Annotated in this window: 50 protein-coding genes, 1 pseudogene and 1 riboswitch (2 of these 52 cut by a window edge); of the genes and pseudogenes, 20 read left to right on the top strand and 31 right to left on the bottom strand. The window is 57.7% G+C overall.

All coding sequences use genetic code 11. The annotated features are described in order from the left end of the window. Positions 1-1,415: the 5' portion of an MFS transporter gene (locus tag AB3G35_RS09010; RefSeq protein ID WP_203304208.1), read on the bottom strand. It extends 460 nt beyond the left edge of the window; only the first 1,415 of its 1,875 coding nucleotides appear in the window; its start codon is at positions 1,413-1,415; the stop codon falls past the left edge of the window. Positions 1,416-1,530: 115 nt separating this feature from the next. Next, positions 1,531-2,682 (bottom strand): TDT family transporter, encoded by a 1,152-nt coding sequence (locus tag AB3G35_RS09005; protein ID WP_159259181.1) that lies wholly within the window; start codon positions 2,680-2,682, stop codon positions 1,531-1,533. 240 nt (positions 2,683-2,922) lie between these two features. Between AB3G35_RS09005 and AB3G35_RS09000 the strand changes: the two genes are divergently transcribed. After that, positions 2,923-6,393 carry a PAS domain-containing hybrid sensor histidine kinase/response regulator gene (locus AB3G35_RS09000; protein ID WP_086796039.1) on the top strand — a complete coding sequence of 1,157 codons (3,471 nt, stop codon included), beginning with the start codon at positions 2,923-2,925 and terminating at the stop codon, positions 6,391-6,393. A 113-nt stretch (positions 6,394-6,506) separates the two neighbouring features. Here AB3G35_RS09000 and rmuC read toward each other — a convergent pair whose 3' ends face one another. Beyond that, complete coding sequence (gene rmuC, locus AB3G35_RS08995) at positions 6,507-7,871, bottom strand: DNA recombination protein RmuC (RefSeq protein ID WP_162939411.1); 1,365 nt, start codon at positions 7,869-7,871, stop codon at positions 6,507-6,509. A 172-nt stretch (positions 7,872-8,043) separates the two neighbouring features. Beyond that, complete coding sequence (locus AB3G35_RS08990) at positions 8,044-8,367, bottom strand: hypothetical protein (RefSeq protein WP_029611287.1); 324 nt, start codon at positions 8,365-8,367, stop codon at positions 8,044-8,046. Between the two features lie 974 nt (positions 8,368-9,341). Here AB3G35_RS08990 and AB3G35_RS08985 point away from each other — a divergent pair. From AB3G35_RS08985 to AB3G35_RS08975, 3 genes are all read left to right on the top strand, one after another. Next, positions 9,342-9,566, top strand: coding sequence for a hypothetical protein (locus AB3G35_RS08985; RefSeq protein ID WP_019407963.1), 225 nt, complete (start codon positions 9,342-9,344; stop codon positions 9,564-9,566). Positions 9,567-9,832: 266 nt separating this feature from the next. Next, positions 9,833-10,312: a hypothetical protein gene (locus tag AB3G35_RS08980; protein ID WP_016779881.1), complete on the top strand. Its 480-nt coding sequence runs from the start codon at positions 9,833-9,835 to the stop codon at positions 10,310-10,312. A gap of 147 nt (positions 10,313-10,459) precedes the next feature. Further along, positions 10,460-11,761 (top strand): OmpP1/FadL family transporter, encoded by a 1,302-nt coding sequence (locus tag AB3G35_RS08975; RefSeq protein ID WP_016779880.1) that lies wholly within the window; start codon positions 10,460-10,462, stop codon positions 11,759-11,761. Positions 11,762-11,847: 86 nt separating this feature from the next. Here AB3G35_RS08975 and AB3G35_RS08970 read toward each other — a convergent pair whose 3' ends face one another. From AB3G35_RS08970 to cobO, 14 genes are all read right to left on the bottom strand, one after another. Beyond that, a complete protein-coding gene (locus AB3G35_RS08970) occupies positions 11,848-12,399 on the bottom strand; it encodes a glutathione peroxidase (RefSeq protein WP_167380447.1) in 552 nt (183 codons plus the stop codon). A gap of 54 nt (positions 12,400-12,453) precedes the next feature. Then, positions 12,454-12,576, bottom strand: a complete 123-nt coding sequence (locus tag AB3G35_RS08965) for a hypothetical protein (protein ID WP_255032602.1) — start codon at positions 12,574-12,576, stop codon at positions 12,454-12,456. Beyond that, positions 12,573-13,781 carry an MFS transporter gene (locus tag AB3G35_RS08960; protein ID WP_086796035.1) on the bottom strand — a complete coding sequence of 403 codons (1,209 nt, stop codon included), beginning with the start codon at positions 13,779-13,781 and terminating at the stop codon, positions 12,573-12,575. Before AB3G35_RS08960 ends, AB3G35_RS08965 begins: the two co-directional genes overlap by 4 nt. Positions 13,782-13,833: 52 nt before the next feature. Further along, the gene (locus AB3G35_RS08955; RefSeq protein WP_029611286.1) at positions 13,834-14,247 is read right to left on the bottom strand and encodes a MarR family winged helix-turn-helix transcriptional regulator; all 414 of its coding nucleotides are present in this window, start codon (positions 14,245-14,247) and stop codon (positions 13,834-13,836) included. A 168-nt stretch (positions 14,248-14,415) separates the two neighbouring features. Continuing rightward, positions 14,416-15,147 carry an adenosylcobinamide-GDP ribazoletransferase gene (locus tag AB3G35_RS08950; protein ID WP_369782541.1) on the bottom strand — a complete coding sequence of 244 codons (732 nt, stop codon included), beginning with the start codon at positions 15,145-15,147 and terminating at the stop codon, positions 14,416-14,418. After that, positions 15,147-15,725 (bottom strand): alpha-ribazole phosphatase family protein, encoded by a 579-nt coding sequence (gene cobC / locus AB3G35_RS08945; RefSeq protein ID WP_106117049.1) that lies wholly within the window; start codon positions 15,723-15,725, stop codon positions 15,147-15,149. The genes AB3G35_RS08950 and cobC overlap by 1 nt, the downstream gene beginning before the upstream one ends. Beyond that, complete coding sequence (gene cobT, locus AB3G35_RS08940; protein WP_088379222.1) at positions 15,722-16,777, bottom strand: nicotinate-nucleotide--dimethylbenzimidazole phosphoribosyltransferase; 1,056 nt, start codon at positions 16,775-16,777, stop codon at positions 15,722-15,724. The genes cobC and cobT overlap by 4 nt, the downstream gene beginning before the upstream one ends. Next, complete coding sequence (gene cobU, locus AB3G35_RS08935; protein ID WP_095005280.1) at positions 16,774-17,295, bottom strand: bifunctional adenosylcobinamide kinase/adenosylcobinamide-phosphate guanylyltransferase; 522 nt, start codon at positions 17,293-17,295, stop codon at positions 16,774-16,776. The genes cobT and cobU overlap by 4 nt, the downstream gene beginning before the upstream one ends. 100 nt (positions 17,296-17,395) lie before the next feature. After that, positions 17,396-18,847, bottom strand: a complete 1,452-nt coding sequence (locus AB3G35_RS08930; protein ID WP_369782540.1) for a cobyric acid synthase — start codon at positions 18,845-18,847, stop codon at positions 17,396-17,398. Continuing rightward, positions 18,844-19,836, bottom strand: coding sequence for a threonine-phosphate decarboxylase CobD (gene cobD, locus AB3G35_RS08925; RefSeq protein WP_083369816.1), 993 nt, complete (start codon positions 19,834-19,836; stop codon positions 18,844-18,846). Before cobD ends, AB3G35_RS08930 begins: the two co-directional genes overlap by 4 nt. Continuing rightward, complete coding sequence (gene cbiB, locus AB3G35_RS08920) at positions 19,829-20,737, bottom strand: adenosylcobinamide-phosphate synthase CbiB (protein WP_083369815.1); 909 nt, start codon at positions 20,735-20,737, stop codon at positions 19,829-19,831. The genes cobD and cbiB overlap by 8 nt, the downstream gene beginning before the upstream one ends. Beyond that, a complete protein-coding gene (gene bluB / locus AB3G35_RS08915) occupies positions 20,734-21,384 on the bottom strand; it encodes a 5,6-dimethylbenzimidazole synthase (protein ID WP_016779868.1) in 651 nt (216 codons plus the stop codon). The genes cbiB and bluB overlap by 4 nt, the downstream gene beginning before the upstream one ends. Beyond that, the gene (locus AB3G35_RS08910) at positions 21,381-22,694 is read right to left on the bottom strand and encodes a cobyrinate a,c-diamide synthase (protein ID WP_369782538.1); all 1,314 of its coding nucleotides are present in this window, start codon (positions 22,692-22,694) and stop codon (positions 21,381-21,383) included. The genes bluB and AB3G35_RS08910 overlap by 4 nt, the downstream gene beginning before the upstream one ends. Positions 22,695-22,704: 10 nt before the next feature. Beyond that, positions 22,705-23,316 carry a cob(I)yrinic acid a,c-diamide adenosyltransferase gene (gene cobO, locus AB3G35_RS08905; protein ID WP_016779866.1) on the bottom strand — a complete coding sequence of 204 codons (612 nt, stop codon included), beginning with the start codon at positions 23,314-23,316 and terminating at the stop codon, positions 22,705-22,707. A 79-nt stretch (positions 23,317-23,395) separates the two neighbouring features. Further along, positions 23,396-23,641: riboswitch (cobalamin riboswitch) on the bottom strand. Positions 23,642-23,795: 154 nt separating this feature from the next. Between cobO and AB3G35_RS08900 the strand changes: the two genes are divergently transcribed. The 5 genes and pseudogenes from AB3G35_RS08900 to AB3G35_RS08880 all read left to right on the top strand — a co-directional run bounded on the left by AB3G35_RS08900 (position 23,796) and on the right by AB3G35_RS08880 (position 27,553). Next, the gene (locus AB3G35_RS08900) at positions 23,796-25,130 is read left to right on the top strand and encodes an aminotransferase class III-fold pyridoxal phosphate-dependent enzyme (protein ID WP_369782537.1); all 1,335 of its coding nucleotides are present in this window, start codon (positions 23,796-23,798) and stop codon (positions 25,128-25,130) included. Beyond that, on the top strand, positions 25,123-25,521 hold the full coding sequence (locus tag AB3G35_RS08895) for a thioesterase family protein (protein ID WP_106117054.1): 399 nt from the start codon (positions 25,123-25,125) through the stop codon (positions 25,519-25,521). Before AB3G35_RS08900 ends, AB3G35_RS08895 begins: the two co-directional genes overlap by 8 nt. Before the next feature lie 127 nt (positions 25,522-25,648). Continuing rightward, positions 25,649-25,936 (top strand): annotated as a pseudogene (locus AB3G35_RS08890) (EamA family transporter); the annotation flags it as partial. Continuing rightward, entirely contained in the window at positions 25,937-26,419 is a 483-nt protein-coding gene (locus tag AB3G35_RS08885; protein WP_369782733.1) for a DMT family transporter, read from the top strand. Between the two features lie 261 nt (positions 26,420-26,680). Further along, positions 26,681-27,553, top strand: a complete 873-nt coding sequence (locus AB3G35_RS08880) for a LysR family transcriptional regulator (protein ID WP_106117056.1) — start codon at positions 26,681-26,683, stop codon at positions 27,551-27,553. Here the strand turns inward: AB3G35_RS08880 and AB3G35_RS08875 are convergent. Next, positions 27,528-28,667: an acyl-CoA dehydrogenase family protein gene (locus AB3G35_RS08875; protein ID WP_134049496.1), complete on the bottom strand. Its 1,140-nt coding sequence runs from the start codon at positions 28,665-28,667 to the stop codon at positions 27,528-27,530. The genes AB3G35_RS08880 and AB3G35_RS08875 overlap by 26 nt on opposite strands. Before the next feature lie 194 nt (positions 28,668-28,861). Here AB3G35_RS08875 and AB3G35_RS08870 point away from each other — a divergent pair, with 194 nt between their 5' ends. Beyond that, the gene (locus AB3G35_RS08870; protein WP_134049494.1) at positions 28,862-30,169 is read left to right on the top strand and encodes a sorbosone dehydrogenase family protein; all 1,308 of its coding nucleotides are present in this window, start codon (positions 28,862-28,864) and stop codon (positions 30,167-30,169) included. 131 nt (positions 30,170-30,300) lie between these two features. On the opposite strand, the gene AB3G35_RS08865 is transcribed toward AB3G35_RS08870, so the two are convergent. The 5 genes from AB3G35_RS08865 to AB3G35_RS08845 all read right to left on the bottom strand — a co-directional run bounded on the left by AB3G35_RS08865 (position 30,301) and on the right by AB3G35_RS08845 (position 34,910). Then, positions 30,301-30,840, bottom strand: a complete 540-nt coding sequence (locus AB3G35_RS08865; protein ID WP_016779864.1) for a C40 family peptidase — start codon at positions 30,838-30,840, stop codon at positions 30,301-30,303. A gap of 145 nt (positions 30,841-30,985) precedes the next feature. Continuing rightward, positions 30,986-31,612: a C40 family peptidase gene (locus AB3G35_RS08860; RefSeq protein ID WP_016779863.1), complete on the bottom strand. Its 627-nt coding sequence runs from the start codon at positions 31,610-31,612 to the stop codon at positions 30,986-30,988. A gap of 225 nt (positions 31,613-31,837) precedes the next feature. Beyond that, positions 31,838-32,542 carry a DnaA regulatory inactivator Hda gene (hda, locus tag AB3G35_RS08855; RefSeq protein ID WP_016779862.1) on the bottom strand — a complete coding sequence of 235 codons (705 nt, stop codon included), beginning with the start codon at positions 32,540-32,542 and terminating at the stop codon, positions 31,838-31,840. 224 nt (positions 32,543-32,766) lie between these two features. Next, entirely contained in the window at positions 32,767-33,840 is a 1,074-nt protein-coding gene (locus AB3G35_RS08850) for an AI-2E family transporter (RefSeq protein ID WP_095040928.1), read from the bottom strand. A gap of 35 nt (positions 33,841-33,875) precedes the next feature. Next, a complete protein-coding gene (locus tag AB3G35_RS08845) occupies positions 33,876-34,910 on the bottom strand; it encodes a DUF2066 domain-containing protein (protein WP_369782534.1) in 1,035 nt (344 codons plus the stop codon). A 371-nt stretch (positions 34,911-35,281) separates the two neighbouring features. Between AB3G35_RS08845 and purM the strand changes: the two genes are divergently transcribed. From purM to AB3G35_RS08800, 9 genes are all read left to right on the top strand, one after another. Next, on the top strand, positions 35,282-36,340 hold the full coding sequence (gene purM / locus AB3G35_RS08840; RefSeq protein WP_016779859.1) for a phosphoribosylformylglycinamidine cyclo-ligase: 1,059 nt from the start codon (positions 35,282-35,284) through the stop codon (positions 36,338-36,340). Next, entirely contained in the window at positions 36,340-36,990 is a 651-nt protein-coding gene (purN, locus tag AB3G35_RS08835) for a phosphoribosylglycinamide formyltransferase (protein ID WP_016779858.1), read from the top strand. Before purM ends, purN begins: the two co-directional genes overlap by 1 nt. A gap of 8 nt (positions 36,991-36,998) precedes the next feature. Next, positions 36,999-37,712 (top strand): DUF3108 domain-containing protein, encoded by a 714-nt coding sequence (locus tag AB3G35_RS08830; protein ID WP_016779857.1) that lies wholly within the window; start codon positions 36,999-37,001, stop codon positions 37,710-37,712. Between the two features lie 264 nt (positions 37,713-37,976). Continuing rightward, complete coding sequence (locus AB3G35_RS08825) at positions 37,977-38,159, top strand: hypothetical protein (protein WP_016779856.1); 183 nt, start codon at positions 37,977-37,979, stop codon at positions 38,157-38,159. A gap of 465 nt (positions 38,160-38,624) precedes the next feature. Next, positions 38,625-39,248, top strand: coding sequence for an isochorismatase family protein (locus AB3G35_RS08820; RefSeq protein ID WP_369782532.1), 624 nt, complete (start codon positions 38,625-38,627; stop codon positions 39,246-39,248). Continuing rightward, a complete protein-coding gene (locus AB3G35_RS08815) occupies positions 39,245-41,164 on the top strand; it encodes an anthranilate synthase family protein (RefSeq protein WP_169882359.1) in 1,920 nt (639 codons plus the stop codon). Before AB3G35_RS08820 ends, AB3G35_RS08815 begins: the two co-directional genes overlap by 4 nt. A 38-nt stretch (positions 41,165-41,202) precedes the next feature. Beyond that, a complete protein-coding gene (locus AB3G35_RS08810; RefSeq protein ID WP_169882362.1) occupies positions 41,203-42,672 on the top strand; it encodes an MFS transporter in 1,470 nt (489 codons plus the stop codon). Positions 42,673-42,723: 51 nt separating this feature from the next. Next, the gene (locus AB3G35_RS08805; RefSeq protein ID WP_369782530.1) at positions 42,724-44,397 is read left to right on the top strand and encodes an AMP-binding protein; all 1,674 of its coding nucleotides are present in this window, start codon (positions 42,724-42,726) and stop codon (positions 44,395-44,397) included. Between the two features lie 48 nt (positions 44,398-44,445). Continuing rightward, positions 44,446-46,152 (top strand): thioester reductase domain-containing protein, encoded by a 1,707-nt coding sequence (locus tag AB3G35_RS08800; RefSeq protein WP_369782529.1) that lies wholly within the window; start codon positions 44,446-44,448, stop codon positions 46,150-46,152. 261 nt (positions 46,153-46,413) lie between these two features. On the opposite strand, the gene AB3G35_RS08795 is transcribed toward AB3G35_RS08800, so the two are convergent. The 7 genes from AB3G35_RS08795 to AB3G35_RS08765 all read right to left on the bottom strand — a co-directional run bounded on the left by AB3G35_RS08795 (position 46,414) and on the right by AB3G35_RS08765 (position 54,874). Then, a complete protein-coding gene (locus tag AB3G35_RS08795; RefSeq protein WP_016779855.1) occupies positions 46,414-46,959 on the bottom strand; it encodes a DUF2058 domain-containing protein in 546 nt (181 codons plus the stop codon). A gap of 22 nt (positions 46,960-46,981) precedes the next feature. Further along, on the bottom strand, positions 46,982-47,815 hold the full coding sequence (mazG, locus tag AB3G35_RS08790; RefSeq protein WP_169910654.1) for a nucleoside triphosphate pyrophosphohydrolase: 834 nt from the start codon (positions 47,813-47,815) through the stop codon (positions 46,982-46,984). Positions 47,816-47,931: 116 nt separating this feature from the next. Next, a complete protein-coding gene (gene relA / locus AB3G35_RS08785; RefSeq protein ID WP_016779853.1) occupies positions 47,932-50,187 on the bottom strand; it encodes a GTP diphosphokinase in 2,256 nt (751 codons plus the stop codon). 117 nt (positions 50,188-50,304) lie between these two features. Then, positions 50,305-51,657 (bottom strand): 23S rRNA (uracil(1939)-C(5))-methyltransferase RlmD, encoded by a 1,353-nt coding sequence (gene rlmD / locus AB3G35_RS08780; protein WP_369782526.1) that lies wholly within the window; start codon positions 51,655-51,657, stop codon positions 50,305-50,307. Beyond that, the gene (cysM, locus tag AB3G35_RS08775; RefSeq protein ID WP_016779851.1) at positions 51,657-52,559 is read right to left on the bottom strand and encodes a cysteine synthase CysM; all 903 of its coding nucleotides are present in this window, start codon (positions 52,557-52,559) and stop codon (positions 51,657-51,659) included. The genes rlmD and cysM overlap by 1 nt, the downstream gene beginning before the upstream one ends. Positions 52,560-52,803: 244 nt before the next feature. Then, the gene (locus tag AB3G35_RS08770) at positions 52,804-54,165 is read right to left on the bottom strand and encodes a sensor histidine kinase (RefSeq protein ID WP_016779850.1); all 1,362 of its coding nucleotides are present in this window, start codon (positions 54,163-54,165) and stop codon (positions 52,804-52,806) included. Next, complete coding sequence (locus tag AB3G35_RS08765) at positions 54,155-54,874, bottom strand: response regulator transcription factor (RefSeq protein ID WP_088379209.1); 720 nt, start codon at positions 54,872-54,874, stop codon at positions 54,155-54,157. Before AB3G35_RS08765 ends, AB3G35_RS08770 begins: the two co-directional genes overlap by 11 nt. A 200-nt stretch (positions 54,875-55,074) precedes the next feature. Here AB3G35_RS08765 and AB3G35_RS08760 point away from each other — a divergent pair, with 200 nt between their 5' ends. Then, on the top strand, positions 55,075-57,671 hold the 5' portion of the coding sequence (locus AB3G35_RS08760; RefSeq protein ID WP_106117062.1) for a response regulator. It continues 169 nt past the right edge of the window; the window shows 2,597 of its 2,766 coding nt (coding positions 1-2,597); it begins with the start codon at positions 55,075-55,077; its stop codon lies off the right edge, out of view.

Below are 57,671 nucleotides of genomic sequence, written 5' to 3'. Positions count from 1 at the left end.
ATCAGCAGGGCATCCACAAAAGACACATGGTTGCACACCAGCAACGCCGCCCCCTCATCGGGGATCAGCTCCAGATGCTTGTGCTGCACGCGGTACATGGAATGGCTCAACAGCCAGATCATGAAGCGCATGCTGAATTCAGGCACGATTTTGAAGATGTAGGCGTTGACTGCGATATTCATCAGCGACACCACCAGAAACAACTCCGGAATTGTCAGCTTGGCCACACTGAGCAGCAGGATAGTGACGAGCGCCGACACCACCATGAACAACGCATTGAGGATATTGTTGGCCGCGATCACCCGCGCCCGCTCGCTTTCCGAGGTGCGCGACTGGATCAGCGCATACAGCGGCACTATATAGAAGCCGCCAAACACGCCTAGCCCGAGAATATCCAGCAGCACCCACCAGGCCTGGCTGAAGCCCAGCACACCCAGCCAGTCGTTGGCCTGGAGGTTTTGCGGCATTTGCCCCGAATGCCACCACAGCAACAGGCCAAATACGGTCAGGCCAAACGAGCCAAAAGGCACCAGGCCAATTTCGACCTTGCGCCCCGAGAGCTTCTCGCACAGCAGCGAACCCAAAGCGATGCCCACCGAGAACACGGTGAGAATCAGGGTGACCACGGTCTCGTCACCGTAGAGCCAGTCCTTGGCATAGGCCGGGATTTGCGTCAGGTAAATCGCACCGACAAACCAGAACCACGAGTTGCCTACTACGGAACGGGACACTGCTGGTGTCTGATTAAGCCCCATGCGCAAGGTGGCCCAGGACTCGCTGAAAATATTCCAGTTCAACCGCAGCTCTGGCGTATCCGCTGGCGCAGGCGGAATGGCGCGGCTGGCCAGGTACCCCAGCACGGCGACCGCGATAATCACCGCCGAGACAATAACCGTGTAATTGCCGGACGACAGCATGATCCCGGCGCCAATGGTACCCGCCAGAATCGCCAGAAAGGTGCCCATCTCCACTAGGCCATTGCCACCGACCAGTTCCTCTGGCCGCAGGGTTTGCGGCAGGATCGAGTACTTCACCGGCCCGAACAGCGCCGAATGGGTGCCCATCGCAAACAGCGCCACCAGCATCAACGCCAGATGATCAAAGGCAAAGCCAATGGCTGCGACCACCATGATGGCGATTTCACCCAGCTTGATCAGCCGAATCAGACGGTCCTTGTCGTATTTTTCGCCAAACTGCCCGGCCAGCGCCGAGAACAGAAAAAAAGGCACGATAAACAGCAACGCACACAGATTGACCCAGATACCCCGGTCACCTTCGAGAGTGAGCTTATAAAGGATGGCCAGAATCAGCGATTGCTTGAACAGGTTGTCATTGAGCGCGCCCAGGGCCTGGGTCACGAAAAAGGGCAGGAAGCGGCGCTTGCCGAGCAAGCTGAATTGCGAGGGGTGACTCATCATCCATGTACTCACGTTGCGCTGATGGGCTTTCTCTTTGGAGGGCCGTTGTAACACTCAGGGCACAACCTTGCTCGGGTTCTGTGTGTGAGCGCACAGAACCCGAGCCAATGACTTACTTCTTCAACCCGGCAATACAAGGCGATACAAACAGCTCGCCGCGATAGGCCCCTTGCACGGTGCGGGTGCCCACCAGCAGCCACATCAGCGCCAGCGCCAGCACCAGGACACAACCGGCCACATCAAAGAAGCTCAGGTGCAGCATGCTGCCCAGGCGCAAGGTTGCCAGCGAGTACACCCCCAGCGGGAAGGTAAAGCCCCACCAGCCCAGGTTGAACGGGATGCCCGAGCGGAAGTAGCGAATGGTGATCAGCGCCGCCATCACAATCCACCACAAGCCCACACCCCACAGAATCACCCCGCTGATCAGGCCCAGGCCTTCGACAATCTCACCAATCCGGGCCAGGCCATTGGCCGCAAAGATCGCCGGGGCATCAGCGCCCAGCAACAGCAGGCCCAGGGCACCGGTGCCAATAGGGCCCAACGCCAGCCAGCTGGAGGCAGCCATGCTCTCGTGGGGCAGTTTGTGCAGTGCCATACGCAGGATCAGAATGGTCAGGATGCTGAAGGCCACCGGCACCGAAAACGCCCACAGCACATAGCTGGTAATCAGCACATGGAACTGCATGGCGGTATCGCTCAGATACGGCGCCAACAGACCGCCACTGGCCGCTGCAACCTCGGCGGCCACCACCGGCAGCAGCCAGACAGCCGTCATCTGGTCGATACTGTGATCCTGACGGGTAAACATCAGGTAGGGGATCAGCACGCCGCAGCCCAGTGCCATGGCCACATCGATCCACCACAGCACCTCGGCCACCTGGACCATGCCTTCACCCCAGCGCGGCACGCCAAACACCAGAAAACCGTTGATGATGGTGGCCAGGCCCATAGGGATGGTGCCAAAGAACATCGACACGGTGGAGTGCCCGAAAATACGCCGTGCCTCATCGAAATACAGCACCCAGCGCGCGCCATAGAGCACGCTGAACAGAATGAACAAACCGATATTGAACAGCCACAAACCCTCGGCAAAGGCATGCACACCCGGGATATGGACCGGCAATTGAGCCAGGGCCAGGGCCAGTACACCGGTGCCCATGGTCGCGGCAAACCAGTTCGGGGTGAACTGGCGGATCACTTCACGCGGGTGCTGCAAGTGACTGAATGGCCGAAAACCGGCTTTGGCATTGTTTGGGCAAGTCATGGGTTCCTCCTGTTCCTCGTATGAGGTGCAAATAGAGTAGAACCAAATCGAATATCTATATAACGGGTAATTTCTCTAACTGTTATCTGTTTTGCCTATATATGGTTTTTTTGTCATCCTTCAACCGCTGCGACACCAGGCCGCGCTCAGACCATGGTCGACACTGACGCGCCCCGAACATCATGCGAGACTAGCCTGCCGCTGCCGGATTGCAGCGGCCTTATACCTTCAGGAGTGTCCATGTCGTTGTCCAGCGGGCTGATTGCCGCCGTTGCCCTGGCCTATATGGCCATTATGTTCGCCATTGCCTTTTATGGTGACCGGCGCAGCAAACCGCTGCCGCCGCGGGTTCGCGCGTGGGTCTATAGCCTGTCGCTGGCGGTGTACTGCACCAGCTGGACGTTCTTCGGCGCCGTTGGTCAGGCCGCCGAACAACTCTGGGCATTTCTGCCGATTTACCTGGGCCCGGTGCTGCTGCTGGTATGCGCACCCTGGGTGCTGCAAAAGATGGTGATGATCAGCAAACAGGAAAACATCACCTCGATTGCTGACTTTATCGCCGCCCGCTACGGCAAATCGCAGTCGCTGGCCATTGTGGTGGCGCTGATCTGCCTGGTGGGCGTGCTGCCTTATATAGCCCTGCAGCTCAAGGGCATCGTGCTGGGGGTCAACCTGCTGATCGGGGCCGGGGCCGACGCGACCGGCTCGCGGGTCGAGGACACGGCGCTGATTGTGACGCTGGTGCTGGCCCTGTTTACCATCCTCTTCGGCACGCGCAACCTCGATGCCACCGAACACCACCGCGGCATGGTGCTGGCCATTGCCTTTGAATCGCTGGTCAAGCTGTTCGCTTTCCTCGCCGTCGGCGCCTTCGTGACCTTCGGGCTGTATGACGGCTTCGACGACCTGTTCAACCAGGCCATGCTCGCACCGCGCCTTGAGGAGTACTGGAAAGAAACCGTCAACTGGCCATCGATGATCGTGCAAACCGGCGTGGCGATGATGGCAATCATCTGCCTGCCCCGCCAGTTCCACGTCACCGTGGTGGAAAACATCGACCCGCAAGACCTGCAACTGGCCAAGTGGGTGTTCCCGGCTTATCTGATTCTGGCCGGGCTGTTTGTGGTGCCGATTGCCCTGGCCGGGCAAATGTTGCTGCCCAGCTCGGTACTGCCGGACTCCTTCGTGATCAGCCTGCCACTGGCCCAGGCCCATCCGGCCCTGGCATTACTGGCCTTTATCGGTGGTGCATCGGCGGCCACCGGCATGGTGATCGTGGCCAGCGTTGCGCTGTCGACCATGGTCTCCAACGACATGCTGCTGCCGTGGCTGCTGCGCCATAAAAACGCCGAGCGCCCGTTCGAGGTGTTCCGTCACTGGATGCTCTCGGTACGGCGCGTATCGATCGTGGTGATCCTGCTGCTGGCTTATGTCAGCTACCGTCTGCTGGGCTCGACCGCCAGCCTGGCGACCATTGGCCAGATTGCCTTCGCGGCCGTCACCCAACTGGCGCCCGCCATGCTCGGCGCCCTGTACTGGAAACAAGCCAACCGTCGCGGCGTGTTTGCCGGGTTGGCTACGGGCACCTTTATCTGGTTCTACACCCTGGTACTGCCGCTCATCGCCCACAGCTTTGGCTGGCACTTGAGCCACTTCCCGGGGTTGGCGTGGCTGCACAGCAACCCGCTGGGCCTGTCGATCACCCCGCTGACCCAGGGCGTGGTGCTGTCGCTGGCAGGCAACTTCACCCTGTTTGCCTGGGTCTCGGTGCTGTCGCGCACCCGCGTATCAGAACACTGGCAGGCCGGGCGTTTTATTGGCCAGGAACTAAGCAGCCATCCCAGCGGCCGTTCGATGCTGTCGGTACAGATCAATGACCTGCTGGCCCTCGCCGCGCGCTTTGTCGGGGAAGAGCGCGCCCATCAGAGCTTTATTCGCTTCGCTTACCGTCAGGGCAAGGGGTTTAACCCCAACCAGAACGCCAATGGCGAGTGGATCGCCCACACCGAACGGCTACTGGCGGGCGTGCTCGGCGCATCCTCCACCCGCGCTGTAGTAAAAGCTGCTATTGAAGGCCGGGAAATGCAGCTCGAAGACGTGGTACGCATTGCCGATGAGGCGTCGGAAGTACTGCAGTTCAACCGCGCCTTGCTCCAGGGCGCCATTGAGAACATCACCCAGGGCATCAGCGTGGTCGACCAGTCACTCAAGCTGGTGGCCTGGAATCGCCGTTATCTGGAACTGTTTGACTACCCGGAGGGGCTGATCAGCGTCGGCCGCCCGATTGCCGACATCATCCGCCACAATGCCGAGCGCGGCCTGTGCGGCCCCGGCGAAGCCGAAGTGCATGTGGCCCGCCGCCTGCACTGGATGCGCCAGGGCCGGGCGCATACCTCGGAACGACTGTTCCCCAATGGTCGGGTGATCGAGCTGATCGGCAACCCGATGCCGGGAGGTGGTTTTGTCATGAGTTTCACCGACATTACCGCCTTCCGTGAAGCCGAGCAGGCCCTGACCGAGGCCAATGAAGGCCTGGAGCAAAGGGTTGCCGAGCGCACCCATGAACTGTCACAACTCAACCAGGCACTGACCGAGGCCAAGGGCGTGGCCGAAACCGCCAGCCAGTCGAAAACCCGGTTTTTGGCCGCCGTCAGCCATGACCTTATGCAGCCGATGAACGCCGCGCGCCTGTTCTCCTCTGCCCTCTCCCACCAGGAAGAAGGCTTGAGCGCCGAAGCGCAGAAACTGGTGCAGCATCTGGACAGCTCCCTGCGCTCGGCCGAAGACCTGATCAGCGACCTGCTGGATATTTCCCGCCTGGAAAACGGCAAGATCACCCCTGATATCAAGCCCTTTGCCATTAACGATCTGTTCGAAACCCTGGGCAATGAATTTACCGCCCAGGCCCAGGAGCAGGGCCTGAACTTCAGGGTTCGCGGCAGCCGGGTGCGGGTCAACAGTGATATCAAATTGCTGCGTCGGATCCTGCAAAACTTCCTTACCAACGCCTTTCGCTACGCCAAAGGCCCGGTACTGCTGGGCGTGCGTCGCCGTGGCGGTGAGCTGTGCCTTGAGGTGTGGGACCGCGGGCCGGGCATTCCCGAAGACAAGCTGAAGGTGATTTTTGAAGAATTCAAACGCCTCGACAGCCATCAAACCCGCGCCGAAAAAGGCCTGGGCCTGGGCCTGGCGATCGCCGACGGCTTGTGCCATGTGCTCGGGCACAGCCTGCAGGTGCGCTCATGGCAAGGGTTTGGCAGCGTGTTCAGTGTGCGCGTGCCGATGGCCAGGAGCCAGGCCGCACCGCAGCCGGTGGTCGCCGAGCAGAACGGCCAGCCTCTGACAGGGGCACGGGTGCTGTGTATTGATAATGAAGACAGCATTCTGATCGGCATGCAAAGCCTGCTCACGCGCTGGGGTTGCCAGGTGTGGACGGCCCGCAACCGCGAAGAATGCGCAGCGTTGCTCAATGAAGGCGTGCGTCCGCAGCTGGTGCTGGTTGACTACCATCTGGACGACGGCGAGGTGGGGACAGAACTGATGGGCTGGCTGCGCACGCAACTGGGTGAACCGGTACCGGGCGTGGTCATCAGCGCCGATGGCCGCCCGGAGATGATTGCCGAGGTGCATGCGGCGGGCCTTGAGTACCTGCCCAAGCCGGTCAAGCCTGCTGTACTGCGGGCGCTGCTGAGCAGGCATGTGCCGCTGTAGCTGAGCACCCTTGTGGGAGCGGGCTTGCCCGCGATGGCATCACCTCGCAGCTATAGAAAACCGCGTTGCCTGCATCGCGGGCAAGCCCGCTCCCACAAAACCACCTATCGGTGCTACTCCGCCGGGTGCGCCACGCCGTCAACGTCGGTCATGGCCCGCTCCAGCAGGTCGGCCGGCAGGCTTTTACTGGCCCGGGCGCCGAGCAATTTGAGCTGCTCGCTGCGGCTGACCAGATTGCCGCGGCCTTCCGTCAGTTTGTTACGCGCTGAGCTGTAGGCCTTGTCCAGTTGCTGCAGGCGATTGCCCACCTCATCCAGGTCCTGAATAAACAGCACGAACTTGTCGTACAGCCAGCCGGCGCGCTCGGCGATTTCACGCGCATTCTGCCCCTGGCGCTCCTGCTTCCACAGGCTGTCGATCACCCGCAAAGTGGCCAGCAGCGTGGTCGGGCTGACGATCACGATATGCCGGTCAAACGCCTCTTGAAACAAATTAGGCTCGGCTTGCAACGCCGCCGAAAAAGCCGCCTCGATCGGTACGAACAACAGCACAAAGTCCAGGCTGTGCAGCCCCTCCAGGCGCTTGTAGTCCTTGCTGGCCAAGCCCTTCACATGATTGCGCAGCGACAGTACATGCTGCTTGAGCGCCGCTTGCCCGATCACATCGTCATCGGCCCCTACATATTGCTGATACGCGGTGAGGCTGACCTTGGAGTCGACCACCACCTGCTTGTCACCCGGCAACATGATCAGCACGTCAGGCTGGAAGCGCTCGCCGTCAGGGCCCTTGAGGCTGACCTGGGTCTGGTATTCACGGCCTTTCTCAAGCCCCGCATGCTCCAGCACCCGCTCCAGAATCAACTCGCCCCAGTTGCCCTGGGTTTTCTGGCCCTTGAGGGCGCGGGTCAGGTTGGTGGCCTCATCACTGAGGCGCAGGTTCAGTTGCTGCAAGCGCTCCAGCTCTTTGCCCAGGGAAAACCGCTCCCGCGATTCCTGCTGATAACTCTCCTCGACCCGTTTCTCAAACGACTGGATGCGTTCCTTGAGGGGGTCAAGCAACTGGCCAAGACGCTCATTGCTGGTTTCGGCGAAACGCTGCTCGCGCTCATCGAAAATCTTGCCCGCCAGCTCGGCAAACTGCGCCCGCAATTCGTCCCGGGAACCCTGCAGGTCGTTGAGCCGTTGCTGATGGCTATCCTGCTGCTCACGCAATTCGGCAGCCAGCGCAGACGCATGGGCATCCAGGCGCCGCAGCTCGACTTCTTTCTGATTGCGCTCCAGGTTCCAGGCATGGGCGGCGTCGCGCCCGTTGTCGCGTTCCACCTGCAATAGCTCGACTTCGCGGCCCAGTGCGGCCAGCTCTGCCTGCTTGGCGGCATTGGCCTGGCCCAGATCACTGACTTCGTCGCGACAGGCGTCCAGCTGGGCACTCAGGCCCTCCTGGGCCAGTTGCGCCGTACTCAGGCGCTCGTTGAGCAGTGCAAGCTCAGCGGGCTGGCCGCCGAGCTTGCGTTGCAACTGCCAGATTAACGCCAGCAACGGCACGCCCGCTGCTGCCAGGCCAAGCAACAGGCTGCTCAGATCCAGGGCCATAACCCCTCCGCACGAGGTAAAAGAACAAGGTTAACCAACAGTCAGCGCCGAAGACAGTTCAGTCTTCGGTCTTGTTCAGTTCCTGCTGCGCCAGACGGTCACCGGCGCGAGCGGCCTGGCGCAACAGTTCGTGGCCGATACGCTGATCGCGGGCGCTGCCGCATTCACGGCACATCAACTGCCCCAAACGGCTCTGGGCCAACACCACACCCTGGCGGGCGGGTTGTTTGAGCAGGTGCCCGGCCACATGCTTGACGCTGGGGCTGGCACTCAGGCGCGGGTTGTCCAGCAGCCAGATAGCGACCCGCAAAGAAAAGCGCTTGGGAGCTTCAGTTGGTGTATTGGGGCGAGCAACAGAGGAAGTAGCTGTGCGGAACTTCATACGACACTGTAGGGCAGAACAGAAGGCGCGCCACTCTACTCCTTTTTTCGTCTGGGTAAAGTCCAAAAAAGTCGACACCCTTGATCTAGAGCAAGCGCATGGGACAATCCACAGATCCTGTGGATAAGTCAGTGGACAACCCTGCTTTAACCTCCGCAAACGCCCACCCTGCGGGGCCTCGGGTCAAACTGTCGATTTTTTCACCAATTAAAAAAAACGATGTTTTTCATTGACTTAAATTTACCAGGCAGGCTAGGAAGCGCAAAACCCGGGTATCTGCACTGTTTTTTCCGGCAGCACTGTTAATGTGCACAAGTTCACATTAACAGCAACGCACCGGGCCTTTACCGGGCACCGCTTGTAGGCTGGTGCACCGCGGCGGCGCGTCGCTCAAGGGGAGCTTTACCGACAGAATGCACCCCCTGCCCCACTGGCGAATCGACGAAAATCGACTAGCCAGTGCCACACGACAACCTGCGGCGGCGGTGCAAGCACATAAAGTATTTTTGCTAGCATACTTGCGTTTGAAAATTCAACCCGTTAGTATCCGCAGCGTTAGTACCAAGCTGAAAGTCAATTCGGGCCGAACAAATCCCTCCAGCACCTCGCTAAAAAAAGCGAAAGCACGCTGAATAAACGGGATCGACCCCCTCGATGGTTTCCAGGTAAATCTTGCGACGATACGGCCTTTGCACAAACGCACAGGGTATCGCGAAGTTCTTTTACTCTGACCGAACCAACCTGCAAATTGATCAGGATCTTCACCCGGAGCACGGAACCTTAGCTCCTGTTGTGACTGCCTGCCCTCCTAAGTACCTACCTGCCAGCCCAAGCGCCACATACTTAATGCGCTCCAACTGGCGGCTTTGTTCCAGTCAGGTTCTTCGTCCAGCCAAAGAATGGCTCGACGTCACTGGAACGTTTTAATGCAGCACGGATCGAATCCGTGTCTTTTGTAGGAACACCTAATAACTATGTCTACTCAAATCCATACTCAGGATGCCATTCGCACCCTAACCAACGCCTTTGCTCCAATGAACTGCCTGATTATGGCCGCTCGCAAAGGATGCTTCAGCTTCACCCTGGTCAACGAACACGGTATCGCCCGTCACAGCGAACGCCTGTACCCCGACCAGTACTCCAGCGCAGAACCTCTGCAAGCTGTGATCGAGCGTACTCGTCAGGCCCTGATTGCCTGACAGCTTGAGCGTTACACATCAAGCCCTGCCTGATTAGCAGGGCTTTTTATTGCCTGCACTTTAAGAAATATCCGGCATTGTTTAATTACTTGCGGATATATAGCCCGCGGGCCGATGCTTTAAATGTTTTAAAAACAGGCCGTTACAGCAAGAATTTGACACTACACTTCAACTCAAGCGGCCTGCTCCGCTTCCAGCGAACCCTTTCGATTCACCGCTGCCAAGCGCCGGGGTATCGCTGGTCATTTTCAGGCTTCGAGGGCTATATGGGTATCGCTGCCAGGGAGTTGAGCCAATTCGTGATCCGGCCAACGCTTCTGTATCTGGGGCAAGACAACCCGGATGCAGAAGCTTTGTTGCTAGGTATTGCAGCCAGCCAGTCGCACCTGGGCTCGGCACTGCATGATCGTCATGGTCACGGCCTGTATTGCATCCGCGAGTTACGCCATGCCGCCCTGTGGGATCAGTACCTGGCCCACGACCCGGATTTGGCGAGCCTGGTTCGCGGGCTGGCCAGCCAGCATGCGTTCCTGTGCAGCCCTCATCTGGAGCTGACGGTCAATTTGCGTTACGCCACGGCCATTGCCTGGTTTTTGGTCGAGCAACAAAAAATAGCCATTCCTGCCGCCGACGACCTGCTCGGCATGGCCAGGATCTGGCGCCAAGCCTTTGAACCACATGGGCGTTTACGTGATTTCGCCCATGCCTGGCGCACCTGCGTTTCACCTCTCAACCAAGTTGCTTGAAATTTCAAACAACTGTAATGATCTTCAAACAGCCTGAAATCCGGTCGGATTGTCCTACAAAACATCGCTATCTTCTGCGATTTAGCCTATAGCGCTTCAACAAAAATGTTGGTAGTTTTCGTCCGGTGATCATAAGGAGTTCTAATAATGAAAAAAGTAATGCTCAAGACCACACTTGGCCTCGCCGTCACTTTGGCTTCCAGCCAGATTTTCGCTAGCGGCTTCGCACTCAACGAACAAAGCGTCAGCGGTATGGGGACCGGTTTCGCAGGTCGTTCATCTTCTGCCGACGATGCCAGTACCGTTTTTGGTAACCCTGCCGGTATGTCCCGCCTCAGCGGCCAGCAAGTAACAGGCGGTATCGCTGTTATTGATGCTTCGACCGATATCAAGGATGCCAATGGCAGCATCAAGGGCACCAACAAAGGTGACATGGTGCCGTTCACAGGCGTTCCGATGGGCTTTTACACCAACAAGCTGAATGACCAGTGGGCAGTCGGCTTCGGCGTTTATGCCCCGTTCGGCCTTGTGACCGACTACGAAAGCAGCTTCCAGGGCCGTGGCTTTGGCAGCAAAAGCGAAGTGAAGGTTGTTACCCTGCAACCAACCGTCAGCTATGCCTTCAATGATCGCGTGTCGATTGGTTTTGGCCCGACCATCAACCGCATTGCCGGTACTCTTGAATCCGAGCTTCGACTGACCCCCAACCCGCTGGCCGGGGCAGGCGACAGCAATGTAAAAATCAAGGGTGACGATACCGCCCTGGGCTTCAACGCCGGTATCCTGGTACAAGCTACCGACACCACGCGGGTAGGTTTGACTTACCACTCAAAGGTTAAGTACAAGCTTGAAGGTCACACCAACGTAACAGCCAGCAGCGATCCGTTCACTGCCGCTCGCCTGAAAAGCAACCGCTATGACGCCACTCTGAAAATCGACACGCCTGAATCCTGGGATCTGTCGGTTACTCAAGAGATCAATGACGCGTGGAAGGTCTATGCAGGTTCCACCTGGACTCGCTGGAGCCGCCTGAAAGACATCACCGTACAGAACGAAGGCGTTACTGCTGCGGCCGGCGGCGGTGCAGCCCCTGCACTTTTCACCACGATCAAGGAAGAGCAAAACTGGCACGATACCTGGGCCTACGCTATCGGTACTTCGTATCAGTTGAACAAGCAGTGGGTACTGCGTACCGGTCTGACCTGGGACCAGTCGCCTACCAACAATGAAAATCGCTCGCCTCGCATCCCTACTGGCGACCGTACGATTTTCAGCCTGGGTGCCGGTTATGCCGTCAACGAGAACCTGACAATCGATGCTGCCTATTCCTACCTGAAGGAAGAGTCGGTCAAGGTTGATGACCAGAAAGCAGCTCTCGGCAGCTACTACAGCTCCAAGTACGAAAACAGCGCCAACGGTTTTGCAGTAGGTGCAACCTACAAGTTCTGATTCACCGCGAGGCTAACCCCCTCGCCTGCTGAATCAAAAAAATCCCCGCTCTCGTTACCGAGGCGGGGATTTTTAATGGCTGCGATTCAGGGCCTAGAAGCAATGGCCTTGTCGATGGCCTCAATCAATTCAGGACTGTCAGGCTTGGTCAAACTGGAGAAGCTGGCAATCACATTGCCCTGGCGATCCACCACATATTTGTAGAAGTTCCATTTCGGCGCACTGCTTTGCTCGGCCAGGATCTTGAACAGGTGAGTCGCATCCGGCCCGCGCACATGCTGCGGGTCGATCATGGTGAAGGTCACGCCATAGTTGACGTAACACACCTTGGCCGTCTCCTCACCATCCTTGGCCTCTTGCTTGAAGTCATCCGAGGGCACACCGATCAACTCCAGCCCCTGGCCCTTGTAGCGCTGGTTCAACGCCTCAAGCCCCTTGAACTGCGGGGCGAAGCCGCAAAAGCTCGCGGTATTGACGATCAACAGCGGTTTGCCGGCAAAGCGCTGGCACAGATCGATCGATTCCTTGGCCCGCAATTTGGGCAGCGAGCCCTCCAGCAAGGGCGGGCAATCCGCTGCCCACACCGACCCGGCGCAGGCCAACAGCAGTACAGGCATCGCAATCCAGCGCTTGAGCATCATCAGTGTCCTTGAATAAGAGGCAAGCTCAGAACTTACTCACCCGCCGCCGCACTAGCAAGCACCCATGCCCAATTGCATCATGGCCAAGCCGCCCTGATGCCAGCCCCACCAGACCAGGGCCAGCAACAAGGCACCGCCACTCGCTGCCCCCAGCCACATCCACGCTGTATTCACCCCAAACTCCCCTGCGCCTGCAAGCGGGCCACCGGACGCTCGCGCACCGGCCAGTTCAAGGCGGCTGCCAGCAGACTTAACACAATCGAGACCTGCCAGATCAGGTCATAGCTACCGGTCTGATCATAGACCACGCCACCCAGCCAGCCGCCCAAAAATGCACCCAGTTGATGGAACAGGAACACAATGCCGCCCAGCATTGACAGGTTACGCACGCCAAACAGGGTCGCCACCGTGCCATTGGTCAGCGGTACGGTCGACAGCCATAAAAAGCCCATCGCCATGCCGAACAGGTAAGCACTGAAGTGCGTTACAGGTGCCCACAGGAACAACACAATCACCACAGCGCGCGCCAGGTACAGCGCAGTCAGCAGGCGCGGCTTGGACATGCGCCCGCCCAGCCAGCCGGCGGTGTAGGTACCGAAAATATTGAACAGGCCGATCAGCGCCAGCACCGTGGTGCCCACCGTCGCAGGCAGATGCTGATCCACCAGATACGCCGGCAGGTGGATACCGATAAACACCACCTGAAAGCCGCAGACAAAAAAGCCGAACGCCAGCAACCAGAAGCCCGAGTGCGAGCAGGCCTCACGCAGCGCTTCCTTGAGGGTTTGCTCGCCGCCCAGATTGGGTAGCGGGCGATCCTTGAGCATGCCGACCAGCGGTACGATCATCGCCACCAGCACGCCCAGCACCAGAAGCGCCGTCGACCAACCGAGCCAGCCAATCAAGCCCAGGGTGCCGGGCAACATGGCAAATTGACCGAAGGACCCCGCCGCACTGGCGATCCCCATGCCCATGCTGCGCTTTTCTGCTGGCAAGGCACGGCCCACCACGCCCAAAATCACCGAGAACGAAGTGCCCGACAACCCGATACCAATCAGCAGTCCGGCGCTCAATGACAGCGACAGCGGCGAATCCGACAACCCCATCAGCAACAGCCCCACCGCATACAAGACGCCACCGACGATCACCACCCTGGCAGCGCCAAAGCGGTCCGCCAGCGCCCCGGTAAAGGGCTGGGCCAGGCCCCAGATCAGGTTTTGCAGGGCGATGGCAAACGCAAACACCTCACGCCCCCAGCCAAACTGCGCACTCATGGGCGGCAGAAACAGCCCGAACCCATGCCTTACACCCAACGACAGCGCCAAAATAAGCGCACTGCCAAGCAGTACCCAACCACTGTTGCGCCACACCGATGTCATTGTTGTTCTCCGGGAGCGGGTATATACCCTTTTATAATCGAGGGACTGACCTTCAGTCAGAACCCGCCAACTCATCCAATAGTTGTAGCAACTGCGCGCGCTTGGCTTCACCCAAGCGGTCCATCAAACGCTGCTGTGCAGCCTCCCAGGCCGGCAAGGCGGCCTTGAGGCAATCCTCGCCTGCCTGGGTCAGGCACACCAGCCGGTTACGCTGGTCTGCGCCCTCGGTCATCTTCAGCAACCCGGCCCCCTCCAGCACCCGCACGTTACGGCCCAACGTACTGCGATCGAGCCCCATCGCTTCGGCCAAGGTGGAAATGCTGGGTTGATCGAGCCGCTTGAGATTGCACAGCAAGGAATACTGGGCAACGTTGATCCCGAAGCCATCGAGAGCGCCGTCGTAATGCCTGCTCACGCCACGTGCCGCACGCCGCAGGTTGGTACATAAACACTGGGTTGGTAACATTTTGTATGTATATACCCGCAATAAAAGAGAATCAAGATTTATGCAGTGCCCCCTGCCCGGTTTTTTTGTGGGAGCGGGCTTGCTCGCGATGCAGGCAGCTCGGTGTGTCAGGTTTATCGAGTTGATACCATCGCGAGCAAGCCCGCTCCCACAAGAGCACATGCAACTTCAGATCAGCGCCAACCCTGCCAGCGCCAGCACTTCGAGCAATTCCAGCAGCGCCCCGGCGGTATCACCGGTGGTGCCGCCCAAGCGGCGCATCATCACCCGGCGTAGCCACACAAACCCCAGCGCCGCCAGGCCCAGAGCCCACAACCCGGCATGCCCGGCCAGCACCACGCAGCCCAGGGCACTGAACCCCAGCACCCACCAGCCCGACTTGCGCGGCAAGTGATCGGCCAGCGCCTGACCCAAACCACCGGCCCGCACATAAGGGGTGGTCAGAAACACTGCCAGCAAGGCACTGCGCCCGATCAGTGGCACGATCAACAAGGCGACGCCATTGCCCTGTTCCAGCAACGCCAGCAGCGCACAAAACTTGAGCAACAGCACCAGCACCAGCACAACCACCGCAATCGGCCCGCTGCGCGGGTCTTTCATGATGGTCAGCGTGCGTTCACGGTCGCCAAAACCGCCCAGCCAGGCGTCGGCACTGTCCGCCAGACCGTCCAGATGCAAGCCGCCACTGAGCAACACCCAAAGGGTCAGCAACAAGGCGGCGTGCAACATCAACGGCGTATCGGCCAGCAGACCGTTAACCGCGTACAGCAGCAGACCGAACAACAACCCCACCAGCGGATAAAACAGCAACGAGCGCCCCAGTTCCTGAGGCTGCGGCATCCCGGGCAAGCGAATCGGCAAGCTGCTCAAAAACTGCAGGGCAATCCAGAATGGCAGCATCACCCGCCAACCTCGATCAACTCGCCATCCGCGCCGACCTGCAAGCCAAACATGGCACCGTGCAGCACGGGTACTTGCAACAGTTGCTCGCGGGGCAAACCGCGAGCCCGGGCCAGTAGCAGTTTCATCACCCCGCCGTGGCACACCACCAGCACCCGCTCACCGGCGAAATCCTGCTGCAAACGGCCCACTGCCGACAGCACCCGCGCCGAAAACTCAAGCACCGGCTCACCGTCCGGTGGAGTAAAGGCATAGGGATCAGCCCAGAACTGGCCCAGGGCCTGCTCATCGGTTTGCATCAGCGCTGCGGCGCTCTGCCCTTCCCAGGCGCCAAAATGCAGTTCTTGCAGGTTCTTGTCGAAGGACAGGGGAATATCGAGCTGCACGCTCAACTCCCGGGCAAATAAGGCGCAACGCTGCAGTGGCGAACTGACAATACGGTCCCACGGCCCGCCACCCTTGACCGCATCGCGCATCTGCGCCCAGCCCAATGGCGTCAAGGCGTCGTCCAAGCTGCCGCGCAAGCCGCCGCCCAGCTCGGTCTCACCGTGGCGCAGCAAATCCAGCTGCACGCTCATGCCGGGCGATCTGCCACTGCGGCTTCAGCAAACGTCGCCATCTGCCCGTGCAGATCACAAGCCAGACGCATCAACGGCACCGCCAACGCAGCACCGCTGCCTTCGCCCAGGCGCAGGCCCAGTTCAAGCAAGGGTTCGGCCTGCAGGCTTTCGAGCACATGGCGATGGCCCTGCTCTGCTCCGCGATGGCTGAACACCAGCCACTCGCGGCACTGCGGGTTCAGGCGCACGGCAACCATGGCCGCGACAGTGCAGATAAACCCGTCCACCACTGCCACGATGCCTTCCTGGGCGCAGGCCACATAGGCACCGACCAGCGCGGCAATTTCAAAACCGCCGAGACGAAACAGTGTTTGCAGCGGATCGTCGAGATATCCGTCATGAAACGCCAGTGCCCGGTCAATCACCCGCGCCTTATGGCTGACGCCTGCGGCATCCAGGCCGGTGCCCGGGCCGGTCAACAATGAAGCCGGGCACCCAAGCAATGCACTGGCCACCGCACTGGCGGACGCCGTGTTGCCAATACCCATTTCACCGCCAATAAACAGCTCGCTGCCTGCCGCCTGCGCCCGCAGCACACTGTCGCGCCCGGCCTGCAGGGCTTTCAAACCCTGACTGTCAGACATCGCCGCGCCCTGGGCAAAGTTGGCCGTGCCCGCTCCCAACTGCAGGTGCCGCACACCGGCCAGCTCCAGCATCGGCGTGACAGTGCCCAGGTCCACCACATCCAGCTGCGCGCCCAACTGCCGGGCCAGCACGCTGATCGCTGCGCCGCCGCTGACAAAGTTGTGCAGCATTTGCCCGGTGACTGCCTGCGGATAGGCCGAGACACCTTCGGCGACGATGCCGTGATCACCGGCGAAAATGCCGATCCACACCTGATCGACACGGGGCTTGAGCCGCCCTTGTAGCCCGGCCAGTTGCACCGCCAGTGCTTCCAACTGGCCCAGGGAGCCGGCAGGCTTGGTCAACTGCTGCTGACGCTCGCCAGCCGCCTTTTGCTGGTCACGATCAACCGGTTTGCAGGGTTTCAGCCACCAGGGGGTGCTCATAGTGCAGTTCCTTTCAACGTCAGGGGCAGGCCCGCCACTGTCAGCACGACTCGCTGACAACGCTCGGCCAGGGCTTGATGCAACCAACCGGCTTCATCGACATAGCGGCGAGTCAATTCGCCCAGCGGTACGACACCCATTCCGGTTTCGTTGCTGACAAACACAATTTCACCCGGCAGCTCGGCCAGGCATTGCAGCAGCGCATCGCGTTCGGCGCTCAGGCGCTGCGGGTCTTCCAGCATCAGCAGGTTGGTCAGCCACAGGGTCAGGCAATCGACCAGCAGGCAGGTATCGGCGCGCGCGTTGTCACGCAGTATGCGGGCCAGCTCAATGGGTTCTTCAATCAGCGCCCAATGCCCGGGCCTGCGTTCACGATGATGGCGCACGCGTTCATTCATCTCGCCATCCAGCGGCTGGCTGGTGGCGATGTAAGTCACGGCACAGCCGGATTCGGCCGCCAGTTTTTCAGCGAGGCGGCTCTTGCCCGAGCGGGCACCGCCCAAAATCAATTGCAGCATGTTGGTATACCTCTAAAGGCCGCTGATGCCATCGCGGGCAAGCCCGGCTCCCACCGGTTCAGCGCAATCCTGGTGGATGCCGGATCAGGCGACAGGCCTGTCAAATTGCGCACAGTTCGCGCAAATAAGCCGTATCCAGATGGTTTTCCACCAGATCGGCCAGCCGCTCGATATCCCGCTCGCGCAGGGCGTGGTAGTCCACCGCCTGCACATCCTGCAATCCGGCCCAGCGCAGCATCGCGCTGCATGCGGCGGGCGATTCGAACAGGCCATGCAGGTAGGTGCCAAAAATCTGCCCGTCGGCGCTTTGCGCACCGTCGCAGCGGCCGTCATCCAGATACACCGCCGGCTGCTCCAGCGCCGCGCCAGTGGTGACGCCCGCGTGGATTTCGTAGCCCATGACAGCGGCGCTTTCCAACGCCAGATGCCCACGCACGTTGCGCAACTGCTTTTCGGCAGCCAGCTCGGTGCTGAAGGCCAGCAAGCCCAACCCGGCGCTGCTGCCCGCAGTGCCTTCAAGGCCCAACGGGTCGTGAACCTGTTCGCCAAGCATCTGCAGACCGCCGCAAATCCCCAGCAACTTGCCGCCATAGCGCAGGTGACGGCTGATGGCCGTGTCCCAGCCATTGGCGCGCAGATAGGCCAGATCGCTGCGCACGCTTTTGGAGCCGGGCAGGATGATCAGATCGGCGGGCGGGATCGCCTGCCCCGGGCCAACGAACTGCAAGTCGACCTGCGGGTGCAGGCGCAGCGGGTCGAAGTCGGTGTGGTTGCTGATGCGCGGTAACACAGGCACCACGACCTTGAGCACCTGCTCGACCTTGTCGGTCTGGCGCTGGTCGATGCCATCCTCGGCCTCCAGATGCAAGTCCATCACATATGGCAGCACGCCGATCACCGGTTTGCCGGTGCGCTGCTCAAGCCAGTCGAGCCCCGGCTGGAGCAAGGCAATGTCACCGCGAAAGCGGTTGATGATAAAGCCCTTGACCCGTGCCTGCTCGGTCTCGGACAGCAACTCCAGAGTGCCGACCAGATGGGCAAACACCCCGCCACGGTTGATGTCAGCGATCAGCACCACCGGGCAGTCCACCGCTTCGGCAAAGCCCATATTGGCGATATCGCCGGCACGCAGGTTGATCTCGGCCGGCGAACCTGCGCCCTCGACCATCACCACCGGGTACGCCGCACTCAGGCGTTGGTGCGAGGCCAGGACCGCCTGCATGGCGATGGCCTTGTAATCGTGATACGCCACTGCATTCATGCTGGTCACGGCACGGCCGTGGATAATCACCTGGGCACCGGTGTCGCTGTTGGGCTTGAGCAGCACCGGGTTCATGTCTGTGTGCGGCGCCAGCCCGGCCGCCTGGGCCTGTACCGCCTGGGCGCGACCGATCTCGCCGCCTTCGGCGGTGACAGCACTGTTGAGCGCCATGTTCTGCGGTTTAAACGGCACCACGGCCACGCCCTGACGGGTCAGCCAGCGGCACAGGGCCGTCACCAGGGTGCTTTTACCGGCATCGGATGTGGTGCCCTGCACCATCAACGTACTCATGTGGTTTCCTTGGTGTACGCCGCCAGCGCCATCTCCAGGCGCTGCCAGTCGGCCTCATCGGCGGGCAGGCCAAAACGCACACTGCTGTTGTGGGTAAACAGGCGCAGCAAAATGCCGCGATGGGCCATAAATTCGTAAAGACGCTCGGCGTGGGGCGTGATCAGCCACTGGAACAGCGCACAGCCCCCTTGCGGCGGCAAATCGTGCAAGCCCAGCAAACGCTCCAGGCGCCCGCTGGCCAAGTCACTGCGCTCGCGCTGGCGGCTATGGCCTTCGGTGTCGAGCAGGCAAGCCTGCCCGACAATTCGCGTCGGCCCGCTGACAGCCCAGGGGCCGACTTGCTCGGCCAGCAACTTGAGCAACTTTGGCTCCGCCAGCACAAAGCCCAGGCGCACGCCCGCCAGGCCAAAGAACTTGCCGAACGAGCGCAACACGATCAGCCCGGTACGCTGGGTATGGGCCGCCAGGCTCAGCTCGGGGGTGTTGTCCATAAAGGCTTCGTCCACCACCAGCCAGCCACCGCGCTGTACCAGCCGCGCATGCCATTCCAGCAAACGCTCTGCCGACAGGCGCAAACCCGTGGGGTTGTTGGGGTTGACCACCACCAGCACATCCAGTGTGTCGAGGTAGAAATCCACCTCCTGTTCCATGATTTCGCGCACGATATGCCCGCTGTGCCGCCAGGCATGGGCATGCTCGGCGTAACACGGCGACAGCACGCCAACCTTGCCACTGCGGCGCAGGCGCGGCAGCAACTGGATGGCACATTGCGACCCCGGCACCGGCAGCACCTGCTGCGCCCCGTAATAGGCACAGGCGGCCTGTTCAAGGCCATCGTCGGTCTCAGGCAAGCGCGCCCAGGCACGCTCGGGCACTTGAGGAATCGCAAAAGGCCAGGGCGCCAAACCGGTGGACAGGTCCAGCCAGTCGGCCTCGGCAATGCCGTAGTGCAACGCCGCCTTGCGTAAACGTCCGCCGTGCTCAAGCATAGAATTCACTCCACACACACAGAATCAGCAACCACAGCCACACACCACGCTGCACCAGTTGCCAGCCACGGCCGATCGAGTCGGCATCCGCTGGCGTGCCTTCACCCAGTTGCGGGCGCTCATGCAGTTCGCCGTGATAAATCGCCGGGCCGCCCAGTTCCACACCCAGCGCCCCCGCGCCAGCCGCCATCACCGGGCCAGCATTGGGGCTGTCCCACTGCGGCGCCTGTTTGCGCCAGCACTTCAAGGCCAGCCGGGTTTTACCCAATACGGCGTAGGTCAACGCCACCAACCTTGCAGGAATATAGTTAAGAACATCGTCAATCCGCGCTGCGGCCCAGCCAAAGCGCTCAAAACGCTCATTGCGATAGCCCCACATCGCGTCCAGGGTGTTACTCAAACGATAGAGCACCACGCCCGGCGCACCGGCCACCACAAACCAGAAAATCGCGGCAAATACTGCATCGCTGCCGTTTTCCAGCACCGACTCGGTGGCAGCGCGGGCCACTTCAGTCTCATCCAGTTCACTGGTCTGGCGGCTGACCAGGTACCCGACCCGCGTGCGTGCCTCATCCAGATTATTGGCACGCAACGCCTCGGCCACCGGTTGCACATGCTCGCCCAGGCTGCGCATGCCCAACGCGCAATACAGCGCCAGGATTTCCACCAGCCAACCGACATAGGGCAGCCAGGACAGGGCGGTGGCCAGGATCGTCAGCGGCAACACCGCCAGCACCCAGGCCGTAACGCCATGACTGCGCCAGCCACGGCCGCCGGAATTGAAACGCTGCTCAATACGCTCGGCCATACGGCCAAAGGCAACCAGCGGATGCCAGCGCTTGGGCTCGCCGAGCAACGCATCCAGCGCCACCCCGGCGACGCACAGCAACGCCACACTCATGGACTCACCCCCCAATAATTCTCATACACCAGTTCACTGAGCGGACGCGCTTGCGCCCACCCTTCCAGCACCAGCATCGGTGCCGGGTAAAACGCTTCAACCGGCCCCAGGCACAACACCGCCAGCGGTTTTGCCCCTGTGGGCAACCCCAGCAGATCAGCCAGGGCCTGCGGTTCGAACAACGACACCCAGCCCATGCCCAAACCTTCGACGCGGGCGGCCAGCCACAGGTTCTGGATGGCACAGGACAACGACGCCATGTCCATTTCCGGCAGCGTCCGCCGACCGAAAATGTGCTTTTCGCGGTCATCCATCAAGGCGGCCACCAGCACCTCGGCGCAATCGTTGATGCCTTCGACCTTGAGCGTCATGAATTCATCGGAGCGCTGGCCCAGGGCATCTGCGGTGCGTACCCGCTCCTCTTCCACCAGGCCCTGGATCTTGCCCCGCAACTCGCGGTCAGTGATACGGATAAACCGCCACGGCTGCATCAGCCCCACGCTTGGGGCTTGATGCGCCGCTTCCAGCAAACGCGACAACAACTCGGGTGCCACACTGCCACCACTGAAGTGGCGCATATCACGGCGCTCGGCGATGGCGCGGTAAACGGCGGCGCGTTCTTGCGGGCTAAAGGCGTTATCGCTCATGGCACCTTCACGGCACATGGCGCGAACAACGCGGCAATGGCCTGAGGATTGGACGGGAAGTAAAAGTGCACATAAGAAGCGGTCATCCGCCCTTCGCGATACACCGCTTCGGCGCCACGCCCGCCATTGGGGCTCAGGCCGCGAGCAATGGGTTCGAGCGCGGTGCTGGTCAGCGAGTGATGGTAGGTGTGGCCGCGCAACAGCCCTTCGGGCATGTCCACGGCTTGCAACGCCAGGGCAGCCAGGCGCTTTTGCATGGTCGCCTCCCCTGCCAGCAAGCCCACCAGTTCGGCGCGCTGACCGTCAACATCGGTCAGGGCATCGAGCAGGTAAAGCATGCCGCCGCACTCGGCCAGCAATGGCTTGCCGGCGCCGTGATGGGCGCGAATCGCCTCCAGCATCGGCGTATTGCGCGACAGCTCAAGGTGATGCAATTCGGGATAACCACCGGGTAAATACAGGCTGTGCGCCTCAGGCAAGGCGGTATCGCGGATCGGCGAGAAGAACACCAACTCGGCGCCCATGTCACGCAACAACGCCAGGCTGGCGCCGTAGGTAAAGGCAAAGGCTTCGTCGCGGGCCACGGCAATCCGCACCCCGGCCAGCAGCGGCTCGACAGCCACCGGCTCAGGCGCGGCGAACTCGACCGGCGGTGGCAGCGCTACCTCACAGGTGCTGGCCAAGGCATTGGCCGCCGCGTCGAGGCGAGCATCCAGATCATTCAGTTCACTGGCCTGCACCAGCCCCAGGTGACGGCTGGGCAGCTCGATCCCGGTTTCGCGGGACAGCGCGCCATACCAGCGCAAGCCTTCGGTCAGGCTGCCTTCAAGCAGTTGAGCGTGGCGCACGGTGCCGACGCGGTTGGCCAGCACCCCGGCAAACGGCAAGTCCGGCTGATAACGCGCCAGGCCCAGGGCCAGCGCACCAAAGGTCTGAGCCATTGCGGTGCCATCAATCACGCCCAGCACCGGCACGCCAAAATGCCGCGCCAGATCGGCGCTGGAAGGGGTGCCGTCGAACAGCCCCATCACGCCTTCAATCAGGATCAGGTCCGCCTCACCGGCAGCGTCCCACAGCAGGCGACGGCTTTCCTCGGCTCCCACCATCCACAAATCCACCTGATACACCGGCGCACCGCTGGCGCGCTCCAGGATCATGGGGTCAAGAAAGTCAGGGCCGCACTTGAACACCCGCACCTTGCGCCCCTGATTGCGATGCAACCGGGCCAAAGCAGCGGTAACCGTGGTCTTGCCCTGACCGGAAGCCGGCGCGGCGATCAACACCGCCGGGCAATGACGTGACGCTCTCATACTTCAACACTCACAATTCGATGCCTTTCTGGGCTTTGATCCCGGCCTGAAAAGCGTGTTTGACCACACCCATTTCAGTCACGGTATCGGCCAGATCAATCAGTTCAGGTTTGGCGCCACGGCCGGTGACCAGCACATGCTGCATGGGCGGGCGGGCTTGCAGGTCGGCGAGCACCTGCTCCAGGTCGAGGTAACCGTGCTTGAGCGCGATATTCAGCTCATCGAGCACTACCAGGCCAATGGACGGGTCGCGCAGCATCTCGCGGGACACTTCCCACGCTGCTTCAGCGGCGGCGATATCGCGCTGGCGATCCTGGGTTTCCCAGGTAAAGCCTTCGCCCATGACGTGATAACGCACCTGCTCGGGGAAGCGGCGGAAGAAAATCTCCTCGCCGGTACTGTTGCGCCCCTTGATAAATTGCACCACGCCACACTGCATGCCGTGGCCCATGGCCCGGGCCAGCATGCCAAAGGCGGAGCTGCTTTTGCCTTTGCCGTTGCCGGTCAATACCAGCAGCAGCCCGCACTCGTTGGGCGAGCTGGCAATACGCTCGTCCATAACGGCTTTTTTGCGCAGCATGCGCGCCTGGTGACGTTCGTCGCGTTCGGGGGATTCGTTCATGGCAGCTCTCCGTTGGGGCTTGATAATGCAAACGGGAGGCGGGGGGATTCTTGAACAACACACTGCATCGCCCGCCGCGAGAGTGGTGGATGGATCAGGCCGGTCTCCGGGCTCACAAGCGGGCGGCTCGGCGAGAGCAGCCCTTGTCCACGCGCCTTCCCGTGCAAAAAAACACAGTGGCACTGAGCGTGGTATTGACTCGTTTACCGTTGCGGGGGCAGCGCCGGGATCGTGGCGGTTGTGTGGGTCAAACACGCCCTCACCGGCTTCCCTGTTTCACCCTGTCGGCCAATGGCCACAGAGCACCTGAAACAAGCCGCGAAGGTTAGAGGGTTGGGGGTGGAGCGTCAATTAAAGCCAGTCCGAGTTCTTACAGCCACACGCCATAAACTGTGCCAATCCTCCTACAAGAAAAACTCATTTTACAGCTTGGTATGGTCGTGAATACTCCATAGATCCAACAAAAACAGGCTATAGCCATGCATCTGATCACACCTGATGTGCATCACGCGCTGCTAACGGCACGGAGCGCCAGTGGCAGCGTGATCTACACCGATGATGGCAAACGGATACTTGATGGCTGCTCAGGGGCTATAGCCTGCTCACTGGGTTACGGCCACGGCCATGTGATCGATAAAATGCTCGAACAGGCATGCCTGCTAAGTGCGGCCTATCGCACGCAGTTTCTCAATGACCCGGCACAGCAGTTGGCCGAGAGGCTCTGCTGCAAACTGGGCTATGCCGGGGCCTTCTTCGTCAATAGCGGCTCAGAAGCAGTGGAAACCGCTTGCCGCATGGCAGTGCAATACTGGAACGAAAAAGGCCTGTCGCCGAAAAAACATATTCTGAGCAGGAATATCAGTTACCACGGTTCAACCAAGGCAACCCTGAGCCTTTCAGGCCACTGGCCCCGTCGCCGGGGAGTTTGCAGCCCGGCAGAGCGCCCGACACTGCCGACACCTTATTGTTATCGATGCCCTTATGGGAAAACCCCTGATACCTGCCAGCTCGCCTGCGCCCATGCCCTGACCACCCAATTGGGCGAGATAGGCAGCGAGCATGTTACCGCCGTGCTGATTGAGCCCATCACAGGCGCATCGGGTGCGGCCATTGTCCCGCCGGCGGGCTATCTGGAAACAATCCGCGCAATCTGTGACCGGCACAACATTTTGCTTATTGCTGATGAAGTGCTCACGGCGATGGGTAGAACCGGCAAGTGGCTGGCCATTGAGCATGGCAACGTTCAGGCAGATATCAGCATTTTGGGCAAAGGTTTGAATGCAGGTTATTTCCCAATAAGCGGCGTCCTCGTCTGTGGTTCCATTAAAGAGGCCATTGAATCGGGCTCCGGGATTTTCCCCCATGGCCATACCCACTCAAACCACCCTATTGGTGCTGCAGCGGCCAATGCGGTACTGGATGTAATTGAAACTGAAGATTTGGTATCGCTTACCGCGGAGCGTGAATTACTGATCGAGTCGCACTTGCGCAACCTCCTGCAAACATCACCCTTGATCGGCGACATCCGCGGCAAGGGCATGTTCTGGGGGATGGAAATTGTCAGAGAGAAGGCCGCGAAGCGGACCTTTGCAAGCGATTCGGCGGTTTCTGGAAAGCTCGTCAGGCATGCCCTTTCAAAAGGACTGAATCTTTACCCAAGCGCCGGATTCGCTGCCTTTGAGCACGGTGACGCCTTGATATTTGCTGCACCGCTCAATACCTGCACGGATATCCTCGATGAAATGCTGTCATTACTGAGAGAGGTTATTTACAGCGCGCCTGACTTTTTAAGGAAGGAGTCGATCCATGCCTGATCTGATCGGCAAGTCCGGTGTGCTCGTGCATACGGTGATGCCAACTGATTTAGCCACGCAATGGAAAAATCAACTGCCTGTACTGGCTACCCCCATTCTCCTGTGGCTTGCAGAACTGGCGACCATTAAGGCTGTGGAGGGCGCGCTTGCACCTGACTCCATGACCGTTGGCATAGGGCATCACAACCGGCACCTGGCCCCCACCCCAGTAGGGTTCACACTGCGAATCCACGCCACAGTGGTCAGCGCAACAGCAAAACAGATCGTGTTCGATGTTGAAGCGACGGATGGTACTGACCGCATTCTGGAGGGTACGCATACAAGAGCCATTGTTGATCGCAACAGCTTTGAGACCCGGATCAATCACAAGATTGCCGGTCGACAAGCATGATCCGTCTGCCGACACTGTCCGAAAAAAGCTCTTTGCTCATACCGCTGCTAGCGGGAGCTTCGTTATTGGGGTTGGCACCGGTTACTGTCAAAGCCCTGCCCTTTGACGCCGAAGTTCTGCATTCTATCGAGTGATACTCGCAGTACCGTTTATGGCAATGATCTGCTTGCTCAAACGCGAACAGATCAGCGCCCTCCCCAAGGACAGGCATTTTTATTGGCTCACCCTGCTGGCAGTCATATTCTTCTGCGCAGACCTCACCACCATGCACTTCGCAATCCAGTACACGGATGTAGCTATTGCCACGTTGCTCACCAACTGCGCGCCATTTTTTGTAGTGATCATGGGTTTGAGCGGTATCGTAGAAAAACCCAAGCGCCAGGAAGTGGCATGTCTGTTGTTGGCAATAAGCGGCATGTATGTACTATGCCTGATGGGGAAATCTACTCGCCATGATTATTGGGGCGAAGCGCTATCCTTGCTGGCAGCGTTATTTTATGCCGCCTATATAGTCACCATCAAAAAGGTCCGCACTTATAATTGCTCTCCATCCGTAATAATGCTGTACATCACCGCCGGATGCAGTCTTGTCCTGCTGCCAGTCTTTATCTTGTCTGGCGCGCCCTTGCCCGCCACGCTGAAAACCTGGGGGCTGCTCTTGATACTGGTACTGTGCGGCCAGGTCTTTGGCCAATTGCTTGTCACTTTATCACTCAAAAGCCTGTCTGCCTCTTTCAGTTCAATCGTACTGCTCCTGCAACCCATCATAGCCACTGTACTCTCATGGCTTTTACTCGGTGAGGTATTAACAAGTACTGAGCTAACAGGCATGACAATCGTACTACTGGCTATCGCTGCAAGCTCGCTGGATTTCAACAAGCACGCATCAACACCTTGAATCCGGCCCCCCTTGTTTGATGGAACGCTTGCCGATCGTCACGCCAATTAAATTGATCTCACCGCTCTGGCTAACCATGTCCGCCATAACCATCAGAGAACGCTGCTCTTGCTACCTCTCTTCTATTGACACAACACACCCTCAAATAAATTTAAAAATTGAGACAGGAATGAGCTGACAAGAAAAGAAGAACACTCCGCGTTGCAAATACGCCCAACTGCATAAAACCTAGAGACTTGCCCTCCTCTGAAAATAACAACTATGAAATTCACAAATATCGACATAGACTTATTGAGAACTTTGGTATTTGTCAGCAATGCACAAGGCTTCACCAAAGCGGCGCAGCAGCTATTTCGCACCCAATCTGCAATCAGCCTGCAAATCAAGAAGCTTGAGCAGTTTACCAACGCTCAACTATTGGAGCGCGGCAAGGTTATCCGCTTAACGCCTGCCGGGTTAAAGGTCTACGAGTACGCCGTCAAAATACTCGACCTCAATGATGACCTGGTTCGTTTATTCAATTTTGACACCTCACTTTACGAACTTAAAATCAGCCTGCCCGAATATCACGACCCGCACCTGATCAAAACCCTGCTGGGTAACCACAGGGTTACGTCCACCCACTTTGATTTTTTGAGCCTCTATTCCGATCAGGCGGCGAAACTGATCGGCCAACATCAGCTGGACATGGCCTTTATTCTTCATACCGAGCTGCCGGGAGGGATCGAGATTGTCAAAATCCCGTTAAGTTGGGTGTCCGCTACCGGGTCAGCCATTTATCAGGGCAACGCCATTGCCCTGGTGCTCCCCCCTGAAGGCAGCTTCATTCGCCTGATCGCGCAACAGGCCCTGAGTGAGCCCGCCCTGCCCTCAACGATCATCTGCTCAGCCAGTGAGCGCAACACCCTCACAGACGTGATGAGTGCAGGCAAGGGGGTTGGCGTAATGCCGAGCCATGCAGTCCCTGAAGAGCTGCACATCATCGTTGATGAGCGACTACCGCCCCTGCCAATTGCCAGACTGTTTATAAAACTGCCGGAGCATGCCGATATGCGAGTATTGCAACTGGCCTCGACCCTCGCAGACGCTTATCACGCCCAAGCGAGGTCTAACGAGTGCCAAGCATTTGCTTGAAGATATTCACCTTTTGAATGTCATTGGTTCCACCCGCTATCTTCATACCGGCTGCATCACGCACAAACTTGCCTATTTTCGGATCTGAATACCCCTGATGACCATAAATCTGCATCAGATGACCCGCCGACTCCACCAGGCGCAGTGCGGCCTGATACTTAACCGACGAGCACACCAACGAAGACTCAGGGTGTTTTTCTTCCAGCATCCGTAACGCTTCGTAGGTCAAGCTTCGACAGATGGTCGAAGACATCTTCATCCCCACCAGCTTGTCCTGCACATATTGAAACTCACCGATATTTTTCCCGAATGCCTGCCTGGAAAGGCTGCGCTGCATGCCCAATTGAGCCATGCGTTCAATAAGACCAGCGGCAATAACCCCATACAGCGCACGCTCGAATGAAATGATGTCGTGCAAAATATTCAAACCGCCGCCTTGAGCGCCAATAATATTGCACTCTGTAATGCTTACATTCTCGAGATCGATATCAGCTGTCGGGCTTGTACGAAGCCCTAGATTCATCTCCACAGGGCCGATACTGATACCTGGCACATTCAGATCCAAAAAGAACAAGGTGATGTCTTTTTTCACACCCAAGGCTGGAATACGCCCCGCCAGCAGGCCCATCGTTGCAACGGGAGCATTGGTTATATGGGTTTTCTTCCCGTTCAATAAGTACTGACCTGCGATTTTGACTGCGGCCAGTTGCATTTTCGATAAATCTGACCCGCCGCATTCCTCCGTCATTGCGGTTACTGCAATATCCCCTTTCAATAACCCGGGTATCCAGCGGCGTTTTTGTTCCTCGCCACCGTAATCACAGAGCAATCGCAAGGAACCAATATGACCCAGGCTCGTGATCAGGAAACCCAGATCTTCACACTCCCTGGCCACTTCTTCCAGGCATTCCACGCACTCAAGCCAAGTCCCACCCAAACCACCCAACTCAGAGCGCACGGGGATTCTCCAAAGGTCCATATCAGCCAACATTCGCCAACTGAATTCATCCAGTGTCCCTTCGCGGTCGTGGTGCAAGGCTCTTTCAGATACTGACTGCCCTACCTTTTTGAACAGGGTTTTATCAATCACTTTCCCACTGTTTGCCTGGAACATGACTACCTCTGCCTGCTACTAGGTTTTGAGGTTTTATGAACTATGCAGGCGTTTATGCCCAACGAGTTTTGATCATCCTGCGAATGTCCAAAACCAATACTGCACAAGCCTGGAGGTCATGGAGGTTCGTACTGAACCTTTAACCCGCTACGCTTCTCTATGACTGACAAGACCAAAACCTCATGGAGATTCATATGCTCAAGCCCCAGCACGCTGTTGTCATCGTACTTGCGGTCGGGCTGGCTGCCTGCGGTGAGAGTTCGACCCTGCAAGTGGCGGATGGCACCGGCCCATCGCCGAAACTGCCCGAACCCAACAAGACCCTGATCCCCACCGTCAATATCGCCCCGGCGATCGGCTGGGCCAATGGCGCCACACCCACCGCCGCTGCGGGCCTGAAGGTAGCCGCCTTCGCCGAGCACCTCGACCACCCGCGCTGGCTCTATGTGCTGCCCAATGGCGATGTGCTGGTAGCCGAAACCAACTCGCCGGCCAAACCGGATGACAGCAAGGGCATCAAGGGCTGGATCGCGGACAAGGTCATGGCCCGCGCCGGGGCCGGTGTGCCGAGCGCGAACCGGATTACCTTGCTGCGCGATGCGGATCACGACGGCGTGGCCGAAACCCGTACCGTATTTATCGAGAATCTGAATTCGCCCTTTGGCATGACGCTGGTGGGCAACGATTTGTATGTCGCAGACACCGACAAGCTGCTGCGCTTCCCTTATCAACCCGGCGAAGACCGCATCAGCGCCCAACCCGTCAAGGTCGCCGACTTGCCCGGCGGGCCGCTGAATCATCACTGGACCAAAAATGTGATCGCCAGCCCCGACGGCAAAAAACTGTATGTAACCGTCGGCTCCAACAGCAACGTGGGCGAGAACGGGATGGATCAGGAGCAAGGTCGCGCCGCAATCTGGGAAGTCGACCCGGCCACAGGCAGCCAGCGCATTTTTGCCTCCGGCCTGCGCAACCCCAACGGCATGGCCTGGGAACCTGTCACCGGCAAGCTGTGGACTGCGGTTAACGAACGTGACGAAATCGGCAGCGACCTGGTGCCCGACTACATCACGTCAGTGCAGGATGGCGGCTTCTATGGCTGGCCCTACAGCTATTACGGCCAGCATGTGGATGCGCGGGTCAACCCGCAAAACCCCGAACTGGTGGCCAAGGCCATTGCCCCGGATTACGCCGTGGGCCCGCACACAGCGTCGCTGGGCCTGAGCTTTGCCGAAGGCAGTAAATTGCCTGGCTTTACTGAAGGCGTCTTTATTGGCCAGCACGGCTCCTGGAATCGCAAGCCGCACAGTGGTTACAAAGTGATTTTCGTGCCCTTTGCCCAAGGTAAACCGACAGGCATGCCGATCGATGTGCTGAGCGGATTTCTCAACAAAGACGAAAAAGCCATGGGCCGGCCAGTGGGCGTGGTAATCGACAAGCAGGGGGATTTGTTGGTGGCCGATGATGTAGGCAACAAGGTTTGGCGGGTGTCGGGCCAGTAAGTAACTGGCAGAACGACCCTCACCCTAGCCCTCTCCCAAAGGGAGAGGGAACTGACCGCACGCGGCCTCAAGACCAGCACCAATCTACGCCCTCTCCCTCCGGGAGAGGGTTGGGATGAGGGGCTCTTGCCTTACGGCAACCGCGCCAGATGCTGCTCGGTCGGCAACACTCGCTTGGCATTCAGATAGGCTTTTTGCCAGTAGGCTTTGTTCAGGCTATCCAGCTTGACCGTACCGCCCGTGGCCGGTGCGTGTACAAAACGGCCTTCGCCCACATAGATCCCGGCATGACTGACCTGGGAGCCGCCATTGGTGGCAAAGAACAGCAGGTCACCGGTTTGCAGCTTGTCCTGGCCGATGTTCTGCGCCTGCATCACGATCATCTCGCGAGTGGTGCGCGGCAGCGAAATACCTGCGGCATCGTTGTACACATACTTGATCAGGCCGCTGCAATCAAAGCCCGAATCCGGTGTATTGCCACCCCAGCGATAAGGCGTGCCCACCAGACCCAAGGCGCGAAACAATACGTCTGCGGCTATGGGTGAAGTCTCATCGGCAGGGTTGATGAATACGACGGGCTTGGTGGGTACCGCAACCGGGGCCGGGCGGTTTGCGCAGGCACTGAGCAGTGCTGCTAGAGTCAAAAGTAGAGCTCGGGCCATGGTCGACATAAACAGAATGTTCCTGATTCTGGATACGGCAACTCAGGCCGCGAAACCCGAAGCCGCGACAGGAAGGACCCTCGCGGCTTCAGGAATTTAACAATGTCTCTGAATTCTAGCCCTTAGCGGCCGAACTTCAAGTAAGACATTAACTTTACTTGCGGGCGACTACGCTCGCAGGGGCCATCGCCAGGGCGCGTTTGGCCTCAATAAAGGTCTTGCTCCAGTAGCTGTCACCCAGGTTGTCAATCCGTACACCCCCGCTGCGACGGCTGCTGGAGTGGATAAACTGGTCATCGCCCAAGTAAATCCCGGCATGGCTCACACGGCCACGACCATTGGTGCTGAAGAACAGCAAATCACCTGGTTTCAGATTGTTTCGCGCGACCAACGGTGCTTTTACGTTGATCATTTCGCGGGTCGAACGCGGTAATTGCATACCGGCTTCTTCCTTGAACAGGTAGCCAATAAAGCCGCTGCAATCGAAGCCCGCTTCAGAGGTGCCGCCAAACCGGTAACGGGTACCGATCAAGGACATGCCGCGCTCAAGAATGCTGTCAGCCAGGGCCGGCAGTTCGTAAGGCTTGCTGTTGGAGGAAAATTCAGCCAGTTCTTTTTCGGTTGCCAGTTCTTCCTGATAAAGAGCGGAAGTTTGCGAGACCGAAGATGACTTTTGAACCTGAGCCTGGACCACTTGCTGCGACACTGGCGTGTGGGCAGCGCAACCAAACAACAGGGTGACGAGTGCGAGGGGCACGAGGGGTGCGAAGCGCTTTAGCATGGGCACGACCGTGGCTTATTAGAAAAAGTAGCCGCGACTATGCCTTCTATGATCCTCATTTGCAAATTCAATCGATCTAAATGTGACTTGATGGTTTTGTCGCGACATCTAAGGCTTTACACCCCTGACGATAGATTTTGCGCAAACAGCCCTTGGGCCGCGCAGGATTTCTGGCGCCTGAAAACTGCCAAAATTGGCTGCAGACCGCAGTTTTAAAGGGCTGAACTACCAGCCCAGGGTTTCTTTGAGGAAGGGAATGGTCAGCTTGCGCTGCGCTTGCAAGGACGCCTGATCGAGCCGCTCGAGCAAATCGAACAGGGCACTCATGCTGCGGGTGCCGCGGGTCAGAATAAAATGCCCGACTTCGTCGGTCAGGTGCAGGCCACGGCGCGATGCGCGCAGCTGCAAGGCCCGCAGCTTGTCTTCATCAGACAGGGGGCGCATCTGAAACACCAGCGCCATGGTTAGCCGGGACTTGAGGTCCGCCAGCTTGATCGGCAGTTCACGGGGCGAGGTGGACGCTGCAATCAACAGGCGCCGACCGCTGTCACGCAACCGGTTGAACAGATGAAACAGCGCCTCTTCCCAGTCAGCACGCCCGGCCACCGCCTGCAGGTCATCCAGGCAAACCAGTTCGTACTGCTCAAGGTTGTCGAGGATTTCTATGCCGCGGTCCAGCAACTCGGCCAGAGGCAGGTAAACCGCCGGCTCACCCATCTGCTCAAAACGCAGGCAAGCGGCCTGCAGCAGGTGCGTACGCCCCACGCCATGCTTGCCCCACAGGTAAATCAGGCTTTCTGTCCAGCCGGCGTCGGCTTCGCACAGACGTTCGACATAGCCGAGTGCAGCGGCATTGGCGCCTGGATAGTAATTTATGAAGGTAGCGTCATCACGCAGACGCACACCTAGGGGCAGCTGAATCGGTTTCATGCTGACTGAACAGTTCAAACGAACCGTTAGTGGCCTCTGTGTAAGGTTTGAAAAGTTTATACCCGTGTCGCTGGGCACACAATGTAACAGACCACGAGCAAAATCAAAGGTTTGCGTTAAGGTCTTGGATTGATTGGGCTTTTTCTGACGACCGAGAACCGCCTTGCGCGCATAAAAAAGCGGGGGCACCTCGCGATGCCCCCGCCCCGACACAGTGCCCCGGCTTACAACTGCGGGTCTTCACTGCCTTTATAGACCTGGGAGTCCTTGTACAGATCCTGCACATGACGCACCAGCACCATGATCACGGCCGCGACCGGCAAGGCCAGCAAGACCCCGGTAAAACCGAACAGCTCGCCGCCCGCCAGAATCGCGAAGATCACCGCCACCGGGTGCATGCCAATCTTGTCGCCCACCAGCAGTGGCGTAAGAACCGTGCCCTCCAGCGCCTGACCGACCATAAACACCGCCACGATGCCGAGCATCGGGTACAGATCCCCGCCAAACTGGAACAAACCGGCGACCAACGCCGCACCGATACCGACAATAAAGCCCATATACGGCACGATGGCCGCTACCCCTGCCATCAAGCCGATCAGCAGGCCCAACTCGAGGCCGACCAGCATCAGGCCTGCCGAGTAAATCACCCCCAGCGCCAGCATCACCAGCAACTGCCCGCGCACAAATGCGCCAAGCACGTCGTGACACTCCTTGGCCAGCGACACAATCTGCTCGGCCCGGGCGCGCGGCAACAAGCCACGAATCCTGGCCATCATGATGTTCCAGTCACGCAACAGGTAGAACGCCACCACCGGAATCAGCACCAGATTGGCCAAAAAGCCGATCAGCGCCAGGCTGGAAGCCGTGGCCTGGGACAAGACGATGCCAACAATGTCAGTGGCCTGCCCCATATGCTCGGTGATCGCGGCCTTGATCTTGTCGAACTTCCAGAAGCTGTCACTCAAACCGAACTTGGCCTGCACCCACGGCATTGCCGTGTGCTGCAACCAGTCGAGGATCTGCGGCGCCAGCTGATAGAGCTTCAACAGCTGCTTGGCCAGCAGCGGCACCAGTACCAGCAACAATGTCATCAAAATGACAGTGAACACGGTAAAGACCGCCACCACGCCCCAGGTTCTTGAAAGCCCGAACCTTTCCAGCCGGTCAACCACAGGATCGAACATATAGGCCAGGACGATCGCGACCAGAAATGGCGTGAGTATCGGATGCAGGAAATACACAAAAAGGGCGAACCCCAGCGCCACACCCCACCACACCCACCGTCGCGAATCAGCCATGAGCCACCCCATCCTTATATAAAGAAGACAAAAACCTACCAGCGAAATCGCAACTGCGCTGCCGGCGCCGCAGCCAGGCCTGGCGCCTGCCCAGCATCCGTCACTGCAGATACCTGCCCTGCCGGCACTTCCTGCAACTGCGCCAGCCCCAGTTGCGAGCGCAATTGCTCGGCACTGCCGTTGACCAGATACACAATACGATCACCGTCGACACGCTTAAGTTGCGCGCCAAACGGCTCAAGCAAATGCCCCAACTGGGCGTAGCGCTGCAACGTCATGCCCTGCACCTCCAGCAACTGCTCCGAGGACACCCCCGGCTTGACGGCATAACGCGGGGCCAGACGCTCGCTCACCGCCAGCATCACGGCATCCGCCAGGGCGGCCTGATCCGCTGCCTGAGCACTGCCCTGCTCCTGCTGGTCACCGACCCACAGGCGCCACTTGGCTGTCCACTTGCCATCGTCTTCACGGGCATGCACGGCCAGCAGGGCATCAGCCCCGTAACGCTCGGAAGCGTCCTTCAACGGGGCAGGGTTGCTGCCCTCAAGGTTTTCTGCGGTACCCACCAGCTGCTCACTCAAGTCTGCCAGCGGCAAGCGCAATGGCAAGCCACGATGCTGCGCGGCGCGACGCAACGGCTCGGCCACGGACTGACCGTCACCGACCAGACTCGAACCCTCGACCGAGTCGTTCAGCCACCAGCCGAGCAATGCCGGACGGTTGCTGCCCCACAGCGACAAACCAGCCTGGCGTAAAGCACGATCAGTGCTGACCGGGTCGAAATCGACCTGCAGGCTTTCCGGCGGGCCGGCGTCATAGCCAAACCGGCTGATGATTTGCTGCGGGTCCTTGCGAATCGCCTCAAGCCCGGGGCTTTGAAGCGCCTTGGCATCCCCGGTCAAACGCAACACCAGGGTCTCCAGGGCTTTTTGCGTGGCCTGGATACGCTCATCTGGTGACTGGCTGGCGACCGGCTCGCGGACCTGATACAGCCCCGTCAGAATTTCGGCATGACTGGCCAGGCTAAAAAAAGATAAACAGCCGACAGCTAAAAATTGGCTAAGACGCATGAAAGATTCCCGATGACAAAAAGCAGCCTGATAAGGACGCCATAAAAACACTCGAACAGACTTCAGACACGGCCACAGCCAAATCATTCACGCCCGCTTCGCGTTTTCACGCGGTAACAAAACTTCTCTATACCTTATACAGGCCCGCGCGCAGACCCAAGTACGACTAAAAAAGGTTTTTTTCGCCAGATATAACCCTGCCTGTCGGCCCGAGGATGGCCGCTGCCCTTCAAGCCTGATAAAATCGCGCGCCTTCGCAGACCGGCAACAGCCGGGCACCGTGCAAATGCTCTGCAGCACTCAAAGAGCACTGGCAAGCCTGCCCCCTGAACTCGGTCGATACCCCCGAATCCCCCCTAAAGGCCTGGATTATGAGCAAGCAACCATCCCTGAGCTACAAAGACGCCGGTGTAGACATCGACGCCGGTGAAGCATTGGTCGAACGCATCAAGAGCGTGGCCAAGCGCACTGCACGCCCGGAAGTGATGGGCGGCCTCGGCGGTTTTGGCGCCCTCTGCGAAATTCCGGCTGGCTACAAGCAGCCTGTTCTGGTTTCCGGCACTGACGGCGTCGGCACCAAGCTGCGCCTGGCGCTGAACCTGAACAAGCACGACAGCATCGGTATCGACCTGGTTGCCATGTGCGTCAACGACCTGATCGTATGCGGCGCCGAGCCTCTGTTCTTCCTTGACTACTACGCTACCGGCAAGCTCAACGTTGAAACCGCAACCCAGGTGGTTACCGGTATCGGCGCTGGCTGCGAACTGTCGGGTTGCTCCCTGGTGGGCGGCGAAACCGCTGAAATGCCAGGCATGTACGAAGGCGAAGACTACGACCTGGCCGGCTTCTGCGTTGGCGTTGTCGAAAAATCCGAGATCATCGACGGTTCCAAAGTAGCGGCCGGCGACGCCCTGCTCGCCCTGCCGTCCTCGGGCCCGCACTCCAACGGCTACTCGCTGATCCGCAAGATCATCGAAGTGTCGGGTGCCGACATCGAAAACATCCAGCTCGACGGCAAGCCGCTGACCGACCTGCTGATGGCGCCGACCCGCATCTACGTCAAGCCGCTGCTCAAGCTGATCAAGGAAACCGGCGTGGTCAAGGCCATGGCCCACATCACTGGTGGTGGCCTGCTCGACAACATCCCGCGCGTCCTGCCAAAAGGCGCCCAGGCCGTGGTTGACGTTGCCAGCTGGCAGCGCCCTGCCGTTTTCGACTGGCTGCAGGAAAAAGGCAACGTGGACGAGCACGAAATGCACCGCGTGCTGAACTGCGGTGTGGGCATGGTGATCTGCGTGGCCCAGGCCGACGTTGAAACCGCGCTGAACGTACTGCGTGAAGCGGGCGAGCAGCCTTGGGTCATCGGCCAGATCGCAACCGCCGCTGAAGGCGCTGCGCAAGTTGAGCTGCAAAACATCAAGGCGCACTAATGCCTGATACCTGTGATGTAGTGGTGCTGCTTTCCGGCACCGGCAGCAACTTGCAGGCCTTGATCGACAGCGATGACGTCAAGGCCAGCCCGGCAAACATCCGCGCGGTGATCTCCAACCGCGCAGACGCCTACGGCCTGCAACGCGCCAAAGACGCGGGTATCGATACCCGCGTACTGGATCACAAGGCATTCGAGGGCCGCGAGGCCTTCGATGCTGCACTGATCGAAGTCATCGACGAATTCAAACCGCAACTGGTGGTTCTGGCCGGGTTCATGCGCATTCTCAGCGCAGATTTCGTGCGTCACTATCAGGGGCGCCTGCTCAATATCCACCCCTCCCTGCTGCCCAAGTACAAAGGCTTGCACACCCATCAGCGGGCGCTGGAAGCGGGTGATGGCGAGCACGGCTGCAGCGTGCACTTTGTGACCGAGGAACTCGACGGCGGGCCTCTGGTCGTACAGGCAGTGATACCGGTAGAGTCCGATGACTCGCCACACAGTCTGGCGCAACGGGTTCACGCCCAGGAACACCGGATTTATCCGCTTGCAGTGCGCTGGTTTGCCGAAGGTCGCTTGTCTCTTGACGAGCAAGGCGCATTATTGGACGGTCAATTACTTGCGGCCAGCGGCCACTTGATACGAACCTAGGAGAACTTATGCGTCGTGCCCTGCTTCTCGCCCTTAGCCTGCTGGCTATTCCAGCAGTCCAAGCGGCCGATCTTCAGCCTTTCAAGGCCAGCTACACCGCAGACTGGAAACAGCTGCCCATGAGCGGTTCTGCCGAGCGCAGCCTGACCAAGAGCGACAACGGTATCTGGACCTTGAACTTCAAGGCATCGATGCTGGTGGCCAGCCTGAACGAAGAAAGCACGCTCAAGATCGAGAAAAACGCGCTGATCCCGCTCACCTACCACTTTGAACGTGGTGGCCTGGGTAAAGCGAAAAAGATCGATCTGGATTTCGACTGGGCGACCAAAATGGTCACCGGCACCGATCAGGGCGACGCAGTCAAAGTGCCTTTGCTCAGCGGCATGCTCGACAAGTCCACCTACCAGCTGGCGCTGCAGCGTGACGTAGAAGCCGGCAAGAAGTCCATGAGCTACCAGGTGGTTGACGGTAATGACGTGGACACCTATGACTTCCGCGTGATCGGCCCTGAAGTGGTTGAAACCAAGGCAGGCAAGGTCGACGCCATCAAGGTTGAGCGCGTACGCGACCCGACACAGAACAAGCGCATCACCGAAATGTGGTTCGCCAAGAACTGGGATTCGCTGCTGGTCAAACTGCGTCAGGTCGAAAAAGACGGCAAGGAATACAACATCATGCTGCTGGACGGCACGGTGAACGGCAAACCGGTCAAGGGCAACTAAGCGACACGCCTTTAGCTGCACGCCTCAAAAACCTCGCTTCGGCGAGGTTTTTTTTGGTTTGGAGCCCCCTGAAACATGAAACTTTTGTCATAAAACTATCGGCCAAATCCGTAAACAGCCCGGTTTACAAGGGCTGCAGCGTTTAGCTCTGTTTAACAAGATGACAGTGCGACAATCAGCTATTTACTTAGGAAGCTAACAAATTCTATAAAGAAGTCCTGCGACGCCTTGCCGCAGGCCCTCATCAGAATTTGGAGCAAGCAGATGACTATCAAAGTAACTGAGCGCGACGATTCACGTATGTTCCACCAACTGGTAGCCCACGGAGTCCACCTGTGGGATGTGCATCAAGAAGACATACTGGTAGGCATGTTCCACCGCGAGAGCGACGCTCACAGCTACAAGGCTGAGCTGGAAAAGCTGGAAGCGCAGAAACGCCAGGCCTGAACCACGGCAATTACAGTCTTGAAAAACACAAACCCCGCCGAAGCGGGGTTTGTTGTATCTGCTATCAAAACCTCGACACTCAAGCGAAACTGCCTACGGCATAAAGTATAAAATATTTACCAACGACAATCTTCATACCAATAACAAACATATATCACCCCCCCAAAAAAGAGCGTCAAATATAACTGCCTTTCCACTGCAAACCAACAAAGCTCGACGCCCAGTGTTGTTTATCCCTACTTCAAAGCACCGATCATATTTCGCAAAGAATAAAAGCCTGCAAACAATATTACTAGATAAATGTTACAACTTCAAAACTCTACCATTTGACACTAAACACAAGAAAAAGCCAAGATTCGGCCGCAGAGCCAAATGATGCGACCCGCCATATACCCTGTAACAACCTTACACTTAAATCACAACCAAATTATTTGTAGCACTTCTAAAAAGCAAAAGGAAATAATCTTGACCGGAATACCGTCCATTGCACCTTACACAATGCCAACCACATCGGAACTCCCTAAAAATACTGCTCATTGGACAGTCAATCCGGAGCGAGCAATTCTGCTTATTCATGATATGCAACAATACTTTGTCCAGCCATTCAAAGAAAAACATCGCGACCAACTTATACACAACATTACTACTCTCTGCTTGAGAGGCAGAGAGCTGGGCATCCCTATCGCGTATACAGCACAACCCGGAGACATGACCCCTGAACAAAGAGGTTTACTAATCGATTTCTGGGGACCTGGGATGAAGGTAACTCCAGAGGATCGCAACATAGTAAAGGAATTGACCCCCACACCCGATGACTGGATTTCAACTAAATGGCGTTACAGTGCATTCTTTCGCTCAAACTTGCTAAACCGTATGCAAGAAGCTGGTCGCGATCAATTAATAATTTGCGGAGTCTATGCGCACATTGGTGTTTTGTTTACCGCCGTGGAGGCTTTTACCAATGATATTCAGACATTTCTTGTCGCTGATGCCGTTGCCGACTTCTCTCAAAAGCACCACCTTCAAGCCCTAGAGTATGCAGCACAGCGATGCGCCATGGTTTGCACAACTGCGGAGCTATTTACATGACAAACCATGAAATCTCAAACGCCCCATTACTGACACATATACTTTCATCACACCCCCCTGCATTTGCTCTGATCTATCGTCCGGCATCAACGAGCGGCGACAGGGTCGACATATTTACGGGAACCATTGAACACCTGCAAGGGCTCTCCGAGCTTTCCAGATTCCATTGTGCAGAAGCCTCTCACGGCAGCACACATAAAGTACTGACGATCATTCCGTATCGTCAAATAACAGAAAGAGGCTTTGAGTGCATCGATGATAAGCAACCCTTGATTGCACTTAAAATAGAAAATACAGACACGCGGACAAAACATCACATTCTGAAAACAATTCCCGATACAGATTTTACGCTGAGCGACGAGCACTACGATGTTGACGATGACACTTATGCAAAGACAGCATTAAAAATAATTAAAGATGAAATCGGGATGGGCGCAGGCTCTAATTTTGTATTAAAACGTTCATTTATGGCATCCATTGCAGATTTTACTGTTCGAAAAGGTCTCACACTTTTCCGCCGCCTGCTACAACAGGAAGTAGGGACGTATTGGACGTTCATTGTATACACAGGTGACCGAATTTTTGTTGGTGCAACGCCTGAGCGCCATATCACAATGGAGAATAATACGGTCACCATGAACCCCATCAGTGGGACCCATAGATACCCTGCTTCGGGGCCGAACGTTGAGGGCATACTGGATTTTTTGGCCGATCACAAGGAAGCCGAAGAGCTGTATATGGTTGTGGATGAAGAACTGAAGATGATGGGCAGCGTCTGTACTGACGGTGGCACACTGCAGGGCCCCTACCTGAAGCCGATGACTCATCTAGCCCACACCGAATACTTCATCAGGGGACACTCTAAGTTACCATTATGGGAGATACTACAAAAAACCTTATTTGCACCAACGATTACAGGCAGCCCCCTCGAAAACGCATGCCGTGTCATTAAAAAATACGAGCCCCAAGGTCGAGCTTACTACAGTGGAATAATTGCACTACTAAGCCAAGACAAAGACGGTGGTGACTCCATGGACTCATCAATACTGATTCGTACTGCAGACATCAATATGCAAGGACGAGTACAAGTCTCTGCAGGTGCCACACTAGTCAGAAACTCTAACCCCTATTCAGAAGCCATCGAAACTCGGACCAAAGCATCAGCTTTAATTTATGCACTACAAGGCATAACAGCAGAAGCAACGAATAAATCACTCCATGACTACCAAAAACTCTCTACTCACCCCAGCATACTTTCAGCACTAAAGAAACGAAATGAATACCTATCGGTTTTTTGGCAAACATCTACCCACAAGCGCGCCCGCCCTAAAAAACACTTCAAAGGACTTAAAGCTTTAGTTATAGATGCTGAAGACATGTTCACATCCATGATTTGTCACCAGCTAACTTCACTTGGCTTTTCAGTATCCGTAACCAATGCAAGACACTCTATTACTTACCTTGATCACGACGTGTTCGTACTCGGCCCTGGCCCAGGCGACCCCAGAGATAGGCATGACCCTAGGATAAATAATCTCCACACTATCGTTAACACACTCATTGATAAACAGCACCCGTTTTTGGCCATTTGTCTAAGTCACCAGATATTGTGCACGCATCTAGGTTTGGAAATAATACGCAAGGAAATTCCAAATCAAGGAACGCAAAAAGAAATCAATCTGTTTGCCTCACAAACTAAAGCTGGATTTTACAACACATTCACGGCGATGACCTATCGCTCAAAAATACATCTCGCTGCGGGGTTAAACCTTCAGCTAAGCCGTGACATTAATACGGGGGAGATACACGCGTTACGCGCACCCTTTTTTTCATCCTTTCAGTTCCATCCAGAATCCATTTTAACTCAACACGGCACTCAGATATTGAGCAAGGCCCTGTGCAGGATACTTAAATAACACCGCCCTGTTACTCCCCCCTAAAAAGGTTATAAACAATGTGTCAGACACCCATCGTGCAGCGAGCGAACAGACAAGCATGGCTAGGATTAATTACTATTTTAGGTCTCGTTGCATTGGTCGCAATGGATGGCTCAGTTTTGTATTTAGCGATGCCCAAAATTACATCTGCATTGGCGCCCAGCGCGGATCAAACACTATGGATTCTAGACATTTATGGTTTTATCGTAGGCTCACTTTTGGTGGTATTCGGCAATATTGGCGACCGTTATGGTAGGTTAAAACTTATCATGGGGGGGGCAATGATCTTTGGCATTGCATCCATCGGTGCAGCACTTTCAACCACGCCTGAGGGCCTGATCGCCTTCAGAGCACTGATGGGGGTCGGCGGGGCTACGCTGCTGCCTTCTGGGCTGGCTATTATTAGCAATCTGTTTCCCAACCCCAAGCAGCGCGCACACGCAATCGGAATATTTGCGGCCACTTTCGCAGGAGGTTTTGCTGTCGGTCCACTGATCGGCGGTGTGCTATTAAATAATTTTAATTGGGGTGCAGTATTCCTTATCAACGTGCCCGTCGTTCTGATTTTCTTGCTGTCTGCGCCTGTGTTATTGAATGAAGTTCGCGCTCAATCAACGTACACAATTGATGTACCAAGCCTTGCGCTCTCGTTTACTGGGTTTTTGTTATCCACATATTCACTCAAAACAGCAGCAGCTTACGGAATATCGACCCATCAACTTCTTTCTGGCCTGATAGGCATCTTTGGTCTCGTTTTATTCATCCGTAGACAGCGGCGTATCGTTCACCCATTGATTGATGTCAGTCTGTTTACTGACAGGGTGTTCACTGTCGCAATATTGACGGGTTTTTTGTCTCTAGTTGTCTGGTCTGTGAGCGGATATTTGGCAGGTGTCTATATACAGTCAGTGCTAGGGCTTAATGTTTTTGCCACTGCACTGCTCACATTACCCGGGGCACTGGTCCTCACTGCCAGCTGTATCTGGACAAGCAAAATAGTTGAAATAATCGGGAAAAAATGGGCGCTTATCATGACTCACTTGCTGATCAGTTGTGGAATGATATTGTTGCTTCTGACAGACATCCAACGTGGCGCCGGTCTTTACATAGCTTCCACGATGATTGCGGGTATCGGATATGGCCTGTCCTTTAGTTTGGTTGCAGAGATTGCAATTTCTGCAGCCCCACAGGAAAGAGCAGGCGCTGCCGCAGCTATTGCAGAGACCAGTAACGAGATAGGCAATGCTATTGGAATTTCCGTTCTTGGATCACTCGCAGCACTTTGGTTCCGCCTAGAGGGACCTGACATTGCAGGCACTTTAAACGAAACACTCGACACATCCGGGCTGACTATAGAAACCATAGTTCAAGCACAAAACGCGTTCTTGACAGGCATGCACATCGTGGTAGCTGTTGCGGGCTCTCTTACTTTGGCAGCAGCTCTACTTGCTGCTTTCTGGCTCCCAAAATCACTCTCTGAACAGTAAATCTAAAAACTCATATAACTCCTATAAAAAAACTATTCAGGAAACGAATTCATGAGTTTGGCAAGCATCGTAGCAACTACTATGACCCACTATGCAGACAGCCCTGCCCTTGGAGAACGGCACTACAGCTTCATTACGAACAACATTACCAAAGAAGTACATTCACAATTATCACTCAGCTATACAACTGTCACTTACTCTGAACTCTGGCAGCGGGTAAGCTTCTTGGCTGCAGAACTATACCATCGCCCCTATGCCCCTATAACCGCGGGTTGTTCGGTCGCATTTCTCGCCTTTACCAGCGGAGACTACGTAACACTTGATCTAGCGTGCATTTATCTAGGCGCAGTCACTGTTTCGCTTCAAACCAATGCTTCTGGGGATTATATAAATTCAATACTAAATGAAAGTGCACCACTGATCATTGCAGTCAGCATTGACCACTTGGACGCGGCTATCGATGCAGCACTAAATACCTCCTCAATTAGTAGAATAGTGCTTTTAAATTATTACCCGGCTGTTTCCGAACATGCCGCCAAACTTTCAACTGCTCGCCGTCGTCTGAGCGAACACTCCAGCACTGTATCTATTGATTGCCTAAACGAAATGATAACCGCAGGTAAATCCCTACCTGATGCCCCTTTATACAACAGTCCTGACGCAGATGACGAGCTGTCAATGTTGATCTACACTTCTGGCAGCACTGGCACACCCAAAGGAGCGATGTACACGCAAAAGCTGGCATCAGGAATGTGGGGCGGATCATGGGCCACTATTTTCTCTAAAGAACCCCCTATCAGCTTTCACTATATGCCGATGAGCCACGTTGCTGGGCACTCCTCACTAAAAAGTACCCTAGCGAGAGGAGGAACGTGCTACTTCACTGCTAAAAGCAATCTTTCAACCTTGCTTGAAGACATCTCGCTGTGCAGACCGACTGAATTATCGTTAGTACCACGGATATGCGAACTCATAAGCCAGACATATCAACTGGCACTCATCAAACATAATGTCGCACAGGGAGATCCCAAAGCTTCTTCTATTTTAGAGCATATACGCACCAACACTTTGGGCGGAAGAGTTGCATGGGCCAGTTGCAGCTCAGCTCCGCTGCCCGAGACATTGAAAAAATTCATGGAAACATTATTGAATATCCCTATCCATAATGTTTACGGCTCAACAGAAGCTGGTGCTATCTGGATAGATAATGAACTTCTAAACCCTCCAGTTTTGAATTTCAAGCTGATTGACGCGCCTGAACTTGGTTACTTCACCACTGACCTGCCATTTCCACGCGGCGAGCTTTTACTGAAAACGCTATCGATAATTCCTGGCTATTACAAACGGCCCGATCTGGCAAATGAACTTTTTGATGAACAAGGGTATTACAAAACAGGAGACATTGTAGCGCAGACCGGCTCACATCGACTGGAATTCGTGGACCGACGTAAAAATATCTTAAAACTATCCCAAGGTGAATTTATAGCAACTTCGCAACTGGAAACTCTGTATTCTGCAATTCCAGAAATTCAAAACATTTACATTTATGGAAAAGGTGAGTGGTCTTATTTCTTAGCCGTTATTATTCCTTACAACGACCTGACAGAGCACCTCGATGAAAAAACCGAAGTAATCAAACAGTTTTTCATGAACGCCATTCGTCAGCACGCAAAAACAAACAAACTTCGCAGCTATGAAATCCCGCGAGACGTGTTGATTGACTAGACGCCCTTCACTCAACTGAATGGGCTACTCTCTGATCATGGAAAACCCATGTGGCCCAAGCTTCGACAGAAATATGCGCTGCATTTTGAAAATCTGAACAGCCAGCTAATTTCACAAGAACGAGTCAAGCTTCGTAACCTGCATCAGCAAGTTGACATGCTACCTGTACTCGAAACGTTGAAAAATGCGGTGTGCAGTCTTGTGGGCGGAACGGTTGAAACGATAAGCCCCGAAGCACAATTCAGAGACCTTGGAGGAGACTCCATATCGGCCGTCAATCTAGCTACTCTGCTGTCTGACATTTATGCCATCAACGTCCCTGTTGATCTTTTGATCAGTCCCGGTTACGACCTGAAGTATATTAGCGAGTACATTGAGAAGGCTTTGCAAACTCACCAATCTCGCCCTTCTTGCGAATCAACTCATAGTCTGACCCCCTTCACGTACCATGCAAAAGACCTTCAGCTTGAACATTTTATCAATCCGGATATTTTACATAAGGCTCACACGTTAAACACATCGCCCCATCCAGCCAAGACCATCTTATTAACAGGCTCATCCGGCTATTTAGGCAGATTCTTGGCCCTGCAACTGCTAAAAACACTTGGCGAGCAAGGTGGCACGTTAATTTGTGTCGTCCGCGCAAAGGATATACAGACTGCAAGCAGGCGATTCCAAGAGTCTTTCGGTCGAGGTGACTCGGTAATATCTCGAAAAGTAAGGGCGTTATCCAAATTGCATTTGGAAGTACTGGCGGGTGATATTGGCGAACCAAAATTCGGGCTGGATGAAGCCACTTGGGAAAGGCTGAGCAGTGAAGTTGATTCTATCTTTCATGCCGCTGCACTGGTCAATCACCTCCTCCCCTATAGCAGCCTCTTTAATGCCAATGTAAATGGAACGAGTGAGATTATTAGTCTGGCTCTCTCGCACCACCTCAAACCTATCGTGTTTCTTTCAAGCATCGCTGTAGCTTCCTTAGTAGGTGCCCAGCCGACATTAGATGAGGATATGGACATTCGGCTTGCAGCCCCTGTCGTTGAGGCTCGCGATACATATGCCGTCGGGTATGGGCTCAGCAAGTGGGCTTGTGAGGTCTTACTTAGGGAAGCAAACAGTCACTACGGTCTACCTGTAACCACATTCCGCTCAAGTATGATTCTCGCTCACAGTTCTTATCCAGAGCAATTAAACATCCCGGATATGTTTACCCGCCTTCTACTAAGTTTGGTAAAGACAGGTGTTGCCCCGCAGTCATTTTATCGCCAGGTTGAAAATGAGCAGAAACCTCATTACGACGGTCTGCCTGTCGATTTTACAGCCAACGCAATCGTCCGCATTGGGCTGGATCAGCAGAAGAATTCGTATCGTTCAATTAACTTGGTGAACAGTCATAATGATGGCATTTCATTGGACACCGTTGTCGACTGGCTGAGCGAATTGGGCATTAATATCAGAAAAATCTCTGAATATGCAGACTGGCATCAACAATTCGAAAGAAAACTTCTCGCCCTACCCAAAAGCCTGCAGCAACATACCTCACTGCCTTTGATTCATAGCCTCAGCGAACCCGCTGAAGTCATTTCGGGTTCAAAAATTTCGTCAAAGCGTTTGCAGGAGACTTTTCAAGCTGTGAGCTCAGACATGGTTACAGTCCCACACCTGTCCAAAACACTTATTCACAAGTATCTAACAGACTTGCAATCTTTAGGGCTTCTGAATCAACGTTCCCTGGCAACTACAAAAAAACCTTAACTGCGCTCAGACAATAAATGTACATGCTGATACAACAAACCCCGCCGAAGCGGGGTTTGTTGTATGCGGGCTCAAGATATTCTTGTAGCAGCTGCCGTAGGAACGAGGCTGCGTCCGAGTGCGTAGCGCTCGTAAAACCTGCACCCGCTGTTTAACTGAAATAACCGAGGCTTCAGGCTTTACGACGGCTACGCCGCCGGACGCAGCCTCGTTCCTTCGGCAGCTGCTACGGCGTTTTTCGTTGCTGTCAGAATTTTTCGGTTACCACATCAGGTCATCAGGAATCTGGTATGCCGCGTACGGATCGTCTTCTTCCGGGGTTTTCGGCTCAACCAGGATGTTCAGCTGCACGATCCGGCGCGGGTCGCGCTCCTGGATCTTCAACGCCGCCTCACGGGGGATGACTTCATAGCCGCCCTGGTGCTGCACGATCGCCAGCGAGCCATTGGCCAGTTTGTTGCGCATCAGGGTGTTTACCGACAGGCGCTTGACCTTCTTGTCGTCAACGAAGTTGTAGTAGTCCTCGGTGTTCAGCTTGGGCAAGCGCGACACTTCGATCAATTGCTTGATCTGCGCAGCACGGGCCTTTTGCTCGACCTTTTCCTGCTGCTGGCGGTTCAGTTCCTGGTCGCGCTTGACCTTCTCGGCCTTGGCCTCGGCAGCCAGGCGCTGCTGGGTGTCGTCCAGCTCGATCTGGCCCTTGTGGGCCAGGCGCTGCTGCTTCTGTTTTTCTTTGCCGGCCTGCTTGGCCTGCTTCTCGTTGACCAGTCCGGCTTTGAGCAACTGGTCGCGTAGGGAAATGCTCATCTACTTACTCACTTAGGCAAACTCAGCCGCAGCTGGGCAAATTCTTTTCCTGGCGCTTGGCTTCGCCCCACAGGGCGTCCAGGTCTTCAAGGGTGCAACTTTCAATGGGACGCAGGGTATCGCGCAATGCCTGCTCGATAAACCGGAAACGTCGATCAAATTTTGTATTGGCGCCACGCAAGGCGGTTTCGGGGTCCACTTTAAGATGACGGGCCAGGTTGACCACGGAAAACAGCAGGTCGCCTATTTCCTCATGAATGGCCGACGAATCGTTGCCAGCCATGGCCTCCAGCACTTCGTCCAGCTCCTCTCGTACCTTGTCCAGCACCGGCAAGGCTGCTGGCCAGTCAAAACCGACCTGGGCGGCGCGCTTTTGCAGCTTGGCGGCACGGGACAACGCCGGCAGGGCTACTGGCACATCATCCAGCAAGGACAACTGCTCGGGGGTTGCAGATTTTTCTGCGCGCTCCTCGGCCTTGATCTCATCCCAGCGTACCTTGACCTGTTCTTCGCTCAGGCGCGGCACATCCAGCGGCGCATACAGGTCGCCAGTTGGAAACACATGGGGGTGACGGCGGATCAGCTTGCGGGTGATGCTGTCGATCACCGCGGCAAATTCGAAACGGCCTTCTTCGCGGGCCAGCTGGCTGTAATACACCACCTGGAACAGCAAATCGCCGAGTTCACCCTGCAGGTGCTCGAAGTCGCCCTGCTCGATCGCGTCAGCAACCTCGTAGGCTTCTTCAAGGGTGTAGGGCACGAGGGAGGCATACGTCTGCTTGATATCCCACGGGCAGCCATATTGCGGATCGCGCAGGCGGGCCATAAGGTGAAGCAGGTCGTCGAGGTTATACATCTGTAATCCTTTGGCACACGCTAACCACACCCTGTGGGAGCGGGCTTGCTCGCGATGTGAACACCCCCGACTCACCGAGGTGATGCAATCGCGAGCAAGCCCGCTCCCACAAAGGATCAGCGCGGCTCGCTGCGCCCGATCCGGCGGGTTTCAATGATGTTCGGCAGTTGCGAGATACGCCCCAGCAAGCGCCCCAGCGCGTCCAGCCCCGGAATCTCGATGGTCAGGGTCATCAACGCCGTGTTGTTTTCCTTGTTCGAGCGGGTGTTGACCGCCAGCACGTTGATCCGCTCGTTGAGCAGCACCTGGGAAACGTCACGCAGCAAACCGGAACGGTCATAGGCGCGGATCTCGATATCCACCGGATACGTCGAAACCGGGATCGGCCCCCAGTTGACCTGGATCATCCGCTCAGGCTCACGGCTGCCCAGTTGCAGCACCGAGGCGCAGTCCTGGCGGTGGATGCTGACGCCACGGCCCTGGGTGATGTAACCGACGATCGCATCCCCCGGCAACGGCTGGCAGCAGCCGGCCATCTGGGTCAGCAGGTTGCCGACGCCTTCGATCTGGATATCGCCGCGCTTGCCCGGCTTGTAGCCCGTGGCCTTGCGCGGGATCAGCTCCATCTGTTCGCTGCCGCGCTCGGGCTCGACCTGTTGCTGGGCCAGGTTGATCAACTGCGCCAGGCGCAAGTCGCCCGCGCCAAGCGCCGCGTACATGTCCTCGGCGGTGCGCATGTTGGCCTTGTCGGCGAGCTTCTCGTAGTCCACCGCCGGCAGGCCCAAACGGCCGAGTTCGCGCTCGAGCATGGTCTTGCCGGCCGCGACGTTCTGGTCGCGGGCCTGCAGCTTGAACCAGTGGACGATCTTGGCCCGCGCCCGCGAGGTGGTGACATAGCCCAGGTTCGGGTTCAGCCAGTCGCGGCTCGGCGTACCGTGCTTGCTGGTGATGATCTCGACCTGCTCACCGGTCTGCAGGCTGTAGTTGAGCGGCACGATGCGCCCGTTGATCTTGGCACCACGGCAGTTGTGGCCGATTTCGGTGTGCACCCGGTAGGCAAAGTCCAGCGGCGTCGCCCCTTTGGGCAAGTCGATGGCATGCCCGTCCGGGGTAAAGATGTATACCCGGTCCGGCTCGATATCGACCCGCAGCTGATCGGCCAGCCCGCCGATATCACCCAGCTCTTCGTGCCATTCCAGCACCTGGCGCAACCACGAGATTTTCTCTTCGTACTGGTTAGACCCGGCCTTGACGTCGGTGCCCTTGTAGCGCCAGTGCGCGCAAACCCCCAGCTCGGCCTCTTCGTGCATGGCGTGGGTGCGGATCTGCACCTCCAGCACCTTGCCTTCAGGCCCGATCACGGCAGTGTGCAGCGAGCGGTAGCCGTTCTCCTTGGGGTTGGCGATATAGTCGTCGAATTCTTTGGGGATATGCCGCCACAGGGTATGAACGATGCCCAGCGCGGTGTAGCAGTCGCGCATTTCCGGCACCAGAACCCGCACCGCACGCACGTCATAGATCTGGCTGAAGGCCAGGCCCTTGCGCTGCATTTTGCGCCAGATCGAGTAGATATGCTTGGCTCGGCCGCTGATGTCGGCGTCGGTCACCCCGGTGGCTTCCAGCTCGGTACGCAGCTGGTTCATCACATCGCTGATAAAGCGCTCGCGGTCGAGGCGGCGCTCATGCAACAAGGTGGCAATTTGTTTGTACTGCTCGGGTTCCAGGTAACGGAAGGACAAATCCTCCAGTTCCCACTTGATATGGCCGATGCCCAGGCGGTGCGCCAGTGGCGCATAAATATCGAACACCTCTCGGGCGACGCGGTTGCGCTTTTCGTCCGGGGCGTTTTTGACAGCGCGAATCGCGCAGGTACGTTCAGCCAGCTTGATCAGTGCCACGCGAACGTCATCAACCATCGCTACCAGCATCTTGCGCAGGTTTTCGACCTGGCCCTGGGAGCCCAGCACCATTGACTGACGCGGGCTGAGGCTGGCACTGATGGCCGCCATGCGCAGTACACCGTCAATCAGCTTGGCCACTACCGGACCGAAGCGCTGACTGACCGCCGGGAGCTGAATCTGACCTTCACGCACGCCGCGATACAAAATTGCCGCTACCAGGGAGTCCTGATCCAGTTTCAGATCGGCCAGGATCTCGGCAATTTCCAACCCGGTACGAAAGCTCGATGTGCCTTCAGTCCACAGGTTTTTCGCGGCATTGGCTTGCTGCTCGGCCTCGCGTGCAAACTCGCACGCTTCTTTCAAGGCTTCACGGTCCAGCGCCACATCGACACTCACCGCATGATCGAGCCATGCCTCGAGGTTGAGACTGCCGTCGGTGTTGATCGGCTGGTGTGCTCTGACCTGTACCATCTTGCTTACCTTCCCTACAGCGCACGTCTGGTGCGCCGAAATCACAGGCCCTAATCCCAACCCGCGCTACAGGGCATCACTGCGCGGGTTGCGGGCCCGTTGAAATAGACAGACATCCTAGTCTGCTTCAAATAACGCCATCGCCTCGACATGAGCTGTTTGCGGGAACATGTCGAGGATTGCGGCACGTTTTAACCGGTAACCCTGTTTCATCAATTCAACCGTGTCGCGCGCCAGCGTGGCCGGGTTGCACGACACATACACCAAACGTTTGGCGCCCAGGCCAGACAGCTTGCGTACCACCTCATAGGCACCGTCGCGGGGCGGGTCAAGCAGCACCGCACTGAACCCCTTCTTGGCCCAGCCTGCATCCACCAGCGGCTGCGACAGGTCGGCCTGAAAAAACACTGCATTATGCAGGCTGTTACTGACCGCGTTTTGCGCTGCGCGTTCGACCATGGTCGCAACACCTTCTACAGCCACCACTTCGCGGACCTGTTTAGCCAGTGGTAATGCGAAGTTACCCAGCCCACAGAACAAGTCAAGAATCCGTTCGTCAGCTTGTGGTGCAAGCCACTTTATGGCCTGGGCCACCATTGCTTCATTGACGCCGGCATTGACCTGGACAAAGTCCCCGGGACGATACGCCAGCTCCAGGTCCCACTGTTCCAGACGATAGCCCAGCGCACGGGTCAGATCGACCGGTTGCGGCCCGTCTTCACCCTGCAGCCACAATTGGGCGTTATGGGTGATGCAAAAATTCTGCAATACGTTCATGTCGGCATCACTGAGCGGCGCCATGTGCCGCAACAGCACGGCAATCGCCGAGCCGCTGAACAACTCCACATGGCCCAGGGCCTTGGGGTTGCCCAGTTGACGCAACATGGCAGGCAGCCCCGTCATGATAGGTTGCAAGGCCTGTACCAGAACCAAACAGTGATCAATGGCGACGATATCCTGGCTACCTGCAGCCCGAAAACCCACTTCCAGATGCTTGGCCCGCGCATCCCAACGCACCGCGATGCGCGCCCGGCGGCGATAGCCGAACTCGGGGCCGGTCAAAGGTGCTGCCCACTCTTGAGGTTCGACACCAGCCACGCGGGACAGTTGCTCGGCCAGCATGCGCTGTTTCAGTGCAAGCTGCTCTTCATGGGGCAAATGCTGCACGCTGCAACCGCCGCACTTGCTTGCATGGACACAGGGTGCCTCGCGACGGATCTCGCTGGCCTTGAAAACACGCTCGGTACGCGCCTCAACGACTTTGCCGTGGGCGCCCAGCACCCGCGCTTCAACTTCTTCACCGGCCAGCGCACCCGCGACAAACCAGGTACGCCCTTCAATAAAGGCAATACCGCGACCGTCGTTAGCCAGGCGCTCGATATTCAAACGCTGTTTCTTGCCCGTGGGCACTTGCGCAGCCTTGGTGCCGCCAGCAGGCTGGAAGCGCAGGCCTCTCTCTTGCTTGGCCATCAGTTGGGTGCGTCGTAGATGCCGGTCGACAAGTAACGGTCGCCCCGGTCACAAATGATCGCGACCATCACCGCGTTTTCGACTTCCTGGTTCAGGCGCAACATTGCCGCCACCGCCCCGCCCGAGGACACGCCACAGAAAATGCCTTCTTCGCGGGCCAGGCGACGGGTGACGTCTTCGGCTTCGCGCTGGGCCATGTCGACGATGCGATCAACGCGGTCGGCCTGATAGATTTTTGGCAGGTATTCGGTCGGCCAGCGGCGGATACCCGGGATGGCAGCGCCTTCCATCGGCTGCAAACCGACGATCTGCACGCCCGGGTTTTGCTCCTTGAGGTAGCGCGACACGCCCATGATGGTGCCTGTGGTGCCCATCGAACTGATGAAGTGGGTGATGGTACCGTTGGTCTGGCGCCAGATTTCCGGGCCGGTGCCGGTGTAGTGCGCCTCGGGGTTGTCACCGTTGGCGAACTGGTCGAGCACTTTACCCAGGCCCTTGGCCTGCATCTGGTCGGCCAGGTCGCGGGCACCTTCCATGCCCTCTTCCTGGCTGACCAGGATCAGTTCGGCACCATAGGCGGTCATGGCCGCCTTGCGCTCAGCGCTGGAGTTGTCGGGCATGATCAGGATCATCTTGTAGCCCTTGATCGCCGCCGCCATCGCCAGGGCAATGCCGGTATTGCCCGAAGTGGCTTCGATCAGGGTATCGCCGGGCTGGATCTGGCCGCGCGCTTCGGCGCGGGCAATCATCGACAGAGCCGGACGGTCCTTGACCGAGCCTGCAGGGTTATTCCCTTCGAGCTTGAGCAACAAGGTGTTGGAGGTGTTCCCGGCCAGGCGCTGCAAGCGCACCAGAGGGGTGTTGCCGACGCAATCGGCGATAGTTGGGTACTGCAATGTCATGGCGTATTCGCAATCCAGACCGCGGGGCCGCACATCATACCGACAAACGCCCGGAGCCCATATCACGCAAAGTGTGGTGCTTATGGTTAAAGGCTATAAGCGCCGCAAGCCCTTCACAATAATTCCTGTGGGAGCCGGGCTTGCCCGCGATGCTGACACCGCGCTCTGTCAGTTAAAACGGGCTGATACCCTCGCGGGCAAGCTCGCTCCCACAGGGATGTATGCATACCGGCGGCCAGAGCGTTTACACCACATGCCCTGCCGGCAAACGAACATGCACCCGCAACCCTCCAGCATGGTTCTCGGCCCACAAACTGCCGCCCTGCAGGCGCAGCGCATTGCGCGCAATGCTCAGGCCCAGGCCAAAGCCGCCATCCCCAGGGCGCGACCCGTCGAGGCGGGTAAAGGGCGCAAAAATCCGCTCCAGTTCTTCAGGCGCCACCCCGCCGCCCTGATCGTCGAGCCACAGATGCCACATGTCGCCTTCGCGCTGGCCGCTGAGGCTGACGATGCCGTCTGGCGGTGAATGGCGGATGGCATTGCGCAGGATATTCTCCAGCGCCTGGGCCAGGCTGTTGAGGTGCCCGCGCACCCAGCACTGCTCATCCACCCGGCAAGGCAGCCGCGATTGCGGCCAGCCACTTTCAAAGCGGGCATTTTCGGTGAGCATTTCCCACAACGCCTGCACCTGGATGTCTTCCACCGGCAGCGGCCCGCGCTCGGCGTCCAGCCAGGCCAGTTGCAGGGTGTCCTCGACCAGCCGCTGCATGCCGTCCACTTCGCGACTCAAACGCTCGCGCAAGGCCTCAACCCCCTGCTCGCTGTCACAGGCCACCCGCAAACGGCTCAAGGGCGTGCGCAGTTCATGGGACAGGTCACGGAGCAATTGCTGCTGTTGCGACACCGTGCTCTGCAAACGCTCGGACATTTGATCGAACGCCCGCGCCAGCTCGCCCAGTTCGTCCTGACGGCTGGTGGTCTGGCTCGACAGCCTTGCCCCCAACTGGTCAGCCCGCCAGGCGTTGGCCTGCTCGCGCAGATGGTTGAGCGGCACAATAAGCACGCGGTACAGGCCCACGCACAGCAGCAGCGTAAGCAAACCCGGAATCACACCATTGGTCACAATCCGCCAGACCACCTGGGAGCGTCCGGGCATAAAGCGCTGCGGTAACTCGATAACCAGGCTGCCCAAGGACGGGTCCCGGGGAAAGGGCACCTTGATCCACGGCCGTGCCGTTTTCATATGGCTGATGGGCCAGTCCAGGCCGCGCAAAAAGGTCAGGCGCTCGCTTTCTCGTTCGCTCAGCGGGTAGCTGCTCAGCGATTGCAGGTCCTGGCCAATCACCCCGACCCAGCCGGGTTCCCGGCGCCCCATGCCTTGCAGCCACTGATCGACGCCGGTTTGCTGGCCGGTCTCCCAGGCGCGCTCGGCCTCACCGGCATAGCGCACCAGAGTGCCGTGGGCCTGCTCGGACAAAAACCCGGTGCGTTTGTCCATGTAGCGGCCCCAGGACCAACTGAGCCAGATCATCAGCAAGCAGAACACCACCAGCAAACAGGCCAGCTTCCAGAACACCGAGTTTTTGCCGGGCACCTTACAGGGCATCACTGGCGCTCAACACATAGCCCTTGCCCCATACCGTGCGCACTTCGCGCTGGTGGTAGCCGATGGTCTTGAGTTTGCGCCGGATCTGGCTGATATGCATGTCCAGGCTACGGTCGTGGGCGGCATAGCCGCGCTGCAACACCTGCTGATAGAGGAACGCCTTGCTCAGTACCTCGTCGGCATTGCGCTGCAAGGTGTCGAGCAAGCGGAACTCGCTGCGGGTCAACCCGGCCCATTGCTCGCCACAGCGCACGTCACTGGCCTGTTCATCGAACCACAGGCCATGTTCAGGGGCTGGCGGTTGCGCCACACCGGGCATGCGGTCCAGGGCCACGCGGCGCAGGATGGCCTGGATGCGCACCCGCAGCTCGGCCATGCTGAACGGCTTGGGCAGGTAGTCGTCGGCGCCCAGCTGGAACCCGCTGATGCGGTCGGCCTCGGCGCCCAGCGCAGACATCAGGATCACCGGCAAGGCGTGGGTCTGGCGCAGTTGCGTAAGCACCTGCAGCCCATTCATACCGGGCAGCAGGATATCCATCAGCACCACGTCAAAATGCTCCTGCCGGGCGCGGGCCAGACCCTCCTGGCCGTTCTGGCACCAGATAACGTCAAACCCGCAGCGCCCCAACTGCTCGTGCAGGTAGGCACCCAGAACGGGGTCGTCTTCAATGGTCAGAAGGCGCGAAGGGCTAACAGCTACGGGATTCATTAGCGTCTGCAAGTAATTCTCAATCGGCGATTATTCAAGATTGAGCCACTGCGGGCAACCGGCATGGCCTTTACCCGGTCTGATAATCAGAAACTGATGGCAAATTTTCAAAGATTTGCCGGTCACCATATGGCTACACTGCCACCTGGGCCGGGCGGGATGCCCGGGCCATTCTTAAAAATGCAGGGCTGGAGAGTTGCGTGCTTAAAAACCTCGGTATCAAAGGCCGCGTATTGCTGCTGACGCTTTTACCCGTCAGCCTGATGGCAACGGTGCTGGGCGGCTACTTCACCTGGTTGCAACAGTCCGAACTGCAATCGCAGTTGCTGCAGCGCGGCGAAATGATCGCCGAGCAGCTCGCGCCGCTGGTGGCCCCGGCGATGGGCCGGCACGACACCGCCCTGCTGGCCCGCATCGCCACCGAGTCCCTTGAGCAGCAGGACGTGCGCGCCGTGGCGTTCCTCAACGCCAACCACGAGCCCCTCGCCCATGCCGGGCCGATCATGCTCAACCGGGCCCCGCTGGGCAGCAGCACCCAACTGCAACAGCGTACCGACAACGATGCCACGCGTTACCTGTTGCCGGTGTTCGGCCGCCACCGCAACCTGGCCGGGGATGTGATCCCTAACGAAGCCCATCGCCTGCTGGGCTGGGTCGAGCTGGAACTGTCACACAACGGCATGCTGCTGCGCAGCTATCGCAACCTGTTTGCCAGCCTGCTGTTGATCGCCACCGGGCTGGTACTGACCACCCTGCTGGCCTTGCGCATGAGCCGCACCATCAACGCACCGCTGGGTCAGATCAAGCAAGCCGTGGCCCAGCTCAAGGACGGCCACCTGGAAACCCGTCTGCCGCCCTTGGGCAGCCACGAGCTGGACGAACTGGCCTCGGGCATCAATCGCATGGCCGAAACCCTGCACAATGCCCAGGAAGAACTGCAACACAGCGTCGACCAGGCCACCGAAGACGTGCGCCAGAACCTCGAAACCATCGAAATCCAGAACCTGGAACTTGACCTGGCCCGCAAGGAAGCACTGGAGGCCAGCCGCATCAAGTCCGAATTCCTGGCCAACATGAGCCATGAAATCCGCACGCCGCTCAATGGCATCCTCGGCTTTACCCACCTGCTGCAAAAAAGTGAGCTGACGCCGCGCCAGTTCGACTACCTGAATACCATCGAAAAATCAGCTGACAGCCTGCTGGGCATCATCAACGAGATTCTCGACTTTTCAAAAATCGAAGCCGGCAAGCTGGTGCTGGACAACATTCCCTTCAATTTGCGCGACCTGCTGCAGGACACCCTGACCATTCTCGCGCCCTCGGCCCACGACAAAGGCCTGGAACTGGTCAGCCTGGTCTATCGCGACACCCCGCTGTCGCTGGTGGGTGACCCGCTGCGGCTCAAGCAAATCCTCACCAACCTGGTCAACAACGCCATCAAGTTCACCCGTGAAGGCACCATTGCCGTGCGCGCCATGCTCGAAGACCAGGACGAAAACGAAACCGATGGCAGCGTGCAATTGCGCATCAGCGTGCAAGACACCGGCATCGGCCTCACCGCTCAGGATATCCGCGCCCTGTTCCAGGCCTTCAGCCAGGCCGATAACTCGCTGTCCCGTCAGCCCGGAGGCACCGGGTTGGGCCTGGTGATTTCCAAGCGACTGGTGGAGCAGATGGGCGGCGAAATCGGCGTGGAAAGCACCCCCGGCGAAGGTTCGGTGTTCTGGATCAGCGTCAAGCTGCCCAAGGCCCGCGATGATGTCGAAGACTTGCCCGGCGCCCCGCTGCTGGGCCGGCGTGTCGCCATTCTGGAAAAACACGACCTGGCCCGCCAGGCCCTGCACCACCAGTTGGAAGACTGCGGCCTGGAAGTCACGCCCTGCACCACCCTGGAAAACCTCACCAACTGCGTCACCGGCGCCCACCAGACCGCGCAGGCGATTGACCTGGCGGTGCTCGGGGTGACGGCCAACGACATGCCCCCCGAGCGCCTCAACCAGCATATCTGGGACCTTGAGCACCTGGGCTGCAAGGTGCTGGTGCTGTGCCCAACCACCGAGCAGGGGCTGTTCAATCCTGTGGTGACCAACCCGCACAGCCAACTGCTGGCCAAGCCCGCCTGCACCCGTAAATTGCGCCGCGCCCTGGCCGACCTGATCAACCCGCGCCAGCCCCGCAGCGAGCCTGGCGAACCGCTGGCCAGCCGTGCGCCGCGCATCCTGTGCGTGGATGACAACCCGGCCAACCTGCTGTTGGTGCAAACCTTGCTGGAAGGCATGGGGGCCAAAGTGGCTGCAGCGGACAGCGGTTATGCCGCCCTTGATGCGGTCAAGACACAAGACTTCGACCTGGTGCTGATGGATGTGCAAATGCCCGGCATGGACGGGCGTGAAACCACGGAGGTGTTACGCCAATGGGAAAGCGAGCGCCAATGCACGCCGCTGCCGGTGGTCGCACTGACGGCCCACGCCATGGCCAACGAAAAACGTGCCCTGCTGCAAAGCGGCATGGATGACTACCTGACCAAACCCATCAGTGAACGCCAATTGGCCCAGGTGGTGTTGAAGTGGACAGGGCTGGCCTTGCGCAATCAGACCAGCGACAACCATCACGAACCGCAGCGCCATAACGCGCAATTGCCGGTTCTGGATCACGAAGAAGGCCTGCGTCTGGCCGCAGGCAAGGCCGACCTGGCCATCGACATGCTGGCCATGCTGCTGGCCTCGCTGGAAGCCGACCGCGACGCCATTCGCCAGGCGCGCGACGCCAAAGACAACAACGCGCTGATCGAACGCGT

This window comes from Pseudomonas sp. WC2401 (assembly GCF_041200115.1).
In the GTDB taxonomy this organism is placed as follows: domain Bacteria; phylum Pseudomonadota; class Gammaproteobacteria; order Pseudomonadales; family Pseudomonadaceae; genus Aquipseudomonas; species Aquipseudomonas fragi.
The sequence above is the reverse complement of the archived record's forward strand: the minus strand, read 5'-3'. Positions and strand labels throughout refer to the sequence as shown.

Bases quoted from the DNA above. Each gene is read 5' to 3' on its own strand.
- AB3G35_RS09000 (WP_086796039.1), top strand. From the start codon at position 2,923: ATGTCGTTGTCCAGCGGGCTGATTGCCGCCGTTGCCCTGGCCTATATG.
- AB3G35_RS08910 (WP_369782538.1), bottom strand. From the start codon at position 22,694: ATGAGAGCGTCACGTCATTGCCCGGCGGTGTTGATCGCCGCGCCGGCT.
- AB3G35_RS08975 (WP_016779880.1), top strand. From the start codon at position 10,460: ATGAAAAAAGTAATGCTCAAGACCACACTTGGCCTCGCCGTCACTTTG.
- AB3G35_RS08930 (WP_369782540.1), bottom strand. From the start codon at position 18,847: ATGAGTACGTTGATGGTGCAGGGCACCACATCCGATGCCGGTAAAAGC.
- AB3G35_RS09005 (WP_159259181.1), bottom strand. From the start codon at position 2,682: ATGACTTGCCCAAACAATGCCAAAGCCGGTTTTCGGCCATTCAGTCAC.
- AB3G35_RS08875 (WP_134049496.1), bottom strand. From the start codon at position 28,667: ATGTTCCAGGCAAACAGTGGGAAAGTGATTGATAAAACCCTGTTCAAA.
- AB3G35_RS08900 (WP_369782537.1), top strand. From the start codon at position 23,796: ATGCATCTGATCACACCTGATGTGCATCACGCGCTGCTAACGGCACGG.
- AB3G35_RS08895 (WP_106117054.1), top strand. From the start codon at position 25,123: ATGCCTGATCTGATCGGCAAGTCCGGTGTGCTCGTGCATACGGTGATG.
- rlmD (WP_369782526.1), bottom strand. From the start codon at position 51,657: ATGGCCAAGCAAGAGAGAGGCCTGCGCTTCCAGCCTGCTGGCGGCACC.
- AB3G35_RS08770 (WP_016779850.1), bottom strand. From the start codon at position 54,165: ATGCCCTGTAAGGTGCCCGGCAAAAACTCGGTGTTCTGGAAGCTGGCC.
- AB3G35_RS08990 (WP_029611287.1), bottom strand. From the start codon at position 8,367: ATGAAGTTCCGCACAGCTACTTCCTCTGTTGCTCGCCCCAATACACCA.
- AB3G35_RS08845 (WP_369782534.1), bottom strand. From the start codon at position 34,910: ATGCGTCTTAGCCAATTTTTAGCTGTCGGCTGTTTATCTTTTTTTAGC.
- AB3G35_RS08810 (WP_169882362.1), top strand. From the start codon at position 41,203: ATGTGTCAGACACCCATCGTGCAGCGAGCGAACAGACAAGCATGGCTA.
- AB3G35_RS08865 (WP_016779864.1), bottom strand. From the start codon at position 30,840: ATGTCGACCATGGCCCGAGCTCTACTTTTGACTCTAGCAGCACTGCTC.
- hda (WP_016779862.1), bottom strand. From the start codon at position 32,542: ATGAAACCGATTCAGCTGCCCCTAGGTGTGCGTCTGCGTGATGACGCT.
- cobC (WP_106117049.1), bottom strand. From the start codon at position 15,725: ATGAGCGTGCAGCTGGATTTGCTGCGCCACGGTGAGACCGAGCTGGGC.
- AB3G35_RS08950 (WP_369782541.1), bottom strand. From the start codon at position 15,147: ATGCTGCCATTCTGGATTGCCCTGCAGTTTTTGAGCAGCTTGCCGATT.
- bluB (WP_016779868.1), bottom strand. From the start codon at position 21,384: ATGAGCGATAACGCCTTTAGCCCGCAAGAACGCGCCGCCGTTTACCGC.
- cobO (WP_016779866.1), bottom strand. From the start codon at position 23,316: ATGAACGAATCCCCCGAACGCGACGAACGTCACCAGGCGCGCATGCTG.
- AB3G35_RS08880 (WP_106117056.1), top strand. From the start codon at position 26,681: ATGAAATTCACAAATATCGACATAGACTTATTGAGAACTTTGGTATTT.
- AB3G35_RS08795 (WP_016779855.1), bottom strand. From the start codon at position 46,959: ATGAGCATTTCCCTACGCGACCAGTTGCTCAAAGCCGGACTGGTCAAC.
- AB3G35_RS08765 (WP_088379209.1), bottom strand. From the start codon at position 54,874: ATGAATCCCGTAGCTGTTAGCCCTTCGCGCCTTCTGACCATTGAAGAC.
- relA (WP_016779853.1), bottom strand. From the start codon at position 50,187: ATGGTACAGGTCAGAGCACACCAGCCGATCAACACCGACGGCAGTCTC.
- AB3G35_RS08985 (WP_019407963.1), top strand. From the start codon at position 9,342: ATGTCTACTCAAATCCATACTCAGGATGCCATTCGCACCCTAACCAAC.
- AB3G35_RS08885 (WP_369782733.1), top strand. From the start codon at position 25,937: ATGTATGTACTATGCCTGATGGGGAAATCTACTCGCCATGATTATTGG.
- AB3G35_RS08850 (WP_095040928.1), bottom strand. From the start codon at position 33,840: ATGGCTGATTCGCGACGGTGGGTGTGGTGGGGTGTGGCGCTGGGGTTC.
- AB3G35_RS08830 (WP_016779857.1), top strand. From the start codon at position 36,999: ATGCGTCGTGCCCTGCTTCTCGCCCTTAGCCTGCTGGCTATTCCAGCA.
- purM (WP_016779859.1), top strand. From the start codon at position 35,282: ATGAGCAAGCAACCATCCCTGAGCTACAAAGACGCCGGTGTAGACATC.
- AB3G35_RS08955 (WP_029611286.1), bottom strand. From the start codon at position 14,247: ATGTTACCAACCCAGTGTTTATGTACCAACCTGCGGCGTGCGGCACGT.
- AB3G35_RS08960 (WP_086796035.1), bottom strand. From the start codon at position 13,781: ATGACATCGGTGTGGCGCAACAGTGGTTGGGTACTGCTTGGCAGTGCG.
- purN (WP_016779858.1), top strand. From the start codon at position 36,340: ATGCCTGATACCTGTGATGTAGTGGTGCTGCTTTCCGGCACCGGCAGC.
- cysM (WP_016779851.1), bottom strand. From the start codon at position 52,559: ATGACATTGCAGTACCCAACTATCGCCGATTGCGTCGGCAACACCCCT.
- AB3G35_RS08815 (WP_169882359.1), top strand. From the start codon at position 39,245: ATGACAAACCATGAAATCTCAAACGCCCCATTACTGACACATATACTT.
- AB3G35_RS08980 (WP_016779881.1), top strand. From the start codon at position 9,833: ATGGGTATCGCTGCCAGGGAGTTGAGCCAATTCGTGATCCGGCCAACG.
- cobU (WP_095005280.1), bottom strand. From the start codon at position 17,295: ATGCTGCAATTGATTTTGGGCGGTGCCCGCTCGGGCAAGAGCCGCCTC.
- AB3G35_RS08860 (WP_016779863.1), bottom strand. From the start codon at position 31,612: ATGCTAAAGCGCTTCGCACCCCTCGTGCCCCTCGCACTCGTCACCCTG.
- cbiB (WP_083369815.1), bottom strand. From the start codon at position 20,737: ATGAGTGTGGCGTTGCTGTGCGTCGCCGGGGTGGCGCTGGATGCGTTG.
- AB3G35_RS08805 (WP_369782530.1), top strand. From the start codon at position 42,724: ATGAGTTTGGCAAGCATCGTAGCAACTACTATGACCCACTATGCAGAC.
- AB3G35_RS08970 (WP_167380447.1), bottom strand. From the start codon at position 12,399: ATGCTCAAGCGCTGGATTGCGATGCCTGTACTGCTGTTGGCCTGCGCC.
- AB3G35_RS08870 (WP_134049494.1), top strand. From the start codon at position 28,862: ATGCTCAAGCCCCAGCACGCTGTTGTCATCGTACTTGCGGTCGGGCTG.
- AB3G35_RS08825 (WP_016779856.1), top strand. From the start codon at position 37,977: ATGACTATCAAAGTAACTGAGCGCGACGATTCACGTATGTTCCACCAA.
- cobD (WP_083369816.1), bottom strand. From the start codon at position 19,836: ATGCTTGAGCACGGCGGACGTTTACGCAAGGCGGCGTTGCACTACGGC.
- AB3G35_RS08800 (WP_369782529.1), top strand. From the start codon at position 44,446: ATGTGGCCCAAGCTTCGACAGAAATATGCGCTGCATTTTGAAAATCTG.
- cobT (WP_088379222.1), bottom strand. From the start codon at position 16,777: ATGAGCACCCCCTGGTGGCTGAAACCCTGCAAACCGGTTGATCGTGAC.
- mazG (WP_169910654.1), bottom strand. From the start codon at position 47,815: ATGTATAACCTCGACGACCTGCTTCACCTTATGGCCCGCCTGCGCGAT.